Source organism: Lentzea xinjiangensis (genome assembly GCF_900110955.1).
In the GTDB taxonomy this organism is placed as follows: domain Bacteria; phylum Actinomycetota; class Actinomycetes; order Mycobacteriales; family Pseudonocardiaceae; genus Lentzea; species Lentzea xinjiangensis.
Map to the genome: position 1 here is coordinate 56498 of NZ_FOFR01000001.1, position 55680 is coordinate 112177.

Below are 55680 nucleotides of genomic sequence, written 5' to 3' on the forward strand. Positions count from 1 at the left end.
AGCCGACCGGCGCCCCGCTGCACTCCGAGTCCGGCGCGCCCTCCGGCAGCAACCAGCCCTCCGACTCGGGCAAGCCCGACAAGCCCTCCTCCAGCGCGCCCACCACGACGTCGGAGAGCGGATGACCGTCGAGATGACCAGGGCCCGCTTCGACGAACTGGTCGAGGAGGCGCTGGACCTGGTCCCGCCGGAGTTCGTGCAGGCGATGAACAACGTCGTGGTGCTCGTCGAGGACCGCAACCCCGACGAGCCGTCCCTGCTCGGGCTCTACCAGGGCATCGCGCTGACCGAGCGCAACACCGACTACGGCGGGGCGCTGCCCGACCACATCTTCATCTACCGCGAGGCGATCCTCGACATCTGCGACAGCGAGGACGACGTCGTGGAGGAAGTGATCATCACCGTGGTGCACGAGATCGCGCACCACTTCGGGGTGGACGACGCGAGGCTGCACGAGCTGGGCTGGGGCTAGCCGGCGCGGGCCTCAGACCTCGACGCCCGCCCACGACCGGCACACCCAGCCGTCGCCCTCGGTCTCCAGGACCACGACGCCGGTGTTCGGCAGCAGGTTCTCGGCGAGCTCGACCGGCACGTTGGACGCGAGCGCCAGCGCGCCCATCCGGCCGGCGCCGCCGTGCGACACGACCATGACCGTGCCGTCCCGGCGGATCGACTCGATGGCGGCGAGGAACCGGTCCAGCACCTGCTGCCCGGTCTCGCCTCCGCCCGGGAACGCCACGTCCAGCGCGCCCTCCGCCCACTGGACCACGGTGTCGAGGTAGGTCTGGTACGCCTCGGGGTCGTTGCGGCCCTCCAGCTCGCCCACCTGGATCTCGTGGACGCCCTCCAGGACCTGCACGGGCAGGCCGAAGCGCTCGGCGGTCGGGGCGGCGGTCTGCTGGGCGCGCAGGCCGATGCTCGCGTAGACGGCGGAGATCTCCTCGCCGGCCAGCGCGTCGGCCAGTTCGCGGGCCTGCTTGTGGCCGAGGTCGGTGAGCGGGGGACCCGGCATGGCCGTGTCCAGCCTGCGTTCGATGTTCGACGCCGTCTCACCGTGCCTGACCAGCAGCAACCTCACCCGCGCTCGCCCTTTCTGACAGCATCGACCCAAGCGGCTGCTGCGGCGAACTCGTCGTCGCGGGCCTCGGTGGGCTCGTGGTCGGCCATCGGGAAGGACCCGAGGAACCGGATCTCGTGCGAGTGTCGGTGCAGCGCGGCCAGCGCGTCACCGATCCTCGGTTCTGCGATGTGCCCCTCGACGTCGATGTAGAAGCGGTACGTGCCCAGTTTGCCCTTCGTGGGACGCGATTCGAGGCCGGTGAGATTGATCCCACGCAGCGCGAGCTCGGTGAGCAGCTCGGACAGCACCCCCACGCGGTCCGGGGTGGTCACCACGACGCTGGTGCGGTCGGCCCCGGTCGGCTCGGGCAGCCGGCCCGGCCGGCGCAGCAGCAGGAACCGCGTGCGCGCGTCGGCGACGTCCAGCACGTCGGTCGCGTACTCGTCCAGCGCGTAGTGGTGCACGGCCACCGGTGCCGTGACGGCCGCGTCGAACTCGCCGCGCTCCACCGCGGCGGCGGCAGCGGCGGTCGACGAGGTGGCGATTGAGGTGACGCCGGGCAGGGTCGCGGCGATCCAGTCCCGGACCTGGGCCAGCGCGTGCGGGTGCGACGCGATGGTCCTGATCTCCGCGGTGCCCGGCCGGACCAGGACGCTGAACCGGACGTCCAGCACCGTCTCGGCGACGGCGATGACGGGCTCGTCGCGGATCAGCACGTCGAGCGTCGCGGGCACGGCGCCCTCGACGGAGTTCTCGATGGGCACGCACGCGAAGTCGGTCTCGCCCGCGCGGACGGCGGCGACGGCGAGCGGGATGGTCTCGACGGGGACGAGCTCGCCCTCGAACCGCATCGCTGCCTGCTCGGTGAAGGTTCCCTGTGGGCCGAAGTACGCAATGCGAGGCACCCGCACACACTAGTGCGGCCGAGTGGGGCGCGGATCACGCCAGGGTCGGCGCCGAACCTGGGTTCCGCAGGGGCCGTTCGAACTGGAATGCTTGGGCCGTGCCCGCTCTAGCGCCAGAACTCGTGTTGTGCGCGGTCGACGAACCGATGGCGAACGCCTGGCTCGCCGTCGCGGCCGGCCGCACAGGGGTGCGGGTGCACCGCGGGTCCGTGCTGGACATCCGGGCGCAGGCCGTCGTCAGCCCAGCCAACTCGCAGGGCTGGATGCGCGGCGGCATCGACGCCGTCTACGCCACCGCATTCCCCCAGGTCGAGAACAACGTCCGCAGCGCGGTCCTGGCGCTGCACGGCGGTGAGCTCCCCGTGGGCGAGGCGCAGATCGTGCCGACCGGCGAGACCGAACCGGCGTGGCTCATCAGCGCGCCGACCATGCGGCTGCCCGGTGAACGGCTGCCGGTCGACACCGTCCACCCCTACCTCGCGGCGCGGGCGGTCCTGCGGCTGTGGCTCGACGGGCGCCTGGAGGACGGCACGCCGGTGCGCGACGCCGTCCGCACCATCGCGATGCCGGGGCTCGGCACCGGGGTGGGCGGCGTCGCGCCGTCCACGTGCGCGCACCAGGTCGCCGCGGCCTGGGACGAGTCGTTCAACTCGCTGCGCGTCTGACTCCGCCCACTCCTCGCGCCCACCCCTCGCGCCCACCCCTTGTGCACAACCCTGTGGACAGAGCTGTGGACAGCTGTGGACTACTGCCGCGGCGCGACCCATCGTTCCAGGTCGACCTCGTCGGTGATGGGGATGCCGAACTCCCCCACCGCCGGGATCTCCGGTTTGAGCTTGCGCGCCTCCCGCACGGCGTCGGGCCTCAGCGCCGTCAGCTTGAAGCCGCGGCGCTGGTAGAAGCGCAACGCGTCGAGGTTGTCGTTCGTGGTCGTGAGGCGCACCCGCGAGCAGCCGAGCGTGCGCGCCTGGCGGACCGCGGCGTCGACCAGCGCGGTACCGACGCCGCGGCCCCGTCGCAGCGCGTCGATCGTCACGATCTCGAGCTGGTGGTTCGCCACCGCGTAGGTCAGCATGCCGAGCACGTGGCCCTGTCTCTCCACCAGGAATCCCGGCAGACTCGCGGGGAAGAACACCTCGCCGTGCGCGACGGCGGTGTGCGCGCCCCATAGCTCGAGAACCAATCGGGCGACAACTATGCGATCCGCTTCCTCGATCGGCCTCACCGAGCCTTCTGCCATGACAAGAACTGTCTCAATCCGAGTGACGCTCAGGAACAGCCATTCGACGTACGGTGGATTCGTGCCAGTGCGCGTTTTGTTGGTTGACGATCACGAAGTGGTGCGCAGAGGACTGCGCGAGATGCTCGACGACGAGGAGGACATCTCGGTCATCGCCGAGGCGGGTTCCGTCGACGAGGCGGTGACCCGTGCCAGGGCGACGGGGCCCGATGTGGCCGTCGTGGACGTTCAGCTGCCCGACGGCAGCGGTGTCGACCTGTGCCGGTCGTTGCGCGATCTGGGCATCCGCTGCCTCGTGCTGACGGCGTTCGACGACGAGGAGGCGCTCGTCGGGGCCATCATGGCCGGTGCGTCGGGCTATCTGCTCAAGCAGGTTCGCGGTCAGGACGTCGTGACGGCCGTGCGCGAGGTCGCGGCAGGACGGTCCCTTCTGGACCCCGCGACCACAAGCCGGGTACTCGAACGGATGCGCAATCCGGCCCCGGTTGGCCTCACCGATCAGGAACAGCGCGTGTTGGAGCTCATCGGTGAGGGCCTCACGAACCGCCAAATCGGTGAACGGTTGTTCCTCGCGGAGAAGACCGTGAAGAACTACGTCACGTCGGTGCTCTCCAAACTCGGCATGGAACGGCGGACGCAAGCCGCCGCCTGGGTGGCTAAACGGGGACGGACCAGGTGAGCGTCGTCCCGTTCGGCGAACTCACGACGCGGAAATCGCCACTCGCGGCCTTCGCCCGTTCGGCGAGGTGCCGCAATCCGCGTTGAGTCACGCCGGACGGGATGCCGCAACCGTTGTCCGCGACACGCAGCAGCAGATGCTTCTCGTCTCGCCGTACGTCGATCTGGACGTGCGTGGCGCCTGAGTGCCGTACGACGTTCGACAGGGCCTCGCGCAACGCCGCCCGAGCGTCGTCGGCGTGCGGGCGCGGCACGTTCGCCAGGTCGCCCGCCACGTGCAGGCGCGGGGCGAACCCGAGCAGCTCACCGGCCGTGCGGACCTCGGCGTTGATCGAGTCGAGCAGGTCGGCGGACTCCGCGGGATCGGTGTTGCGCAGCTTGCGGACGGTCGCGCGGACCTCCGCGATCGTCTCGTCGACCAGCTCGACGGCCTCCGCGATCCGCGCGCGCTGCGAGGCGTCGAGCTTCTTGCCCATCCGGCGTTCCAGCAGGTTGAGCTGTACCCCGGCGCCGTAGAGCCGCTGGATGATCACGTCGTGCAGGTCGCGGGCGATGCGCTCGCGCTCCTCGTAGACCGCGACGCGCTGCCGTGCGGTGAAGCCCTCCGACAGCACCACGGCGAGACCGGCCTGGGCGGCGAACGCCGTCAGCACGTCCACCGTCTCCTGCGTGAACGGCGGCTTGTCGCGCCTGCGGTAGACGGCCAGCGCGCCGATCTTGCGGTCCGAGGTGCCGAACGGCGCCACCGCGAACGGCCCGTAGCTGCGCAACGCCTGCGGCACGTACGGCGCCGTGCGCGGGTCGCTCGTCACGTCGTCGGCCATGACCGGGACGCCCGTGCGCGCGGCCTTGGCGGCGGCGCTGCGGGGGCTGAGCGTGGCGACGACCGGCTCACCGCTGGACGCCTCGATGGTGAGCGTGCCGTCGTCGTCGGCCGTGGCGAGCATGGCGAGCCCGAGGTCGGCGTCCGCGATCTCGGCGGCGGCCTCCACCACGAGCCGCAGCACGTTCTCCGGGTCTTCCAGCGCCGCCGAGGTGATCTCGGTGGACGCGACGAGCACGCGCCGCGCCAGGGAGGGGTCCATGGTCCTCAACGGTAGGCGGGCTTGCCGAGGTCCAGCACGAGGTCCGCCCGTGCCGCCTCGTCGGGCCGGTGGGTGATGTGCAGGACCGTCCTGCGGTCGCGCCTGAGCTGCTCCAGGAGCCGGCGGGCGGTCGGTTCGTCGAGGTGCGCGGTGGGCTCGTCGAGCAGCACCACGTCGGCGTCGTGCAGCAACGCCCTGGCGAGCGCGAGCCGCTGCGCCTCGCCGCCCGACACCTGGTCGGGCCGGATCACCGTGTCGAGCCGGTCCACCCAGTCCGGCAGGCACGCCTGGCGCAGCGCCTCGCGCAGCCGCTCGTCGTCGTGCGGGCCCGACATGCGCAGGTTCTCCCGCACGGTCGTGCTGACCAGCATCGGCTCCTGCGGGCACCAGGTGGCGCGCGGCAGCTCGGCGATCCCCCGCTCCGGCTGGAGGAAGCCCAGCAGCAGCGCGAACAGCGTCGACTTGCCGCTGCCGGACGGGCCGACGATCGCGACGTGCGTGCCCGGCTCGACGTCGAGGTGCAGGTCCGTCAACGTCGGTTCGGTGGCGCCGGGCCAGCGGACGTCGACGTTCTCCAGCCGGATCCGCCTGCCCCTGCTCGGCTGCGGGCGCTGCGGCGCGTCGAACTGGAGCCGGGCGCTCGCCTCGCGCAGTGCTCGCCGCTGCTGGGCCGCGAGCGGCAGGGCGGCGAGCGGTTCGGCGAGCGCGAGCGGCACCAGGCCGAGCACCGGGTTGCCGGTCGTGGCGCAGAAGAGAGCCGCCACACCGGTCGCGAGCAGCACGATCGCCGTGGCCGCGCCCGTGCCGAACGCCTGCCTGCGGGTCTGCGCGGCGAACTCGACGTCCTCGGCGTGGAGCCGCGCCAGCAGGCGGTGGTGGGCGTCGTGCGCGATGAGGTCGGGTGCGGCGGTGAGCGCGTTGATCGTGTCGCGGGCGACCTTGCGGCGGCCCCTCGCCAGCTTCGTGCTGGCCCTGCGCTCGGTCCAGACGGCGACGGCGGGGGCCGCGAAGCCCGCGACCAGCAGCAGAGCGCCCAGCACGAGGGCGGCGGCCGGGTCGATGAACGCGAACAGGACGGTGGTCGCGATGCCCGCGCCGATGGCCACGACCGGCGGCACCAGCACGCGCGGCACCAGGTCGCGCACGGTGTCGGTGTCCTCCACGAGTCGTTGCAGGCCGTCGCGGCGCTGGGTCCGGACGAGCCGCAGCCACAGCTCGGCGCGCAGCTTCGTCGCGAGCTCGAACGCCTCGTGGTGGGTGACCAGCCGCTCGACGTAGCGCAGCACGCCCTTGCTCAGCGCGAACGTCCGGACGCCCACGACCAGCACCGACAGCGTCAGGATCGGCGGCATCTCGGCGGCGCGGGCGATCAGGTGGGCGGCCAGCGCAGTCAGCGCGATGCCGGCGAGGGTCGCGAGCACGCCCAGCCCGGCGCCCTTCCACGGGATCGGCAGGCGCTGGGGGCGTTCGGGCTGCGGTTCCTCCGTGACGACCCTGGCGAACGTCTCGTCCTCGGTCGCCTCCTTCTGGCGGTGCGAGGCGAGGACGACGGCCGCCGTGGCACTGGCTCGCTCGATCGCTTTGTCGACTTTGCGACTTGTCACCGGGTCGAGGTGCGCGGTCGGTTCGTCGAGCAGCAGCACCGTGGCGCCGTGGCGGACCCTCAGCAGAGCGCGCGCGACCGCGATGCGCTGGCGTTCGCCGGTCGAGAGGTCGGTGATCCGGCGGTCGAGCAGGTGGGTGGCCGCGACCTCGTCCGCGACCAGCTCGACGTCGTCCGCGCCGGGGACCGTCAGCTCCAGCTCGGCGCGCGGGGTGGCGGCGGCGAACGCGGGCCGCTGCGGCACGTAGGCGATGTCGCCGGCGACGAACGCGGTGCCGTCGGTCGGCTCCAGGAAGCCCAGGAGCACCTGGAACGTCGTCGACTTGCCCGCACCGCTCGCGCCTTCGAGCCGGTGGACCTCCCCCACCCCCACGTCGAAGCTCACGCCGTCCGGCGCGAACCCACCCCGCCGCAACACCCGCAACTCCCGCACCCAAACCCCGCCGCCCTGGGAACGCGGGGGCCCCGCGTTTCCCTGTGGGGAACGCGGGGCCCCCGCGTTCCCGTCAGTGGTGGTGGTGGTGGCGGCGGCGGTGGTGGTGGCGGTGACGGTGACGGTGGCTACTCGGCGGACGGCTTCCAGGCCGTCCTCACTGGCGTGGTGGGCGGCGCCGGCCGCGCGCAGCGGCAGGTAGCACTCCGGCGCCAGGATCAGCACGACGAGCGCGGTCATCAGCGTCATGTCGCCGTGCACGAGCCGGACGCCGACACCGACCGCGATCAGCGCAACGGAGAGCGACGCCGCGATCTCCAGCACCAGCGCGCTCAGGAACGCGATCCGGAGCGTGCCCATCGTGGCCCTGCGGTGCTGGTCGCCGATCTGGCGCACGGCGGCGGCCTGCCGCTCGGCACGGCCGAAGACGGTGAGCACCGGCAGCGCCCGCAGCAGCTCCAGCAGCTGCGCCGACAGCAGCTCGGTGACGTCGGCGGCCTTCTTGACGCGCTTCTCGGTGTACCAGCCGATCAACGCCGCGAAGACGGGGATCAGCGGCACCGTGATCGCGATCAGGACCGCCGACGGCCAGTCCGTGAAGAGGATCCACGCACCGGCCAGCGGCGGCACGACCACCGCGGTGACCAGCGCGGGCAGGTACCGGGTGAAGTAGGCGTCGAGCGCGTCGAGCCCCTTGGTCGCGAGCACCGACAGCTCGGCCGTCCCGCGGTCGGCGATCCAGCCGGGGCCGAGGTCGAACGAGCTGGCGAGCAACTGGGTCCGCAGCTCCTCCTTGGCGCCGGCGGCGGCACGGGCGGCGGCGGACTCCGTCGCCCACGACAGACCGGCGCGGGCGACCACCGCGACCGCGAGCAGCGGCAGGCCACCGTTGCCGGTGATGACACCGGCCAGCGCGACCGCCTGGGCGACCAGCGCGAGGGCGTTGAGGAACGCGAGCGCGCCGACCCCGGCGAGGGCGCGCCTCGCGGTCTTCGAGAGCCGGGGCAGAGCCCCCAGCGGGCCGCGGCTCATCAGTGCGCCGCCGGGATGTGCCGGACGCCGATGCGCTTGCGGAACACCCAGTAGGTCCAGCCCTGGTAGACCAGCACGGCGGGCGTGCCGAACGCCGCCACCCACGTCATCACCGTCAGCGTGTACGGGCTCGACGCGGCACCGGCGACGGTGAGGGAGTACGCCGGGTCCAGGGTCGAGGGCAGGACGTTGGGGTAGAGCGAGGCGAACAGCACCGTGACGGTCGCCGCGACGGCGAGCCCCATCGCCGCGAACGCCTGGCCTTCCCGGCCCACCCACAGCCGCCACAGCGCGAGCCCGGCGAACGGGAGCACCGCCAGCGCCCACACCCCGGCGACGTGGAGCAGCAGCACCACCAACGGCAGCAGTGCGACCGGCGACATCGTCAAGGCCATCCGGCGCGCCCGGTCGCGGATCTCGCCCTCGGTCTTGAGGGCGATGAAGATCGCGCCGTGCACGAGTGCGTAGCCGGCGACGGCCAGCGCGCCGAGCACCGTCTCCAGCCGGACCGCGGCGAACGGCGAGCCGACGCGGTCACCGTTGGCGTCGATCGGCAGGCCGAGCACGGTCGTCGCGATGATCAGGCCCACGCCGAGCGCGGCCACCCAGGACCCCACGAAGATCACGGCGTCCCAGACCCGGCGCCAGCGCTCCGAGTCGACCTTGCCGCGGTACTCGAACGCGACACCGCGCCCGATCAGCGCCAGCAGGAACAGCGTCAGTGGCAGGTACGCGGCGCTGAAGAGCGCCGCATACCAGCCGGGGAACGCCGCGAACGTGGCACCGCCCGCGACGAGGAGCCACACCTCGTTGCCGTCCCACACGGGACCGATGGTGTTGATCATGACCCGGCGTTCGGTGTTGTCGCGCCCGAGGAAGGGCAGCAGCATGCCGACGCCGAAGTCGAAGCCTTCGAGGAACAGGTAGCCCAGCCACAGCAGGGCGATCAGGCAGAACCAGAGCGTTTCCACAGCTTCTCCCCTAGTACGCGAACGCGAGCGCGCCGTCGTCGGTCTTCGCGGGGATGACCCCGGCGACACCACCGCGGACGTACTTGCGGATGAGGTAGACCTCGACGCAGGCCAGCAACCCGTAGGTCGCGGTGAGCGCGATCAGCGAGGTGAGGATCTCGCCGGGGGTCGACGCCGAGACCGCCTGCGCTGTGAACATCCAGACGCCGTCCACACCCGATGGGTTGGGCACGACCACGAACGGCTGCCGGCCCATCTCCGTGAAGATCCAGCCGAAGCTGTTGGCGAGGAACGGCGTCGCGATGCCGGCGAGCGCGGTGATCGGGAACCACCTGCCCTGCGGCACGCGGCCGCCACGGGTGAGCCAGAGCATCAGCAGCCCCAGTCCCGCCGAGATCGCCCCGAAGCCGATCATCAACCGGAAGCCCCAGTACGTCACGGGCAGCGCGGGCACGTAGTCGATCGGCTTGCCGCTGAGCTCGCCGAGCCGTTCGTCGACCGGGTAGTTCGTGCCGTACTTCTCCTGGTACAGCGGGACGAGGTCCTGGATGCCCTTCACCTCGCTGGTGAAGTCGTTGTGCGCCAGGAAGCTCAGCAGCGCGGGCACCGTGATGCTCTTGACGTTCTCGCAGTCGGGCCTGGTGAGGTCACCGATCGCGAAGACGGAGAACGCGGCGGGCTCCTCGGTGTGGCACAGGGCCTCCGCCGCGGCCATCTTCATGGGCTGCTGCTCGAACATGAGCTTGCCCTGGACGTCGCCGCTGACCGCGAGGACGCCGAACGCCACGACGCCGACCCAGGTGCCGAGCTTGAGCGAGCTGCGCCAGACCCCTTCGTCGTCCGACTTCTTCCACAGGTGCCAGGCGCCGATGCCCACGAGGAACGTGGCGGCGACCGCGAACGCACCGGCGATCGTGTGCGGGAAGGCGGCGAGCGTCGTGTTGTTCGTCAGCACGGCCCAGATCGAGGTGAGGCGAGGGCGGCCGTCGTGCATCTCGATGCCGACCGGGTGCTGCATCCACGAGTTGGCGGCGAGGATGAAGTACGCGCTGGCCATCGTGGCGAGGCTGAAGGCCCAGGCGCACGCGAGGTGGACCTTCTTCGGCAGCTTGTCCCAGCCGAAGATCCACAGGCCGAGGAACGTCGACTCGACGAAGAAGGCGACGAGCCCCTCCATCGCGAGGGGAGCGCCGAACACGTCGCCGACGAACCGCGAGTAGGCGCTCCAGGCCATGCCGAACTGGAACTCCTGCACGATGCCCGTGACGACACCCATGGCGAAGTTGATCAGGAGGAGCTTCCCCCAGAACTTCGTCATCTTGTAGTAGCGCTCATCGCCCGTACGCACCCACGCGGTCTGCATCGCCGCGACGAGCAGCGACAGGCCGATCGTCAGCGGCACCATCAGGAAGTGGTAGACGGTGGTGATGCCGAACTGCCACCGCGCGAGCTCGAGTACGTCCACGTCAACGAGCGTATGGACGGATCATGGCTCTCATCAGGTGCGACGGTCCTGTCCCCGCTCGGGACCAAGGTCCCGTGCGCGAAGTCACCTCGGGCCGGTGACGTGCGTCGGATAGGATGGACGCGCCAGAGGGGAGTAGTTCCCGCCGGAGCTCGCAGCCGGTGGCGTGGAGATCGACACACTGGTCCGCCTTCGAGCGAACCCGGTCCCACACCCGTCTTGTACGGGCGAACGAGACCTCCGGCCGGGTTGCAGCATGCCCGGTCGGGGTCTGTTGCGCCTCCGTCCGGGTCCGTATTCGGACGTGGAGGACCTCGTGGCCACCCCCCTGCTCGCGTTCATCACCGCCTTCGCCGTGGTGTTCCTCGTCGAGCTACCCGACAAGACCATGGTCGCGACCCTGGTGCTGACCACGCGCTACCGCGCCTGGCCGGTGTTCACGGGCGTCGTGCTGGCCTTCGCCGTGCAGAGCGTGGTCGCCGCGGCGTTCGGGTCGGCGCTCACCCTGCTCCCGGACCGCGTGGTCTCCTGCGTGGTCGCGCTGCTCTTCGGCGTGGGCGCGTTCCTGCTGCTCAAGGAGGGCTTCTCGCGTGACGAGGACTCCGCCGACGAGGCAGGCGTACGCACCGACGTGCCGTTCTGGCGGGCCGCCCTGACGTCGTTCGGCGTGCTGTTCGCGGCCGAGTGGGGCGACGCGTCACAGCTCGCGACCGCCGGGATCACGGCTCGGTACGGGACGCCGTTGATGGTCGGGCTCGGGGCCTGGCTCGCGCTCGTCGCGGTGGCCGGGCTGGCGGTGCTGGTGGGGCGCAAGCTCGCCGGGCGCCTGCCGACGCACTGGATCCAGCGGGTCGCGGGCGTGCTCTTCGCGGGGTTCGCGCTTGTGGCGCTGTGGCAGGTGTTCTAGCGGGCCGAGCGACCTCACCACGTGGGCGCACGCCGACGGGCGGGCGGCCGATCACGCCGCCCTGGTCGCCGGATGGCCTCCGGATTCGATCAGGATCGCCGTCGGTGCGCACGCCTGCGATGTGTGCCGAGGCTGAGCCTGCCGGCGACATCGGATCGGCGTCTGGAGGGGATGCATGGGTCGTCGTGGTGATCCCGGCATGGTCGTGACCGCCCGCGTCCTCCCTCTTGCCGTCCTCGTGTTCAGCAGGTACTCCGACAGGGAGTTGACCCGGCATCGCGGGACGCTCACCGCACTGGCGCATGGCGCCGAAGTCTCCGACCAGGAAGTCCACGACTCGCTCGTCGAAGGCACGCAGGGGCTCAGCGGGCTGACGATGCTCGGCGGACTGCTCAGCGCGCTGTTCATCTGGGTGTCCCAGCGCGCGGCACATGTCCCGATGGCCGTGCTCACGGCGATGAGCGCGGGAATGATGGGATTCGCCGGCGCCCTCGCGGCGACGTACGGTGCCCGGCTGACGTGGCGCAGGCCTGCCTTGCGGCCGCGGCGAGCCGATTTCCGGGTGGCTCTCGCAGTGGGTCTGCTGGTCGCGGCCTGGGTCCTGGCGGGCCGGTTGACCGCGTGACACGCGGAACCGTCGATGCGCCCGCGCGTCGACGACCTGTGCCAGAGCCCTAGTTGCCGGGAGAGCCCTTCTCCGGAGGTTCCGCCGCGGTGTCCGGAACCTGTTCGCGCAGGTCGTGGGCGATCTTCTTGGCTTCGTCGATGAGGTGCCGCGACTCGTCGAGGCGCTCTTCGTCCGGTGCGGTGAGGCGGTGTTCTTCAGGTGCGGTCACGGCTGGGGGATCGCCGGTTCCGGCGGTCGTCAAACTCAGGCCAGCAAGCTCCGCACGTGCGCGGCGAGGCGCTCCGCGATCTCGATGTCCCACTCGTCGCCGGCGGCCGGTGCGGCGGTCTGGCCCGCGACGACGCGTTCGCCGAGCAGGCGCCGCTCGGCGGGCGTGAAGTCGGTGACGGCCCGGCGGAGCAGGGGCAGCGCGTCGTCGAACGCCTCGCCGCGCAGGCCCGTCAGCCACTCGTCGATGAGACCGAAGAGGCGGGGGTCGGCGGCCAGCAGGGTCGCCGAGCCGCGCAGGAACCCCGCCACGAACGCGGTGGCGACGCTGCGGTGCAGGCGGGCGGCGACGTCGTCGCTGGTCAGCTCACCCGCCTCCCAGAGCAGCCGGGTGGCCCTGCCCGTCGGCAGGCCGTGGGCCTCTGCCTTCACCAGCGCGTGGAGGGCTCGCCACCAGGTCTGCTGGTGCTCCTCGTCGGCGGCCAGGCGGGTGGCCTCGTGGGCGCCGTCGACCGTGGCGAGCGCGTTCTCCGCGGTCTCGTCGTCGACGTTGCGGCAGGCCAGCGGGAGCCCCACCGCGCCGCGGGTGAGCAGGCCGTGCAGGGCCACGCGCAGCAGTTCCGGGTCGGTGCCGCGCACCGAGCCGTAGCGGACCGTACGGGCGAGGTCCGGCAGGGCCGCGAGCAGTTCGAGGGCATCGGTGGCGAGGGCGGCGCAGCGGTCGAGGGCGTTGCGGGCCTCGGCGACGGCCTTGGGCAGCTCGCAGCCCACCGACTTCGTCAGGGCGGCCGCGGCGTCGGCCACGCGGGTGGCGTCCCCGGCGGCCTGGACGAGGACGTTCTCTGCGGCGGTGTGGACGGTGGTGCCGTGGCGGGCGGCCACCGCGACGGACACCGCGAAGACGGGGTCCCAGCGCAGTTGCCAGACCTCGGCGAAGGTGCCGAGGGAGTTGGAGCGGTCCGGCTTGCCCCAGGGCACGCCGAGGACCGCCAGCCGTTGCAGGAGCTTCGAGCGTTCGCGGTCGGTGTCCTTGCGGAGGTCGAGCTTGAGCTGCTTGGGCGTGACGTCCGCGGGCAGGCGCAGCCTGCGTTGCAGCCGCTGGAGGTCCGCCGCCAGCGGTGAGCGCGGGACGGCCTCGCCCACCTCGCCGAGGCGCTCGCCGACGACGAGCTTGCGGTGGACGAGCCGCAGCGGGACCTCGTCGCCGCCGCAGAGCACCGCGAGCGCCGCCTCGTTGACCTCGTTCAGCCCGGCGCTCGGGCGTTCCCGCAGCGCCGCGAGGGTCTCCGCGAGCCGGACGGCCTCCACCGCGCTCGCCGTGGAGGCCGGCAGGTCCTCCTCCCTGAGCACGGCCGCGGCTTTGGCGAACCACCGCGGGACGACGTCGTCGCGGTGCTGCCAGAGGTGCGCGTACCAGCCGGGCGAGTCGACACCGGCGCCGTAGCCGGACTCGGCGGCGAGCTGGCCGTGGCTCCACGGGACCCACGTGCCGGAGATCTTGCGGCGGCGCAGGCCCTTCAGCAGCGCGGTGTCCGCGGCGACCGTCGGCTTGCTCAGCAGCGCCGGAACGTGCCACGCGCCGCAGACGACGACGATCGTGCCGTCGGTCTCCTTGCGCGCCTTGCGGATCGTCTGGCGCATGAACGCTTCTCGCCGGAGCGTGCGTTCGCCGACCTCGTCCTCGAACTCCTCCCGCACGGCGACCATGGCCTCGGCGATGGCGTCCGCGAGCTCCAGCGGGTCCGACGCGCTGTGCTCGACGACGTCCTCCCACCAGCGTTCCGGGTCGTCGAAGCCCGCCGCCTCGGCGAGCAGGCCGATGGGGTCGACGTTGCCGCTCGGGCCGTCGTCGCCGATCGAGGCCGCCGCCGGCAGGTCGAAGAAGCGGACCGCGGTGCCGTTCTCGTCGGCGTAGCGCAGCGCCTGCCACTCCGGGGAGAACTCGGCGAACGGCCAGAACGCGGCGTTCTCCGGTTCCGCCTCGTCGTGCAGCAGGATCGCGACCGGCGGGGTGAGCGCGTGGACGTGGTCGAGCAGCGCGTCCGCCTCCGGCGGCCCCTCGATCAGGATGAGGGCCGGTCGCGTCTTCTCCAGCGCCCGCTTGACCATCCGGGCCGAGCCGGGACCGTGGTGGCGGATGCCGAGGAGGACCGGCCCGCGGTCCGGCTCAGTCACCGCTCGCGTCCAGGCAGGCCCGGTACAGGTCGCGCCACTCGGCGCGCTCCTTCAGCACCGTCTCCAGGTACTCCTGCCACACCGTCGCGTCCGACACCCTGTCCTTGATGACCGAGCCGATGAGCCCGCTCGCCAGCTCGTCGGCCCCCAGCGTGCCGTCGCCGAAGTGACCGGCGAGCGCCATCCCGTTGGCGACGACCGAGATCGCCTCCGCCGTGGACAGGCTGCCGCTCGGCTTCTTCAGCTGCGTGCGACCGTCCACCGTGGAACCGTTGCGCAGCTCCCGGAAGATCCGCACGACCCGGCGCACCTCGTCGAGCGCGGGCGGCTCGGCCGGCAGCTCGAGCGCCTTGCCGAGCTGCTGCGCACGGGTCACGACGATCTCGACCTCGGCGTCCTCGGTCGCGGGCGGCGGCAGCACGACGGTGTTGAAGCGCCGCGCAAGCGCCGACGACATCTGGTTGACGCCGCGGTCGCGGTCGTTGGCCGTGGCGATGACCGTGAAACCGGGGACGGCCTGCACCTGCGAGTTGAGCTCCGGGACCGGCAACGACTTCTCGCTCAGCACGGTGATGAACGAGTCCTGCACCTCGGACGGCATGCGCGTCAGCTCTTCGACCCTGACCACCGAGCCCTGCCGCATGCCCTTCATGACCGGGCTCGGCACGAGCGCGTTCTCGCTCGGCCCCTCCGCGATGAGACGGGCGTAGTTCCAGCCGTAGCGGACCTGGTCCTCGCTCGTGCCGGCGGTGCCCTGGACCACGAGCGTCGAGTCGCCGCTGATCGCCGCCGCGAGGTGCTCGGACAACCACGACTTCGCCGTGCCCGGCACCCCGACGAGCAGCAACGCCCTGTCCGTGACCAGCGTGCCCACCGCGACCTCGACCAGGCGCTTCGAGCCCACGTACTTCGGGGTGACCACGGTGCCGTCGGGCAGCGTGCCGCCCAGCACGTAGGTGACCACCGCCCGCGGGGACAGCCGCCAGTTCGGCGGCCGCTGCCGGTCGTCCTGGGCCGCGACGGCGTCCAGCTCGGCGGCGTACTGCTGTTCGGCCGTCGGCCTGAGCACGGCGGTCACTGGGCCTCCTGGGTAGGCGCTGGCTGGGTGGGCGCTGGCTGAGTCGACGCTGGCTGGTCGGGCTCGGGTGGGGCGGGCTCGGGTGGGGCGAAGGACTCGCGCAGCCGGATGCGCAGCCGCAGGACCTCCAGCTCCAGGGAGTTCTCCGGCCACCGGCGGGTCAGAGCCTCCCAGTTGGCGCCGAGCAGGTCGGCGTCACCCCTGGCCAGCAGGACGGCCGGCGGCCTGCCCGCTCGCCAGCGCGGGTCGGGCAACGCGGCGTACCGGTGCAGCAGAGCGCGGGTGGTCTCGGCCGACCACGGCGCCGGGAGCTGGGCGCAGGCGTGGTCGAGGAGGTCGTAGTGCCAGTTCACGGACACGGCGACCACGGCCTGCTCGGCGACCGCGGCGGGAAGTGCCGCCAGCATCTCGAGCTGTTCCATGCCGGTGAGCGCCTCGGCGGCGGCCACCGCCCACGGCCGCGGGTCCCGTGCCGCGGCGAGCTGGTCGGCGACGCCCCTGAGCAGGGCTGCGGCCCACGGCCCCCGGCGGAGGACCTTCGCGGCCCCGGCGTCGTCGGCCCGCAGCCTCCCGGTCCAGTACGACGGCGGCACGCTCGCGGCCGCGGCCCGGATGCGCCCGGCCACGCCCTTCTCGGACCCGTCGCGCATGAGGTCGCGCTGCTCGGCCTCGTCGGGCGGCGCGGTCCACAGCTCACCGGCCCGGACGTCGAGGTCCTCGGTCAGCCCGCGCCCCAGCCGGTCGGCCGCCCTCGCCGCGAGGGCGGAGCCGGGCAGCTTGCGCAGCAGCCGCAGCGCCTCGTCGTGCACGGCGGCGGCCCGGTCGTCGAGCGCTGTCTCCAGCAGTTCCTCGTCGGCCGGACCCAGCGCGGTTTCGAGGGCGCTGACGAGGACTTGTCGGTCGGTGGAGCGCCGCGAGGCCTCGAACTCGGCCTTGATGAAGCCGCCCGTCCCCTCCGGGTCGCCCTTGCGCCGGCGGCGCAGGGCGCGGACCCGCTGGGCGCTCGGCAGGTCGAGGATCTCGTCGAGCGGGACCTCCTGCGCGAGCGGTGCGGCACCGCTCGCCCAGGACCAGCCGGGCCGGGTGCCGGCGAGCCAGCGGCCCCGCGTGCCGAGGACCTCGACGACGGCGGGCCGCAGCCCCGGCCGGGCGGTGCCGAGGGCGAGCAGGGCGGGGAGCATGCGGTGCTCGGCCACGACGCCGCCGGCCTTGGCGAGAGCGCACCACTCGGTCAGGAGGACCTCGTCGTCGAGGCTCATGATCGCCTCCAGCACCGCGCGGGCCGCGGGGCGGGGAAGGGCGGCCGTCTCGGGCGGGGCCGGGGGAAGCGGGTCGGCCTGCGCCTCCAGCGGGAGGGTGGCGCCGAACGCGGCCACGCCCAGGGCCGCGCAGTCCGCGAGCAGGACCGCCGGGTCACCGCCGCCGCGGGTGGTGCCGATGAGGAGGTCTTGAACGGTCTTGGACCACTCGGCCTTCACGCCACCACCTCCAGGGCGCCGTCCACCGCGATGGCGCCCAGGCGCACCGCGTGCCCGTCCCACAGCCCCCAGGCGTCGAACGGCACGCCGCCGGTCAGCGCCAGGGCCATGTCCAGCCCCGTGTCGTCGCGCACGGGCAGGCCGCGGCCGGAGGCGTCGACCAGCGAGGTGCCGCACAGCCGGACGGAGGCGCATCCGAGCGGGAACAGGCGTTGCCACGGGTCGGCCACCAGCATCGGCTCCAGCGACGCCAGGGCCGTGCGCCAGGACGGTGGGGCCGGGACCGGGACCGGGGCTCGGGAGCCGGTCAGCTCGCCCAGCGCCACGCGGTCCGAGCCGGGGTACTGGTGGACCAGCGCGGAGGACTCGAGGCCGTGGGGCAGCAGCGGGACGGGGGCTCCCACGGCTGAGTGGCGGATTGCGACCACCCAGCGGCCCGTCTGACGGCCCCAGCACCACTGCCGCACGGTGCGGACCCGGCCGTCGTCGGTTTCGAGGCGCAGGAGGGCCACCCAGCGGTCGGACACGCCCGGCGAGGCGCGGACGGTCTCCTCGGGCACCGTCACGCCGAGGCGGGAGCGGGGCTGGACGTGGCAGAGCAGGTGGAGGCCGCCCAGGCGGTCGGCCACGTCGGAGGTCCAGCGGGGGCCGGAGCGGGCGACGATGTCCTGGACCTCCGCCACCGCCGAGGCGACGCCGGGGACCTGGGCGTCGATCATGCGGGCGATGAACGCCTGCCACCACGACGCCGGGCGGCCGGGCAGGGACGCGATGCCCGCCGAGGCCACGTCCAGCAGCCAGTCGCGCAGGCCGTCGATGCCGGAGGACATGGCCAGCGCGCGGTTGGCCGCCGTCTTCTCGCGGGAACGCGCGCGCCGCGCCACGGCCTCGGGTGAGGTGTCCAGCTCGCGGGCCGCCCTGCGCTGGGTCCACTCCTCGACCCAGTCGGGCGGGAGGGCGTCCGGGATGTCGAGCTCCTGCAGGCTCACGGCGTGCTTGCAGGGGAACTTGCGGGAGGGGCACGTGCACTTCGCGGAGCCCGCGGCCAGGTCGACGCACACGCGGTACGGCGCGGAGCCGGAGCCCGTGTAGAGGCCCCACAGCACCGGCAGGGCCTTGCCCAGGCCCTGCCAGCGCGTCGGAACGGCTCGTGTCCTCACGGAACCAAACTAGCGAGGCCCCCCGACAGAAAATCAGGCCGGACCGCGACGGGCCCACGTCCACGCGTAGGCCGGGTCCTCACAGGCCTCGGCGGCCTCGCCCATCTCCAGCGGCCGGAAGGTGTCCACCATGACCGCGGTCTCGTCGAAGTAGTCCACGCCCAGGGAGGCCTCGACCGCGCCGGGCTGCGGGCCGTGCGTGCAGCCGGACGGGTGCAGCGACATCGAGCCGATGCCGATGCCGGAGCCCTTGCGCGCCTCGTAGTTGCCGCCCACGTAGAACATCAGCTCGTCGGAGTCGACGTTCGCGTGGTTGTACGGCACCGGCACGGCCAGCGGGTGGTAGTCGACCTTGCGCGGGCAGAACGAGCACACGACGAAGTTCGGGCCCTCGAACGTCTGGTGCACGGGTGGCGGCTGGTGCACGCGGCCGGTGATCGGCTCGAAGTCGCGGATGTTGAGCGCCCACGGGTACAGGTGGCCGTCCCAGCCGACGACGTCGAACGGGTGGTTCGCGTAGGTGAACCTGGTGAGCCCCGCGCGGTGCCGCACGAGCACGTCGACGTCGGTGCCCTCGGCCAGGAGCGGCTCGGAGGGGCCGCGGATGTCGCGCTCGCAGTACGGCGAGTGCTCAAGGAACTGGCCGGCTTTCGACAGGTACCGGCGCGGCGGCCCGATGTGCCCGGTCGCCTCCAGCACGAGCAACGACATCGGCGACGACGGCACGACCCGGTAGGTGCACGAGGTCGGGATCACGACGTAGTCGCCGTCGCCCACCTCCAGAGCGCCGTAGATCGTCTCGATGACACCGGAGCCGCCCTGCACGTACAGCAGCTCGTCACCGGAGGCGTTGCGGTACAACGGCGAGGGCGCGGAGGCGACCACGAAGCCGATGGTCACGTCCGGGTTGCCGAACAGCTTGCGGCGGCCGGTGACGGCGTCGACGTCGTCGGAGGGCCAGGTCAGGTCCTGCGTCTTGAAGTGCCGCGGCTTGAGCGGCAGGTTCGGCGCGAGGGAGCCGCGCTCGTCCTTCACCGTCTCCGCGTTCACGATCGCCGTGGGCAGGTACCGGTGGTAGAGCAGGGCCGAGTCGGCCGAGAACCCCTCGACTCCCATCAGCTCTTCCGCGTAGAGCCCACCGTCCGGTTTGCGGAACTGGGTGTGGCGCTTTCGGGGGATCTCCCCCACCTGGCGGTAGTAGGCCATGACGTCTCCGGAGCGTTCGACTATCGGACATCTTTGTTCAGTTGCCGGTACACGGCTAGCGTGTCAGCCGTGTCAAGCGCTGTCGAACTCCGTGCGCCCGGTCCGCGCGGTACTCCGCCCCTGCTCGCGAGGCTTGTGGACGATGCCGCGCTGTTCCCTCCGGGGAACGCGCCGATGCCCGACGCGGTGCGCGGCCACCTCGACGGACGAGTCGGCGAGTGGTCCGGCGTCATGGGTCTTTTCCTGTGCCCCGCCTCCCGGCTCGCCGAACTGATCACCGAACTCATCAAGGTCAAGCCGGCCAAACCGGTCGCGCTCAGCCTCGTCATCGACACCGGCCTCGGCGGCGTGCCGAAGGCGGTGTCCATCGTCGAGAGCCGCAGCGAGCTCCTGGCGCTGCGCATGGTCGAGATGCCGGCCCCGTCCGATGTGGACGAGGTCTGGCTCGAGCGCGTGTCGGAGTTCGTCCCCGAGGACGTCATCCGCGTCGTGGAGCCGCGTCGCGGCGGCTCCGAGTGGCTCGACGGCGTCCGCCGGGTGATCGAGCACGGCAGCTGGCCCAAGCTGCGCTGCGGAGGTCTCTCCCAGGAGAACTTCCCGAGCGTCGACGAGGTCGCGGACTTCCTGTCCGTCGTGAGCGGTGGTGGCGTCGCGTTCAAGGCGACCGCGGGCCTGCACAAGGCCGTCCGCCACACCGACGAGCAGGGCTTCACCCACCACGGCTTCCTGAACCTCCTCGTCGCGACGGCGCGCAGCCTGAGCGGCCGCGACGTCCGCGAGGCACTCGCGAGCACCGACGCCGAGGCGCTCACCGCCGAGGCCAAGGCGCTCAGCGACCAGGCCGCGCACGCCGTGCGCGGTGTCTTCGCGAGCTACGGCTCGTGCTCGCTGGCCGAACCGATCGCCGACCTAGAGGAGCTTGGACTGCTGTGAGCTGGATCAGCGACCCGAACTTCAGCGAGGACCAGCCGTTCGGACCGCAGACCCTGCCCTACGGCATCGTCGACGGGGGCGTGGCCGTCCGCGTCGGCGACCGGGCGCTGCTGTTGCGCAGCCTCGCCCTGGGCAAGTGCGGCGAGTACGTCCAGGGCGACTCGCTCGACCCGCTGCTGCGGGCGGGCAGGCCGGTCTGGAGCGCGCTGCGGGCCAAGCTGAAGGAGATCGTCAGGGCGAGCTCCGCCCCCAGGGGCGCGGAGCTCGTCGGGATCGAGACGGCGAAGCTGCCGTTCACGGTCGGCGACTACGTGGACTTCTACTCGAGCAGGCACCACGCGGAGAACGTCGGGCGGATGTTCCGCCCCGACGGCGACCCGCTCACCCCGAACTGGACGCACCTGCCGATCGGCTACCACGGCCGCGCCGGCACGGTGTACGTCTCCGGCACCGACGTCGTCCGCCCCAGCGGCCAGAAGCGCGGCAGCGAGGGCCCGAAGTTCGGGCCCTCCGAGCGCCTCGACATCGAGGCCGAGGTCGGGTTCGTCTGCGGTGGGCCGCAGGCGGCCAACGTGTCCACGAGCAGGGCCGCCGAGCACGTCTTCGGCGTCGCGCTGGTCAACGACTGGTCGGCGCGCGACATCCAGGCGTGGGAGTACCAGCCCCTCGGGCCGTTCCTCGCCAAGTCGTTCGCGACGTCGATCAGCGCGTGGATCACCCCGCTGGAGGCGTTCTCAGTTGCACGCGTCCCGACGCCGCCGCTGCCGAACAAGCTGCACGACTACCTGACGTGCGATCAGCCCTGGGGCCTGGACATCACCATCACGGTGGAGCTCAACGACACGGTCGTCGCGCGGCCCCCGTTCCGGGAGATGTCGTGGTCATTTGTGCAACAGCTGGCGCACATGACCGTGAACGGCGCTACGGTGCGCCCTGGTGATCTGTTCGCCTCCGGCACGGTCTCCGGACCGGACAAGCACGAGCGGGGCTCGTTCCTCGAGCTCAGCTGGGGTGGAAAAGAACCGTTCAAGCTCGACGACGGCACCACGAGGTCCTTCCTGGAGGACGGCGACACGGTCAGGCTGACCGCGACGGCACCGGGTGAAGGCGGCTCCGTGGTCGGTCTCGCCGAGGTGGTGGGCACAGTTCGGAGTGCGTGATGGTCGGAGCGACGAAGGAGAGCTCGCTGACCCTGGAACGGGGTCTGGCGCTGCTCCAAGCGGTCGCGGAGGCGGAGTCCGAGGCACCGTCGATCTCGGAGCTCGCCACGGCCATCGGCGCGTCCAGGGCCGCCGTCTACCGGCTCCTCGTGCCGTTGCAGGCGCGCGGGCTCGTGCGCCGGGAGGGCTCGAAGGTCCGGCTGGGCCTCGGCGTGCTGCGGCTCGCCTCCAACGTGCTGCCCCAGCTCCGGATGGCGGCCAACCCCGCTCTGCGAGAGCTCGCGGAGAAGGTCGGCGCCACCGCGCACCTGACCGTCGCGGACGGCGGCGAGGCCCAGGCCGTCGCGGTCGTCGAACCGTCGTGGACCGCTTTCCACGTGGCGTACCGGGTGGGTTCCCGCCACCCGGTGCACCGCGGGGCGGCGGGCAGGGCCATCTCGCAGCCCGTGGACGACTGGGTCGTCTCCACCGGTGAGCTGCAGCCGAACGCGTACGGCGTCGCGGCGCCGGTGCGCGGCGTCCCCGGCCTGCGGGCGTCGGTCGGCGTCGTGGCGCTGGAGAAGCTCGACGCGGACGTCATCGGCCCGCACGTCGTGCGCGCGGCCGAAGAAGTGGCGGCGGCGCTCAAATGAGCGAGGAACGGCTCAGGCGGTGGCGGTTGCTCCTGGGACCGAGCGCGGAGGACGTGGCGCAGCTCGGCGATGACGACCAACGGCGCGACAGCGCGCTCACAGGCCTCTACGGCGGCGGTGGCGACCGCGGCGCGGGCCTCGGCGCCAGCTCCCCGCAACTGCACCGGTGGCTGGGCGACGTCCGCAAGTACTTCCCCACGTCCGTCGTGCAGGTGATGCAACGCGACGCGGTCGAGAAGCTCGGCCTCCGGCAGCTCCTGCTCGAACCCGAGCTGTTGCAGGCCGTCGAGCCGGACGTGAACCTCGTCAGCACCCTGCTGCAACTTTCCCGCGCCATCCCCGCCCGCACCCGCGACACCGCGAAGGCCGTGGTGCGCAAGGTCGTCGAGGACATCGAGCGGCGCCTGGCGGACCGGCTCGTCGAGGCGGTGCGGGGCGCCGTCGACAGGTCCAGGCGCACGCACCGGCCGCAGCTCCCGGACGTCGACTGGGCGAGCACGATCAAGGCGAACCTCAAGAACTACCAGCCGCGGCACCGGACGGTGATCGTCGAGGACCTGATCGGCCACCGCAGGCGCAGCCGGGCCGCGGCGATGCGGGACGTGGTCCTGCTCGTCGACCAGTCGGGCTCGATGGCGGACTCGCTGGTGCACGCGGCGGTCCTGGGGTCGGCGCTCGCGTCCATCCGCTCGGTCTCGACCAGGCTCGTCGTGTTCGACACCGAGGTCGCGGACCTGACCGACCAGCTCAGCGACCCGGTGGAGCTGCTGTTCAGCGCCCAGCTCGGCGGCGGCACGGACATCAACCGCGCGGTCGCCTACGCCCAGACCCTCGTCCGCCGGCCCACCGACACGGTCGTCGTGATCATCAGCGACCTGTACGAGGGCGGGTCGGAGACCGACCTGCGGCGCCGGGTCCGCGAGCTGGTCGCGAGCGGTGTCACGGTGGTGAACCTCCTGGCGCTCAGCGACTCCGGCACGCCCGCCTACGACCACGAGCTGGCCGCGCAGCTCTCGGCGCTGGGCGCGCCCGCGTTCGCCTGCACGCCGGACAAGTTCCCCGAGCTGCTGGCGGCGGCGCTGCGCAAGGACGACCTCACGCAGTGGGCCGAGGCCGAGGGCATCGCGACGGGCCGTTAGGCCAGCGCGTCGGCGAGCGCCGCGACGGTCCTGGCCAGCTCTGGCAGCAGCTCGGCGGGAATCCGGTCCAGCACCCGGTTCCGCGCGCTCGCCAGGTGAGCCGGCTGGGCCGCGCGCAGGCTCGTGCTGAGCGAGTGCTACCTGCCGGGGTTCGGCCTGGAGGAGCACCTGGCGCCGCTGTGGCACTTCGGCTTCCACGGGCAGAGCGAGTTCGCCGCCCGGCTCGTCGAGGACCGGGAGGAGCAGTACCTGTCCTAGTGGTTCGCGGCGGCCGGGGCGGGCACGCCGGTGTTCTACGGCGACGTCGCCAAGCGCTGGAGCTTCGTGCACGTCGACGACCTCGCCGAGGCCTACGTCCGCATCCTCGACCGGCCCTCCGCCGTGGACGGTGAGGTGTTCGTGATCGCCGACGACCAGCGCATGCCGGCACTGGAGGTGCAGCGCGTGGCCGTGCGCGCGGCCGGCTACGACGGGGAGATCGCGCTGGAGACCGCGGAAGCGGGCGGGATGATGCAGATGGCCGCCGACCAGGACGAGCTCGTGTCGAGCGCCAAGGCCCACCGGCTGCTCGGGTGGCGGCCGCGGCACGCGTCGTTCACCGACGCGCCCGAGCGGCACCACCGGGCGTGGCGGGCGGCCGGGCTCTAGCGGTCCACCACCCGGCCACGCGTGAGGAACGCGAGGCCTCGCGTCATCGCCACCACGCGCCCGCGCTCGTCCGGACCCGCGATCCACACCCGGCCGGTGTGCCGGACGAGCACCCGCGCGCGCTCGGGCATCTCGGGGAGCCGCAGGTCGTTCTCCGAGCCGTCGACCCGCAGGTAGGCCTGACGTCCGATGCGCTTGCCCGGCACGAAGCTCACCTGGACCGGGCGCCACGGGAACCGCTCGATGAGCTGGACGGTGCCGCGCCGGGTGAAGAAGTGCCGCAGCCCCGGCGCGGCCAGCTCCAGCACCACCGGCACGGACAGCACGGTGAGCCAGATCCAGTCGATCATCAGCACGAGACCGAGGGCCACGAGCGCGAGGAAGATGTGGCCGACGGCGCGCCGATCCGCCCGCGCGAGGCAGGTGTCACTCCACGCCGTGGTCACGTGCACGTCCACTGGCATAGCCTGTCAGATGATCATCGAAACACTCGGGCGGGAATCAATCGGGGGACACCGCGGAAGGTCACGACGGTGTTGCCCGCGGCGTCCGGCGGCACGAACCACACGCGCCGGTGCCGTGCGATCCGCCCGCGCAGGAACGGTCCCACGCGCAGGGACAGCAACAACGGCGGCTGCGCCAGCACGACCAGCCTGCCGCCTTTCCACTCCGCGCGCGCGAAGATCCACGGCTGCCCCTCCGGCAGGCGGACCGGCCGCCGCCGCGTGACCGCCCAGAGCACGGCCGCGGCGAAGAACAACAGGACGAGCGCCACCGGTGAGGACCACGACCACACGAGGACCAGCACGAACTGCAGCACGAAGGCCGCGGCGGCGAGCACCGTCCACAACAGGGCGCGACGGCTCGCCCGGTCCACGCAGTGCAGGGTCCACCGATCGTCGAGCGCCGTCACCTCGGTGGACGGCTTGCTGGGCACGACCACCCGTCCACCGTACAGGTGACGCTTCCTCCGCGGGCAGCACTAAGTTAGGCTTGCCTAACCTTCGAGGAGGTGGAGCGGTGACCGACACCCAGACCAGGCGCCCACCGGCGCCGCACGCCGCTGAGCGCGCCCGCACGATCGCGGCCCGCGGTGGTCAGGCCGCACTGCTCCCCCAGGCGGGCACCCGCACGAGCCCGTTGTTCCACCACGTGCACCCGTGCGGGACCACGATCCTGCTGCTGCCCGACGAGCACCCGCTGGTCGGGCAGCTGTGGCAGGCCCCGCGGACCGAGGTGACGGCGATGCTGGAGATCGCCGACCAGGCGCCGGTGGCGTTGCGCGAACCCGTCCGCGGCCTGCTCTGGCTCACCGGCTGGGTCGCCGCGCTCGACGACCGGGAGGCGCGCGAGGAGGTCCTCGCGGTCGCCGACGTGCGGCCGGACCACCGGCTGCTCGACGCGGGCCACGGCGCCTCGGTGCTGCGGCTCACCCCCGCCTCGATGGTGATCGCCGACGCCGAGGGCACGGCGTCGATCCGGCCGGAGCAGTTCGCGAGCGCGACGCCGGACCCGTTCTGCCGCAACGAGGACCACTGGCTGCGGCACCTGGAGGTGGCGCACCGCGACGTCGTCGGCCAACTGGCCCGCCACCTGCCGGAGGAGCTGAGGAAGGGGCACGTGCGGCCGCTCGGCCTCGACCGGTTCGGGCTGCGGCTGCGGGTCGAGGCGGAGTGCGACGACCACGACGTGCGGATCGCGTTCTCCAAGCCGGTGAGCACGCCGCAGGAGCTGGCCGCCGAGCTGCGGCGGCTGATGGGTTGCCCGTTCCTGGCCAGGAGCTGAGTCCGCGCCGGCGGTAGCGTCACGCGGGTGACCTTGATCCCCGACGCCGAGAAGCGCGGTTACCAGATCGAGCTGCTCATCGTCTTCGGCATGACCCTCGGGCTGTCCGGCCTGCGCAGCCTCGTGCGGCTGGTCGACAGCCTGTTGCAGCCGGCCCCGCTGAACGAGCAGTCCGTCGCGATCAACGTCCCGCAGGCGCGCGCCGACCTGCTCGACCTGGTGGCGCAGCTACTCGGCGTGCTCCAGCTCGCCGCGTGGGGCGGCATCGGCCTGTACCTGTTGTGGCGCACCGGGATCAAGCTGCGCGTCATCGGGCTCGACGGCACCCGCAAGCGCGCGGACGCCCTCGGCGCGCTGGGGCTGGCGGCGATCATCGGCATCCCCGGCCTCGCGTTCTACTTCGCCGCCTGGGCGCTCGGGCTGAACCTCGCCGTGCAGCCGTCCACGTTGGACGACCAGTGGTGGATGAGCGTGGCGCTGGTCCTCGCCGCCGCCGGCAACGCGTGGGCGGAGGAGGTGCTCGTCGTCGGGTACCTGATCACGCGGTTGCAGCAGCTCGGCTGGCGGCAGTACCCGGCGCTCTTCGCGGCCGCCGTGCTGCGCGGGTCGTACCACCTCTACCAGGGCTTCGGCGGGTTCGTCGGCAACCTGGTCATGGGGCTGGTCTTCGGGTTCTACTGGCAGCGCACGAAGCGGTTGTGGCCGTTGGTCGTCGCGCACACGATCCTCGACGTGGTGGCCTTCGTGGGCTACACAATGTTGCGAGGCAAAGTGAGCTGGTTGCCCTAACAAGTCGGTAGTGAAATTGGGATCCACCCGCGATTCGTTGCGGATTTTTGCTCACAAGCGGCGATTTGTGCTGTTCAGCGTTACGCTCGTCCGGTGACTGCGCACACGATCGCCGAAACGGAAGCACTCCCCGACGCCGCGCCCCGCGTGGACAGCGAGGTGGGCCCGTTGCGCACGGTGCTGCTGCACCGGCCGGGCAACGAGCTCAAGAGGCTCACCCCGCGCAACAACGACCAGCTGCTGTTCGACGGCGTGCCGTGGGTCGGCCGGGCCCAGGAGGAGCACGACGCGTTCGCCGCGACGCTGACTTCCCGCGGTGTCGAGGTCCTGCTGCTGTCGGACGTCCTGGTGCAGGCGCTGGAGGACAACCGCGCGCGCATCGCGGGCGTCCACAGCGCCGTCAACGAGCGCCGCCTCGGCATCGACCTCGCCGACGCGCTGCGCAGCCACCTCACCTCGCTGCCGGCCCCGCAGCTCGCGCAGGTGCTGATGACCGGCATGACCTTCGAGGAGCTGCCGGCGGCCGAGGGCGCGTCGCTGGTGCGCAGGATGCACCTGCCGATCGACTTCGCCGTCGACCCGCTGCCGAACCTGCTCTTCACCCGCGACTCGTCGGTCTGGGTCGGCGACCGCGTGGCCATCACCTCCCTCGCGCTGCCCGCCCGCGACCGCGAGACGACGCTGACGGACCTGATCTACGCCTACCACCCGCGGTTCCGCCGCACGGGCCGCGCGTACGGCGCGCACTCGGCGCCGCTGGAGGGCGGCGACGTGCTGCTGCTCGCGCCGGGCGTGATCGCCATCGGCGTCGGCGAGCGCACCACCCCGGCGGGCGCCGAGTCGTTCGCGCGGTCCGCCCTGGCCGACGGCCTCGCACACACGGTGCTGGCGGTGCCGATCGCGCAGGAGCGCGCCACGATGCACCTCGACACCGTCTGCACGATGGTCGACCGCGACGCAGTGGTGATGTACCCGGCGATCAGGCACAACCTGACGGCCTACCCGCTGCGCGCCGACGGCGAGGGCGGCGTGCGCGTGGACGGCCCCGTGCCGTTCCTGGAGGCGGCCGCCGAGGCAATGGGGATCGAGCGGCTCCGGGTGATCGACACCGGTCTCGACGTCGTCACCGCCGAGCGCGAGCAGTGGGACGACGGCAACAACACGCTGGCGGTCGGCCCCGGTCTGGTCGTGGCGTACGAGCGCAACGTGGAGACGAACGCACGCCTGGAGGACGCGGGCGTGGAGGTGCTGCGGATCGCCGGTTCGGAGCTGGGCTCCGGCCGCGGCGGCCCGCGGTGCATGTCCTGCCCGATCGACCGCGCGCCATTGGTGTGACCTGTGAGGAATGCCTAACCTTTGTTTGGATTACCTTTCCGAACAAAGGTTAGCTTTTCCTTGAATGCAAATGCCACGGCGTTGGGCTAACGTACCGCTCATGGCCTCGAACGTGAAGAAGCTTTTGTCCGGCAAGTCGAAGTTCCACGAGCTCCTGCAGGCCCAGGTCGGCAACGAGTTCTCCGCTTCGCAGCAGTACATCGCGCTCGCCGTGTGGTTCGACAACGAGGACCTCCCGCGCCTCGCGTCGCACTTCTACAAGCAGGCCCTCGAAGAGCGCAACCACGCCATGATGATCGTGAAGTTCCTCATGGACAACGATCTCGAGGTCGTCATTCCCGGCGCGGAGACGCCGATCAACGAGTTCAAGGCGCCGCGCGACCTCGTCGACCTGGCCCTGCGCCAGGAGCAGCAGGTCACCGACCAGATCGTGGCGCTCGCCAAGGCCGCCCGCGAGGAGGGCGACTACATCGGCGAGCAGTTCATGCAGTGGTTCCTGAAGGAGCAGGTCGAGGAGGTCTCCTCGATGAAGACGCTCCTCACGATCATGGACCGCGCGGACGGCAACATGTTCTACGTGGAGACTTTCCTCACCCGCGAAAGCGTGGGCGACGAGGGTGCCGACACCAGCGCCCCTTCCGCCGCCGGTGGCGCGCTCTGAGTTTTCCCCCGCACGCTTGAGCGCCTGCACACCCGAACCCGTCCGGTCTCATCGACCGGGCGGGTTTTTTCGGGCGTTCAACCGCGCCGCCTGGCGGGTGAGGTATTCCCGTTCGGCCAGGTTCGCCGCTTTTTCGGCGGCCTCGGCGTAGAGCCGCGCGGCCTTTTGCGGGTCGCCGTCGCGCTCGTGGAGGTAGGCCGCCACGGCCGTGTGACGCGGCAGTGACCCGTCGAGCTCGGCGAGTGCTCGCAAGCCGGCGCGCGGCCCGTCCGCCTCGCCCACGGCCACCGCGCGGTTGAGCCGGACGACGGGGCTCCCGGTCAGCGCCAGCAGCTCGTCGTACCACTCGACGATCTGCACCCAGTCGGTCTCCTCGGCGGTGGGCGCGTCCGCGTGCAACGCCGCGATGGCCGCCTGCGCCTGGAACTCGCCCAGCCGGTCCTGCGCGAGCGCCGCCTGGAGGACCTCCACGCCCTCGGCGATCATCGCCGTGTCCCACCTCGCGCGGTCCTGTGCGGCGAGCGGGACGAGGCTGCCGTCCGCCGCCGTGCGCGAGGCGCGCCGGGCGTGGTGCAGGAGCATGAGGGCGAGCAGGCCGGCCACCTCGGGGTCCTCGATCGCGGCCGCGAGCTGCCGGGTGAGCCGGATCGCCTCGGCGGCGAGGTCGACGTCGCCGGAGTAGCCCTCGTTGAAGACGAGGTAGAGCACGCGCAGCACGGTGGCGACGTCGCCGGGCCGGTCGAACCGCACGCCGGCGACCGTCTTCTTGGCCCGGCTGATGCGCTGGGCCATCGTCGCCTCCGGCACCAGGTAGGCCCGGGCGATCTGGCGGGTGGTCAGGCCGCCGACGGCCCGCAGGGTGAGCGCGACCGCCGACGACGGCGTCAACGACGGGTGCGCGCACAGGAAGTAGAGCCACAGCGTGTCGTCCGTGCCCGGCACGGGTCCCGGCGCCGGTTCCGCGTGCACGAGGTCCTCACGCCGCCTGCGCGCGGTGTCGGTCCTGGTCGCGTCGAGGAACTTGCGCCAGGCCGCGGTGACCAGCCAGCCCAGCGGGTCCCGCGGAGGGTTCCGCGGCCACCCGCGGACCGCCTCGGCCAGCGCCTCCTGCACGGCGTCCTCGGCCGCCGCGAAGTCTGCTCCGCGGCGGACGAGGATTCCGAGCACCTTCGGCGTGAGGCTCCGCAGCAGGGCCTCGTCCACCGTCATTCGGTGATGGTCGGCGCGTTGCCGTAGAACGGGCGCAGCTCGAGCCACTCGTGGATCGGCTCGCCGTCCTTGCCCGGCGCCGCCGACAGCTCCCCGGCCAGCTCGACCGCGCGCTCGTAGCTGTCGACGTCGATGATCATCCACCCGGCGATGAGGTCCTTCGTCTCGGCGAACGGGCCGTCGGTGACCGGCGGCTTCCCCTCACCGCCGTACCGGACGAACGTGCCCTCCGGCGCGAGCGCCTGGCTGTCGACGAACTCGCCGCTCGCGCTGAGCCGGTCCGCGAAGTCGCGCATGTACCGGACATGGGCCGAGATCTCGTCCTCGGTCCACTGGCTCATCGGAACGTCGTTGACCGCCTTCGGGGCGCCGCGGTAGTGCTTGAGCAGCAGGTACTTGGCCATTCCCGGTCATCTCCTCGGTGTCGTGCCGTCCATCCTGGTCACTTCCACCGCTGGGACGGAGCAGGATCGGCCTTTTCGACATCCTGCTCGCCGGGGGCGGGCCGTTCAGGGGAACGCCATCGGGCAGACCACCTCGCTGGCGAGAGTTGGTGCCTGGGTGAGCCCGCTGCACGTCCGCGACGGTGGAGCCAACACCGATTCCCCTCGCGCACGGGCGCGGAACGGTTGCCTCACCCGATCACAGAACGGCAACGTTCTCCGGCAGCACGAACGAGCCGTCCGCCTGGCACGGGAAGTCGTGGACCTCCGTCACGGCGTGGACCGGGATCGGGCCGTAGACGTGCGGGAACCACAACGGCGAGTCGGCCACCGCCTCCCACCGCACCGGGACGTCGAGCAGCCGCGGGTCGATCACGAGCAGCAACAGCCCGCTCTGGCCGTGGAAGAACCTCCCGGCCGTCACGTGCACGACGCCCCGGTCGGAGCAGTGCACGAAGTCCTCACCCGCGGCGGGTGTGATGGATCCGGCCGACTGAGCAGCAGCCCAGCCGGCCGTCGAGATGATGTGCAGCAGCACTTATCCACAACTTCCTGTGGACAACGTTGTGGACAACACTGTGGACGGACTACCGCAGGGTGATCTGACGGCCCCGCAGGCCGTCCCTGGCGCGCCGCTCGGCGTCGCTCAGCGGCTCGTCGGAGGCCAGCGCCTCCAGCAGGCGCTTGCCCAGCGCCTCGGCCGGGTCGGCCCACTCGCGCGCGTGCATCTCGCGGTCGAGGTCCCAGACCGGCACCAGCAGGCCGTGCGCGCGGAACGAACCGGCGTAGCGCGAGCCCTCACCCAGGTCCAGCTCACCGCGGGCGGCCAGGCGCGCCATCGCGGGCAGCAGCTTCTCCTCCGGCTCCGGCCGCACCCAGCGCAGGTGCGCCTTGTCGCCCGCGTCCACCCAGTACGCGGCCTTCACTCCGGGCGCGTCCACGCGCTCGGTCGGCAGGATCGCCGCGTTCGCGCGCTCCAGCGACAGCGCCACCTCGCCCGTGGGCTCGGTGCCCTCCGGCATCCACCAGATGAAGTCGGTGTGCAGCACCGGGACGATCTCGGCCTCGGGGTCGAGCAGGTCCTGCAGCCGGCCGGGGTCCTCGCCGTTGTCGGGACCGACGACCGCCAGCACGTCACCGGCCTTCGCCCGCTGCGCCCACTGCAGCGCCCGCGCGAGGTCGCGGCTGATGTCACCGGAGCGCGTCTGCACCTGCAGGCCCACGAACGGCACGTCGTCGCCGCGGATCAGGCCGGCGGCGGCCATCGGCAGCACCGTGGCGAGCGTGACCTCGCGACCGTCCTTGACCGGCAGCTTCGCGATCGCCGACGGCACGAACTCGCGCAGCGCGATCAGCTCGCACTCGGCGGCGAGGCCCTCGAACGGCCGGGACACGATCACGTCGGTCGCGCCGCCGGGCGCGCCGTGGCAGGCCTTGTAGCGCTTGCCGGAGCCGCACGGGCAGGGCTGCTTCGGGTTGATCCCGTCCTTGGGTGCGTCCTTGACCGCGGTCCGCTTGGCCACCTCGGCCCCTCCTCGTGACTCGGGCTTGTCAGGCCGCCAAGTTAGCCGCCAGCAGGTGGCGGGTGTTCGCCGGGGCGTTCGTCGCGAGGTAGCGGACCCCCAGGTCACGGCACAGCGCGATGTCCTCGGGGCTGTCCACCGTCCACACGTACGTCTCAAGCCCCGCCCGCCTCGCCCGTTCCACGTAACCGGGGTCGTTGCGCAGCAACCGCACGTTCGGTCCGGTGCAGTGGGCGAACGACGGCATGGCGCCGCCTCGGTACCAGCTCACCAGTTGCACCGTGCGGACGTCCGGCGCCATCTTCCGGAACACCCTCACGGCCGCCGCGGAGAACGACATCATGACGATCTGCTCGTCCAGCCGGTGCCTCTTCAACGCCTCGACGAGCTTGCGCTCGACCTCGTTGCGGTAGCGGACCGGGTGCTTGGTCTCGACGAAGAGCTGCACGCCGGTGCCCTTGACCAGGTCCAGCAGCTCGTCGAGCACCAGCAGCCCGGCGGCCTGCCCATGGCGGTGCCAGGTGCCGTAGTCGAACTTCCTCAGCTCTTCCAGCGAGAGCGCGCTGACCCTGCCACGGCCGTTCGAAGTACGGGAGAGCGTGCCGTCGTGCACACACACGATCTCACCGTCACGCGATAGACGGATGTCGCACTCAAGCCCGTCGGCGCCCTCCTGGAGGGCGAGTTCGTACGCGCCGATGGTGTGCTCGGGTCGGTCGGTTGACGCGCCCCGGTGCGCGATGATCGAAGGCGGTTGCACGAGCAGACAAGATAGATCCCGCACAACAATTTGAGTCATCAATCAAATGAACGTGGACGAAACGACGATCGCGACTTACCGTCCGCCCTGTGACGTTCGACCAGCGCGATCCCGCGTTCATCGCCGACCCCTACCCGGCCTTCGCCGCCCTGCGCGAGGCCGGTGAGGTGCACCACCACGAGCGGCTGGGCGTCGCCGTCGCCGTCTCGCACGCCGCCTGCTCCACCGTTCTGCGGCACCGCTCGTTCGGGCGAATCTGGTCGGACGTGAAGCCGGTCGAGCAGTTCACGGCCTTCAACCTGCTGCACCGCAACTCGCTGCTGGAGAACGAGCCGCCCACGCACACCCGCCTGCGCCGCCTGGTCGCCGCCGCGTTCGGCCGCGGCCACGTCGAGCGCCTGCGCCCGTGGGTCGCCGAGCTGGCCGACCGCCTGGTGGACGAGCTGGTCGCGAAGGTCCACGACCAGGGCCAGGCCGACCTGCTGGCCCACGTCGCCGCGCCGCTGCCGGTCGAGGTGATCGCGGAGCTGCTCGGCGTGCCCGGCCAGGACCGCTACCTGCTCCAGCCGTGGTCCAACGCCATCGTGAAGATGTACGAGTACGGCCTGCCCGCCGAGCAGCAGCGGGCGGCCGAACGCGCTGCCGCGGAGTTCGTCGCCTACCTGCGCGAACTGGTCGCGCTGCGGCGCGTCTCGCCCGGCGCGGACCTCGTCTCCGACCTGGTCGCCGTCACCGACACCGACGGCGCCAAGCTCACCGAGGACGAACTCGTCGCCACCGCGGTCCTGCTCCTGATGGCGGGCCACGAGGCCACGGTCAACGTGATCGGCAACGGCGTCTACGCCCTGATGCGCCACCGCTCGCAGTGGGAACGCCTCTCCCCCGCGCTGATGCCCACGGCCGTCGAGGAGCTGATCCGCTTCGACTCGCCCCTGCAGCTCTTCGAACGCACCGCCACCGAACGCGTCGAGATCGCGGGCCACGTCGTCGAGCCCGGCGAGAAGATCGCCGCCCTCCTCGGCGCGGCCGCACGCGACCCGCTGGTCTTCGCCGACCCGGACATCCTCGACGTCGGCCGGGAGAAGAACCAGCACCTCGGCTTCGGCATGGGCATCCACTACTGCCTGGGCGCGCCGCTGGCCCGCATCGAGGTGGAGGCGGCGCTGTCCTCGTTGCACCGCAAGCTGCCCGGCGCCGTGCTGGCCGCCGAACCCGAGCGGCGCGCGGAGTTCGTGATCCGCGGCCTGCACTCCCTGCAGCTCAGCGCGGGATAGCGGGATACTGCTTCGGCAGCTTGAAGCCGCGCTCCCGCATCACGGTCCTGAGCCGGTCCGGGTAGTCGGTGATGATGCCGTCCACGCCGTCGTCGATCAGCTTGTGCATCGTCGCGGGGTCGTTCACCGTCCACGGCACCACCTTGAGCCCGTGCCGGTGCGCGTCCCGGACCAGTGCCTTCGTCGTGAACGGGACGTAGTTCGGGTCGCCGACCTTCCCGTTCTGCGGGTTGCCGTGCACCGGCGACAACGCCTTGGCGCCGAAGGACTTCACGGCCTTCGCCACGCTGCCGCCGAAGTCGTCCAAGTTCAGCCCGCCGGTCCACGGCGAGCCGGGGCGCAGGAACTCCGGCTGGGTGAGCGCGACCAGCGGGATGCGCGGCTCGACCCGCCTGAGCAGCATGAGCGTGCCCCAGTCGAAGGACTGGACGGTCACGTTCGGCAGGAAGCCGGACCGCCGGATCTCGCTGACCGCGCGGTGCACGAACTGCTCGCGCGGCGCGGTCTCGTGCGGCGCGGCGGCCTCGACCTTGGTCTCGACGTTGAAGCGGACGCCCCACGCGCGGCGCTCGCGCACCAGGTCGAACAGCTCGGCCAGGGTGGGCATGCGGGCGCCGGGCGAGAGCTCCTGCTCCGGGTACTGCGACCACCGCGTGCTGCCGCAGTCGAGCGTGCGGACCTGGGCGAACGTCAGGTCCTTCACGTACTTGCCGGCGTAGGGGAACTCGGGGTCACCGGGGAACGCGGGCGTGGTGTCGAGGCACTTCGCCGGGTTCGTCCTGCGGTCGTGGGTGATGACCTCGCGGCCGTCCCTGGTGATCTGGAGGTCGAGCTCCAGCGTCGTGACGCCCAGGTCGAGCGCCTTGCCGAACGCCTTGAGCGTGCTCTCGACCGTGAGGCCGATGCCGCCGCGGTGCGCCTGGAGGTCGAAGCCGGGGTGGGGATGGGCCTGGGCGGCGCCTGGGATGGCCATCGCGATCACCAGTGCCCCGATGAGTGTCCGCATGCCCCTCAACCTGGCACCCGCGTCCGGCCCCCGAAAGGGCCTGGCGCACGAACGTCGGTTGAACAGGTTCAGCGCGGCGAGCCGGAGGCCCGGATCGGCCGCAGCGGCGGTTCGGGAGCGTCCTTCACCTCGACCACGCGCATCAGCCGCACGGACGCGGCGTCCACCGGCAGCAGCAGGGTGGTGATCCGCCGGACCACCAGCGCGGTCGTGATCGCGACCCCGGCCAGCGCCAGGTCGGCGAACGCGTGCAGCAGCACCCCGTCGGCCAGGGCCTGGGTGCTGTCGCGGAACGACCACAGCACCGAGGTCGTGAACATCAGCGCCGAGGCGATCCACAGGCCCCACCACCAGCGCAGCAACCTCGACGGCCGGGGGCGTTCGCCGGCCGGGCGGCGCGCCACCGCGTGTTCGAGCTCGGCGAGCACCGAGCCGGGCACGACGAGGTTGAGACCGGGCACGAGCAGACCGGCGACCGCGGCCGTGTCCGAGCGGGACGGGCCGTAGCCCGCCAGCGTCGCGGCCACGTTGCGCGCCCGGCGCACCCACAGCAACGTCAGCACCAGCGACAGCACGCAGCCGGTGACCATGATGGCCGACGACGACACCACCATCGCGTCGGACGCGCTGACCACGCCGGCCGACAGGGCGCCGAAGCGGCTCATCGCGACCAGGACGTACCGCCAGACCTCGGACAACGCGCCCCAGACCGCGACGAAGCCGAGCAGCCACAGCGAGTTCTGCGCCGTGCGGCCCAGGCGGCGCACGCCGTCGACCGAGTCGGCCCGCCCCACGGCGCCGGGCACCGCCGTCGGCCAGCGCCACGCCAGCAGCGGGAAGCCCCAGCGCGGCGGAGCCGGGTAGCGCGGCGGGCCGCCGTAGGACAGCCGCTGCGGGCGGGACCGCGGCTGCGGGTGGGCACCGGGTGGCGGAGTCGCCACCCAGTCCACGCGCATCGGCTGCAGCGGCTGCACGGTCAGATGACCTCGGGGGCCATGCCGTCCGCGCCGCCCTCGAGCGGACGGCCGGCGGCCTCCCAGTGCTGCATGCCGCCCTCGACGTTGACGGCTTCCCAGCCGTTCTGGTTGAGGTACTGGGTCACTCGGGCGGAACGGCCACCGGCGCGGCAGACGACGTAGAGCTGCACGTCGTTCGGCACCTCCTCGAGCCGGGCGGCGATCTCACTCATCGGGATGTGCAGCGCGCCGGGCGCATGGCCCGCGTCCCACTCGTCCTGCTCGCGCACGTCCAGCAGGACGGCGCCTTCCGGCAGCACGGCGGGGACTTCAGCGATCTCCACGCTTGGAACAGTCACGCCGTAGATGGTGCCATGCCGGAGGTTGCACGGACGTGAACCTCCGGCACGGCACCCCCCGGTCCCTACTCCGCGAAGACGGGACCGAGCCTCGAGAACTGCTCTTCGGACAACGGCAGCGTCGGACGACCGGCACCGGTGCGCCGCGACGCACCGGGGTTCTGCGGGTCGTCGGCGAGGTAGTCCGGGCTGCCGAAGTTGCGCAGTTCGACCTGGATCAGCGAGGTGTCCACGCGGTAGACCCTCAGCACCTGCACCAGCGACTGGAAGGGCTCGTACGGCCGGACGCCGTGCAGCTGCGCGATCGAGCCGTCCGACTCGAGCCGCCGGGCGGGCTCGCAGTCACCGGTCTCCCACAGCGCGTCGTTCGCGGCCGCCAGCGGGGTGCCGGTGAACCTGCCGACGGTGATCCTGATGCTGCCGGTCCCCCGGGAGTCGGACACGTCGGCCTCGTAGCTGGTGCTCGTCGCGTTGGGCGTGGCGGCACCGACGGTGACCTCCGGCAGCACCTTGCGCGCGTCCTCGAGCCACTTGTCGACGGCCTCGGGGTTGAACGCCACCGCGCCCACGTCCGTCTTGGCCGGTCGATCCGTCGGCTTGATGAGGCAGAGGGGGATGTCGACCGCGGCCCGGCCGGGAGGCGGCGGAGCGCTCGCGGCGGGCGACCACGTCTCGTACGGGATCCGCGGCGCGGTGGCGACCCTGGGCCAGGCCGCGGTGTGCTCCGCGGTGTGCTCCACCGTGGCAGGTCCGTAGTCCGGCCGGTCCGCCGGCGTGGGGTCCGGTGCGGCGTGGTTCAGCGTGGTGGCACCGATGCCGATGCCCGCCACCACGGCGACCACGCCGAGCACCGCCCCCGCGCGCTGGGCGAGCACCCGCCGCCGGCCGCGCTTGAGGACGACGTCCAGCGTCGTCGTGGGAGGGGGTGCGGAGACGTCGAGAGCTCCGCGCAGCTCTTCTTCGAGGTTCATCGAGCACACTCCGAGTTCATCGGCTCGCCGTACGCCTCGCGGAGCGCAGCCAAGCCCCTGGCCGTCTGACTTTTGACGTTGCCGATCGAACAGCCCAGCTCAGCCGCCGTCTGCTCGATGGACAGGTCGTGCACGAACCGCAGCACGAGCGCTGCCCGCTGCTTCGGCGGCACCTGCAGCAGCGCCGCGTTCAGCCGGGCGTCGGGGTCGGAGAAGCCGCCGCCGACGCCGCGTTCGGGCAGGTCGGCGAACGGGCGTTCGCGTTCGCGGCCACGACGCCTGCCGTCGAGGAACAGGCGCGTCACGATGGTCCTGACGTACGCCTCCGCTGTTTCGCGCCGGATGACCGGCCACTTCGCGTACGCCTTCACGAATGCGTTCTGCGCGAGCTCTTCGGCTTCCGACCAGTCCCCGCACAGCGCGTACGCCGCGCGGCGGGCCCAGTCGAACCTGCTCGTGAAGAACTCCGAGAACTCCTCGTCCCGTCGCACTCCGGTCCCCCAAGTTTGTGCTGCGTCCGCGTTCACTACGCGGTCAGCACCGGCAGGGTTGCACGCACGGAAAACGGGCCGCCCCCGGAGAGGGACGGCCCGTTCGCGGAACTGCCGCTAGTGCGCGATGGCCTTCTCGGCGCCCGCACCGGTGAGGGAGCGGACCTCCATCTCGGCCTGCTTGACGGGGTCGGCCTTGTCCTTCGACAGGATCGTGCCGACGTAGCCGAGCAGGAACGCGACCGGGATCGAGACGATGCCGGGGTTCGACAGCGGGAACAGGTCGAAGTCGGCGTTCTTGAACATCGACGTCGGCGTGCCGGAGACGGCGGGCGACAGGACGATCAGCGTGATCGTCACGGCCAGACCGCCGTAGATGCTCCACAGCGCGCCCGAGGTGTTGAACCTCTTCCAGAACAGCGAGTAGAGGATCGTCGGCAGGTTCGCCGAGGCGGCGACCGCGAAGGCCAGCGCCACGAGGAACGCGATGTTCTGGCCGTTGGCGATGATGCCGCCGCCGATGGACACGAGACCGATCACGATCGCGGTGATGCGGGCGACCTTGACCTCGGAGTCCTTGTCCTCCGCCTGGCCCTTCTTGATGATGTTGGCGTAGATGTCGTGCGCGAACGACGCCGACGCCGTGATGGTCAGACCGGCGACCACCGCGAGGATCGTCGCGAACGCGACCGCCGCGATCAGGCCGAGCAGGATCGGGCCACCCAGCTCCAGCGCGAGCAGCGGGGCGGCCGAGTTGGCCTTGCCGGGTGCCGCGTTGATCCTGTCCGGACCGACGAGCGCACCGGCGCCGTAGCCCAGGACCAGGGTGAACAGGTAGAAGATGCCGATCAGCCAGATCGCCCACACCACCGAGCGACGGGCTTCCTTCGCCGTGGGCACGGTGTAGAAGCGCATCAGGATGTGCGGCAGACCCGCGGTGCCGAGCACCAGGGCCAGCGCCAGCGAGAGGAAGTCGAGCTTGCTGGTGCCGGTCTTGCCGTACTGCAGGCCGGGGCCGAGGAGCTTCTCGCCCGCCTTCGGCGCGGCGTCGACCGCGGCACCGAGCACGGAGGAGAGGTTGAAGCCGTACTTGCCGAGCACCCAGACGGTCATGATGCCCGCGCCGGCGATCAGCAGGACGGCCTTGATGATCTGCACCCAGGTGGTGCCCTTCATGCCGCCGATGAGGACGTAGGCGATCATCAGGGCGCCGACCACGGCGATGACCAGCGCCTGGCCCCCCGCGCCCGTGATGCCGAGCAGCAGGGCGACGAGACCACCGGCACCGGCCATCTGGGCCAGCAGGTAGAAGAACGAGACGGCCATCGTCGAGGTGGCGGCGGCCGCGCGGACCGGGCGCTGGCGCATCCGGAAGCTCAGCACGTCGCCCATCGTGTACTTGCCCGTGTTGCGCAGCAGCTCCGCGACCAGCAGCAACGCGATGAGCCACGCCACCAGGAAGCCGATGGAGTACAGGAAGCCGTCGTAGCCGTTGAGCGCGATGGCGCCCGCGATGCCGAGGAACGACGCCGCGGAGAGGTAGTCACCGGCGATCGCGATGCCGTTCTGCGGGCCGGTGAACGCGCGGCCGGCGGCGAGGTAGTCCGCGGCGGTCTTCGTGTTGCGGCTCGCCCGGATGACCACGAACAGCGTGACCAGGACGAAGACGCCGAAGATGCTGATGTTGAGGATCGGGCTGGACTCGTTCACTTGCCGCCTCCCTCGATCTCGTTGCGGAGCTTCTCCGCCAGCGGGTCGAGGTTCTTGTTGGCGTGCCGCACGTACAGCGTCGTGATGACGAAGGTCGACACGAACTGCAGCAGGCCGAAGATGAGCCCGACGTTGATGTTGCCGATCACCTTCGTGGACATGAAGCCGTGCGCGTAGTCCGCGAGCAGCACGTACAGCAGGTACCACGCCAGGAACAGGCCGGAGACGGGGAAGACGAACTTGCGCAGACGGCTCTTCAGCTGCGCGAAGTCGTCGCTTGCTTGTACTTCGACCCACTTCTGCGCATCGGGCTCTGATTCGCTCGGGGTGTGTTCGACAGTGCTCACAGTCCCCTCCTCGCGGTACTGGTCGTGGGTGTCAGCAACGTGACGTGCACGTAATGCCTCCAGGTGCGGTCCGTTCTTGGTCACGAACCGTATGGAGACTTGAGTCACTCAGGTAAGGCTCTGTTCGAGGCGTTGCGCCCAGCAGTCGGGTGATGCGACGAACGGTCAGTATGCGTAGACGAATAGCACTCTGCGTGACGGCAAGCACCGTTCACCGATTCGAGTGGCCTAATTTCACCCATTCGAAACAGCGACTACCTACCGTGTCCGCCCAGCTCCCCTGTGCTTGTCGTCGGTCAGCCGGGCCTTCTCCTCCGGCGTCCCGAAGCGGGCGACGTCGCGGTCGCGGATGAAGCCCAGCGGGTCCGGCGCGTGCAGCCGCAGCATGATCTGGCTGACGTCCGCGGGCGCGCGCCTGCGGGTCGCCTTGCTGACGACGATCATCGTCATGAACGCGAGCGGCACCGTGATCAGCGCGGGCTGGGTGATGAACGCGGGCGCCCAGCGGCCGGTGTAGGAGCTGACGACGCTCACGACCTGAGCGCCGATCACCAGACCGCCGCCGACCACGAGCCCGCACACCGCGCCCACCCAGGTGAGCCCGCGCCACCAGATGCCGAGCACCAGCAGCGGGCAGAACGTCGACGCGGCCAGCGCGAACGACATCGCCACCGTCAGCGACGCGTCGGAGCGCGGCAGCAGCAGCGCGAGCCCGATCGCGACGAGACCGGTGAACACGGTCGCCCACCGGAAGTCGCGGACCTTGCCCGGCATGATGTCCGTCGAGACCACCCCGGCGACCGACACCACGAGTCCCGACGAGGTCGACAGGAACGCCGCGAACGCGCCGGCGGCGACGATCGCGCCGAGGATCTGACCGCCCAGGTTGGGCACCATCGTCTCCGGCAGCATCAGCACCGCCGCGTCCGTCTTGCCGTTCACCAGCAGCTGCGGCAGGAAGAGCCGCGCCAGCACGCCCAGCACCGTCGGGAAGATGTAGAACAGGCCGAGCAGGTAGAGCACGTGCAGCGCCGTGCGACGGGCCGCCTTGCCGTCCGGGTTGGTGTAGAAGCGGACCAGGACGTGCGGCAGGCCCATCGTGCCGAGGAACGTCGCGAAGATCAGCGAGTACGTCCTGACCAGCTCGGAGACGCCGCCGGTCTGCGGCCGCGTCCAGTCGTAGTTCGTCGTCGGCGAGCCCTCGACCACCGGCACCGGGCTGCCCGCGGCGAACTCCATCGTCGTGCCGGGGGTCAGCTCGTAGACGCCGCGGCCCCAGAACACCGGCCCGTCCGCGGTCCTGCCGTCGACCTGGCCGCGCACCGTCAACGTCAGCGGCTCGTCGACGCGGACCTTGACGACCTGCTCGGCGACCGTGACCGTCTCGGCGTGCGGGAACCTGACCGCGCCGTCGTCGCTGATCGGCTGCGTGCCGCGGCTGGGCGAGGCGAGGAACACGACGAACAGCACGAACGTCGGCGCCGCGATGGCGAAGAGCTTGCCCCAGTACTGGAACGCCTGCACCAGCGTGATCGCGCGCATGCCGCCGCCCAGCACGTTGACCACCACGATCGCCGTCACGACCAGGCCGCCGAACCACGCGGGCAGGCCGGTGATCGTGGTCAGCGTCAGGCCCGCGGACTGCAGCTGCGGCACCAGGTACAGCACGCCGATGCACACGACGAAGAACGTGCTGAAGTGCCGCACGTTCACCGACCCCAGCCGGGCCTCGGCGAAGTCCGGCAACGTGTAGGCGCCCGACCTCCGCAGCGGCGCGGCCACGAACAGCAGCAGCGCGAGGTATCCGGCGGTGAAGCCGACCGGGTACCACAGCGCGTCGACGCCGTCCTTGAGCACGAGACCGGCCACGCCCAGGAACGACGCCGCGGACAGGTACTCGCCGGAGATCGCGGCGGCGTTGCGGGTGGCGGGGATCGCCCGGCGGGCCACCAGGAAGTCCGGGGTGGTGTTCGCCTTGCGCGACCCGACGTACCCGAGCAGGAACGTCACGGCCGCAACGGCGACGATGGCGCTGAGGCTGTAGATGGTGGCGTTCACGTCAGCGGTCGACCATGTTCACGAAGTCGCGCTCGTGCCGTTCGGCCTGTCTGCGGAACACCCACCCGACGCCGTAGAGGATCGGGAAGGGCGCGACACCGAGCACGAGCCACGGTACCGGGATGCCCAGGACCTCCAGGTCCCCGACCTGCGGGGCCAGGTAGAAGGTGATCGGCAGCAGGCACATGCCGATCAGCACGGCGAACGCGAGGCCGAACGCGGACTTGAGCTGCTGCTTGATGAGGTCGCGGACCAGCTTCTCGCCGACGCTGGTCTGCTCCTCCAGCTCGATGATCGTGCGCAACGCCTTGCCGCGCGACTTCGTCGAGTCCGCGAGCACGACCCTGCGCCTGCGCGGCTTGCGGGCCTGCTCACCGAGCCACGCCTCGCGGGCCGGCGGCTCGGGCTTTCCCGCGTCGTGCCTGCTCACCAGCCGCTCTTCGGCGGTCGCACGATCCGTTCCTTGAGCTCCTTGGTGTGTCGGCGGCTCACCGGGAGTTCCTTGGCGCCCTCTCCGGTGCCGATGACGACCGCGTAGCCGTTCGCCGTCATGCGCAGCTCGCTCACCAACGGCAGCGCGACGAGGTACGACCGGTGGATGCGCACGAACCCCGCGTTGGCCCACCGCTCCTCGAGCTGGGCGAGCGGGATGCGCACGAGGTGGCTGCCGTCCTGGGTGTGCAGGCGGGCGTAGTCGCCCTGCGCCTCGACGTACCGCACGGACGCGCGCGGCACGAGCTTGATCGTGCCGCCCAGCTCGACGGGGATGACCTCGTCGTCGCTCGGCTCCGCCGCGTTCTGGGACAGCGACGCCGACGACGTCTGCGGCGCCGCCGTGCGGCCGACGCGGTCCGCGACCCGCGAGATCGCCTTGAGGACGCGCTCCTCGTTGATCGGCTTGTTGATGAAGTCGAGCGCACCGACGTCGAACGCCGTGACGAGCGCGTCGCGCTCCTCGACGCCGGTCACGAAGACGAGCGCGGGCGGGTAGCGGAAGGCGCTGAGCACCCGTGCGAGGTCCATGCCGGACAGGCCGGGCATGTTGATGTCCGCGAAGACCGCGTCGACCGGCGGCAGGCCGGCCTTGGTCCTCGCCATGACCTCCTGCTCGTAGTCACCCCTCAGGATGCGCAGGGCCTCGGCGGCGTCGAAGGCGGTGAGGACGCGCCGGATGTGAGGACTGCTCTCGAGCAGGAACTTGATCTCGCTCAGGCCGGGAGCCTCGTCATCGACTGCGAGGACGAGGAGACCGGCGTTGTCGGGCAGCATTCTTTCTGGGGTACTCACTGTGTCGGGCATCTTGCCCACCAATGTGCGGTCGTGTCTACGCCGGGGGCCGGCTCGACACGCCCGGTGAAACCGAACTGATGCTCACAGCCCGAATCGGGACCAGCGCGCACGTTCCTCGACGCTCGCGAGCACCTGCGCCACGAGATCGCCCGATCGGGTGGAAGCTCCGGCCAGGCCGAGCTTGGCCAGCAGCGGCTTGCGCGGCTCGGCGATGGTCAGCTCGGCGTTGGGGAACCGCTTGGCGATGACGCTGCGGATCGTCCCGATGCCGTCGACGAGACCGAGCTGCTGGGCCTTCGCGCCGGTCCAGACCTCACCGCTGAAGAGGTCCTCGCCGGTGGCGAGCTTGGCGCCGCGGCGTTCGGTGACCCACGCCTTGAACTGCTCGTGCAGGTCGGCGTGCAGCCCCTTGAGCCACTCGACGTCCTCGGGCTTCTCGGCCTGGAACGGGTCGAGCCGCACCTTGTTCTCACCCGCGGTGTAGACGCGCCGCTCGACCCCGGCCTTGTCCAGCAGGCCGTTGAGCCCGAACCCGGCGCTGACCACCCCGATGGAGCCCACGAGAGAGGTGCCGTGCGCGTAGATCTCGTCACCCGCGCACGCCAGCCAGTACCCGCCGGAGGCCGCCACGTCCTCGCAGAACGCGAGCACCGGCACGTGCTTCTTCGTGGCGAGCTCGCGGATCCGCTCGGCGATGAGCGCGCTCTGCGTCGGCGCTCCGCCGGGCGAGTTGATGAGCAGGGCCACGGCGATCAGCCGCTCGTTGTCGAACGCGCGGTTGATGGCCGATTCGACGTTCTGCAGGTTGATCGTGTTGCGCGCGACCGGCGAGGACTGCGGGGTGATGACCCCGTGCAACCGCACCGCGGCGACGACCGGCGGCCGCTCACCCCGGTCCATGACCCTCGGCAGCCGGGCCGCGATCTTGTCCGTGACGCTCATGTACCCGACAGTACGTGCGTTTCGCGGTCACGCGGGAACAGGAACGCGCGAGGTTGCTCCCGCGTGACTTTGAACACGTATTGTCCGAAGGGTGACGTTCAACCCGATCCGCTGGCTCGAACGCTACGTCGAGTGGTGGGACGACCGGGGCAGGCAGAACGCCGCCGGCCCGACACCCATGCACATCTACTGGATGTGGGTGAGCTGGGGCGTGTGCGCGGTCGTGCTGATCACGACCCTGGCGGTCGCGGCACGCTGACGGCTCTCAGCACTTGCAGCCGGAGAGGCCCTTCGCGGTGCACTTGATGCAGACGCGGACGCGTTCGGGTGCTTGTTGTTCCTGCAATTGACGTTGCCCTTAACTCGCGGCCGGCCACTGTTCGCTCAACGACCGGCTGTTCATTGGTCAACACCACAATCGGCAGGTTGAGCTTCCGGGTTGAGCATGGTTGCGCATGCAAGTTGCCGGCGGACCGAGCGGGATGATCACCGCAGGTCAGGCGCGCACCACGGGCTGCTCGCCGGTGATCGGCTCGTCGGTGAGCTGAGTCCCGATGTTGAGGTTCGGCAGCACGTTCCTGGCGAACTTCGGCACCTTCAGGATCACCTTGGTCCCGGCGTTCGGCGCCGTCTCGACCACGAGCGCGTACTCGGCGCCGAACACGGTCCGCATGCGGTCGTTGATGTTGCCGATGCCGACGTGCGCGCCGGTCTGGTGCGCGTCCTTGATGTCGTCGAGCCGGTCGGGGTCCATGCCGACGCCGTCGTCCTCGACGCTGATCAGGGCCTCGCTGCCGTTGTCCTCGGCGGTGATGGTCAGCATGCCGCCGCCGGGCTTCTTGGCGAGGCCGTGCCGGACCGCGTTCTCCACCAGCGGCTGCAGCACCAGGAACGGCAGCACGACCTGCAGGACCTCGGGGGCGATCCGCAGCCGGACGTTGAGCCGGGAGCCGTAGCGGGCCTGCTCGATGGTCAGGTAGCGGTGGATGTTGGTGAGCTCGTCGGCGAGCGTCGTGAACAGGCCGTCGGTGCGGAACGAGTAGCGCGTGAACTCCGCGAACTCCTGCAGCAGCTCGCGGGCGTGCGACGGGTCGGTGCGGATCAGCGACGAGATGGTGTTCAGGGCGTTGTAGACGAAGTGCGGCGAGATCTGCGCCCGCAGCGCCTTCACCTCGGCCTGGGCGAGGGCCTGCCGCTGCTTCTGCACGACCTCCAGCTCGAGCTGGGTCGAGACGAAGCGGGCCGTCTCCTCGGCCATGCGGATCTGGCGCTTGGAGGCGACGCCGGACACCACGATCAACGTGCCGGCCACGTCGCCCTCGACGACCAGGGGGACCACCACAACGCTGTGCAGGGAGCACGGCCCCTGCAGCTCGCAGCCGAGCTTGCGGTGGTCGACGTGTTCCTTGTGGCAGTTGTTGATGGCACGGGCCACCGTGTCGCGGAGGTACTCGTAGTGGTCGTTCGCGCCGCCGTCCCACGACAGGACGGTGCCCTCTTCGTCGGTGATGGCGACCGCGACGCACCTGAGCATCTCGCGCAGGTGCGGGGTGGCCTTGTCGGCGGCCTCCTGGGTCAGGCCCGCTCGCAGGTCGCTCGACGCCTTGGACATGCGGTCGAGCATGTCCATCACAGCATCCTCGACGGAGGTGCTGACTCGTCGAGCGCGGCACAGCATCACGAAGAGGCCGAGAACGGCCAGGGTCGCGATGACACCGAGCACCGCGCGCTCGGTCAACAGGTCGCCCACAAGGCACATGCTGTGCCGTGGGGCACCCCTATAGCAAGAGGCACGCCTCGCGTACGCCCGTACGGTCCACCGGCCCAGTAGACATCCGATGAATTTGGGGGGAGGGTGTGCGGGTGAAAGTGGCGCTGTTCGCAACCTGCCTGACCGACACGTTCTTCCCGGAGACGGCACGTGCCGTGGTGCGCCTGCTGGAGCGGCTCGGCTGTTCGGTGGAGTTCCCGCTCGACCAGACGTGCTGCGGGCAGATGCACTTCAACACCGGCTACCGGGAGCACTCGAAGCCGTTGGCGCGCAAGTACACCGAGGTCTTCGGGGGTTATGACCACGTGGTCGTGCCGTCCGGGTCGTGCGCGGGGATGGTCAGGGAGGTCCACCCCACCCTGGGCGAGTCGCCGCCGCGCACGTTCGAGCTCGCGGAGTTCCTCGTCGACGTGCTCGGCGTCACGGACGTGGGCGCGTGGTTCCCCCACCGCGTCACCTACCACCCCACGTGCCACTCGTTGCGCATGCTGGGGGTCGGCGACAAGCCGCTGGCGCTGCTCAGGTCGGTCAAGGCGCTCGAACTGGTGGAGCTGCCCGGCTCGGCGCAGTGCTGCGGCTTCGGCGGCACGTTCGCGGTGAAGAACGCCGAGACGTCCACGGCGATGCTCGCGGACAAGATGCGGTGCGTGCTGGACACCGGCGCCGAGGTGCTGTGCGCCGGCGACAACTCCTGCCTCATGCACATCGGCGGTGGTCTCTCCCGGCTGCGGGCGGGCGTGCGGCCGGTGCACCTGGCGGAGATCCTGGCTTCGACGGAGGAGGACCCGTGGCGCGCAACCCCGTGACGTGGCTCGGCAGCCCCACGTTCCCCAAGGCCGCGCACACGGCGCTCGCCGACACGCAGCTACGGCAGAACCTGCGCAAGGCCACCGGGACCATCCGGGCGAGGCGGGCCGCGGCCGTCGCCGAGATGACCGACTGGGAGATGCTGCGCGTCGCCGGCGAGCAGATCAAGGACGACGTCCTGGCCCGCCTGGACACGCTCCTCGTCCAGCTCGAGGAGTCCGTCACGGCCCGCGGCGGCGTCGTCCACTGGGCCCGTGACGCAGAAGAGGCCAACCGGATCGTGCTCGACCTCTGCCGGGCCGAGAACGCGCGGGAGGTCGTCAAGGTCAAGTCGATGGCCACGGCCGAGATCGGGCTCAACGAAGCCCTCGAAGCCGGTGGCGTGCAGGCGGTCGAGACCGACCTCGCCGAGCTCATCGTGCAGCTCGGCGACGACCGGCCGTCGCACATCCTGGTGCCCGCCATCCACCGCAACCGCTCGGAGATCCGCGAGATCTTCCAGCGCCGCATGGGCGTCGAGGTCTCCGACGAACCGGCGGACCTCGCCGAGGCGGCCCGGACCTACCTGCGGCGGAAGTTCCTCACGACGAAGGTCGCGATCTCGGGGGCGAACTTCGCCGTCGCCGACACCGGGTCGATCGTCGTGCTGGAGTCCGAGGGCAACGGCCGGATGTGCCTGACCCTGCCGGAGACCCTGATCACCGTCATGGGCATCGAGAAGCTCGTGCCGTCGTGGCAGGACCTCGAGGTGTTCCTCCAGCTCCTGCCGCGCTCCTCCACCGCGGAGCGGATGAACCCGTACACGAGCGTGTGGACCGGCGTGACGCCCGGCGACGGCCCGCAGAAGTTCCACCTCGTGCTCATCGACAACGGCCGCACCGCCACGCTCACAGACTCCGTCGGACGCCAGGCGCTCCGGTGCATCCGCTGCTCGGCGTGCCTCAACGTCTGCCCGGTCTACGAACGCACCGGCGGTCAGTCGTACGGCTCGGTCTACCCCGGCCCGATCGGCGCGATCCTGACCCCTCAGCTCGTCGGGGACCTGACGGACCCGCAGGCCGCCTCACTCCCCTACGCCTCCTCGCTGTGCGGCGCGTGCTTCGAGGTCTGCCCGGTGCGGATCGACATCCCGTCGGTCCTCACGCACCTGCGCGCCGAGGTCGTCGAAGCCAAGGGACGCACGGCGGAGTCCGTCGCGATGGCCGCCGCCGCGTGGGTGTTCCGGGAGTCGTCGCGGTACGAGAAGGCCCAGAAAGCCGGTTCCCTGGCCCGGTTCCTGGCCAGGGACGGCCGGATCACGTCGTTGCCGTGGCCCGGGTCGAGGTGGACGTCCTCACGTGACGTGCCCGCGCCGCCGGCCGAGTCGTTCCGCGCCTGGTGGAGGAAGAATCGTGGCTAGTGCCAGGGAAGAGATCCTGCGGCGGATCAGGGCGGCGCGGGTGCCGCGGGCCGCCCCGGTGGTTCGCGGTTACCACCGGGAGGGCCCCGGCGGCGTCGAGCTGTTCGCGGAACGGGTCGCCGACTACCGCGCGGTCGTGCGCACCGTGCCGGACGTGCCGGAGGCGCTGAAGGCGTTGGCGGGCAAGCGGATCGTGGCCCCGGCGGGCGTTCCGCGGGAGTGGCTGGTCGGCGGGGTCACGTGGCTGCGCGAACCGCTCACCACCGAGGAGCTCGACCGGGCCGACGGCGTGCTGACCGGGTGCGCGGTGGCGATCGCGGACACCGGCACGATCGTGCTCGACGGTGGCGAGGCGCAGGGACGCCGTGCGCTCACCCTGCTCCCGGACTACCACGTGTGCGTCGTGCGGGCCGACCAGATCGCGGGGTCGGTGCCGGAAGCGTTGCAGCGACTGGAGCCCACGCGGCCGTTGACGTTCATCAGCGGTCCGTCCGCGACGAGCGACATCGAGCTGAACCGGGTGGAGGGCGTGCACGGCCCGCGGACCCTGGAGGTCCTGATCGTCACTTGAGCAGGCGCGACAACCGGCGGTCGGCCAGCGGCTTGCCGCCGGTCTGGCACTTCGGGCAGTACTGGAACGCCTTGTCCGCGAACGACACCTCGCGCACGGTGTCACCGCAGACGGGACAGGGCAGCCCGGTGCGCGCGTGCACCCGCAGCCCGGACCGCTTCTCACCCTTGAGCCGGGCCGCGTCCTGCCCCACCGACCGCGCCACCGCGTCCGTCAGCGTGGTGAGCATCGCTTCGTGCAGCCGGTCGAGCTGTTCGTCGTCCAGCTTGCCCGTCGTGGCGTAGGGCGAGAGCCGGGCCAGGTGCATGATCTCGTCGGAGTACGCGTTGCCGATGCCCGCGATGAGGCTCTGGTCCGTGAGCGCCGTCTTGAGCCGCTCGGTCCGGTTGGCCAGCAGGTCCTCGAGCTGCGTGCGGGTGATCCCCACCGCGTCGGGACCGAGCCGGGCGATGCTCTCGATCGTCCGCGGGTCGCGCACGATCCACGCCGCGAGCCCCTTCTTCGTGCCGGCCTCGGTCAGGTCGAAACCCGGCCCCTGACCGGGCGGGCCGAGGTGCACGCGCAGCGCCAGCGGACCGCGGCCCTGCTTGGGCGGCGCCGCGGCCATGGTGTCCGCCCAGCGCAGCCACCCGGCGCGCGCGAGGTGGACGACCAGGTGCAGGCCGTCCGCGACCTCCACGTCGATGTGCTTGCCGTGCCGCCGCGCGGCCACGACCTCCTGGCCGTGCAGCGCGGTCCACGGTGGGTCGAACGTCTTGAGCACCTGCAGTGACGCCACGTCGACGCGGTGCACCGTGCGGCCCACCGCGTGCTCACGCAGGTGGTGGACCAGTGCTTCTACCTCGGGTAGCTCGGGCACCGGTCCAGTGTGCCTCAGTCGACGGGCTGCAGCGGGCCTTCGACGTCGGGCAGCGAGTGCATCTCGATCGTGCGAGCGACCCTGCTGGCCTCCTGGCGCACCGCGAGCGGGCCCCTGACCGAGCCGATCCACCGCTCGGGCGGCAGCTCGTCGGCGGTCGCCTTGCTCTCCGCCACCAGCGTGTGCGGCCGGCGCAGCGCCCAGCGGACCGGGAAGAACAGGAACAGGAAGATCAGCGCGAGGATCAGCCACGCGGGCACGACGACCTGCTCCGGCGTCCAGGCGATCAGCACGACCGCCATGACGACGAGCATCCCGGCCATCATGATGCCGGGCAGAGCGCCACCGCTGACGTCGTGCTCGAAGTCGTCGGACTCCACCGGGTTGCGCCACTCGATCCGGCTGTGGACCGTCCACATCCGCCCGTCCGCACCGCGCACCAGCCGCGTCATGTACCCGTCTCCCACGCTCGGTCGGTCTTGGTCAAACCGTACCTGGCGCGAGCCGAGCCTTGTGGGTGAACTCGGCCGTACTTGATCGTCACCGTCAGTTCTGAACGGGCTTGGTCGGGTAGAGCGTGGCCGTCGTGACCGTGGTCCGCGGCGTCGAGCACGGGTCGGACGTCACCGAAGGCACCTCGGTCTTCGCGGACGGCGTGTTCATCGAGTTGATGTCCCGTGACGGCGCAGGCGCCGACGTGACCACCTCGGAGGTGACGACCGGATCCTCGACCGGCTCCGCCCGCTCGACCGGCGGCTCCCGCCGCACGTCCGTCGTCGGCGTGGACGACGACGTCCGGTGCGTGGTCTCCTTCCGCTGCCCCGCGGGGTTGACCACGTTCTGGCGCGGCTGCTCCTGCTGCTGCTGCTGCTGCTGCGCGGGTGGCGGCGGCGCGACCACGAGCTCCTGGCTGTGCTCCGAGCTGGAGGTGCCCGAGCTGCTCAGGGCGATCACCGGGTTCTGGTCCGGCTGCAGCACCGCGAAGCCGGGCTCGCCGGTGAACACCGAGGCCATCGTCCCGAACAGGCCGACGGTCGCCACGCTCGCCGCGGCGACGGCCATCTTCGCCTTGGTGAACAGCACCTTCCCGACGAACGCCAAGCCCAGCGTGGACGGCACGACCAGGAACGCCGCGTTGGCGCGCAACGCCGCGCACACCTCGTTCAGCTCGGCGTGGAGCTGCGAGCAGGACGAACAGGTGTCGAGGTGGGCGCGGATCCGGCGTTCCTCGACGCCCTGGACCCCGCCGGCGGTGTAGGTGCCGAGCTTCGACCGGATCGCCGCGCACGACGAACGCCCGTCGTCCGCAGCCAGGTGCGCCTGGAGGTACGCCGCACGCAGACCCTCGCGCGCACGGCGGGCCAACGCGGACATGGCGTTCGGAGAGAGACCGAAGTGCGGTGCCACGGAGGCGGGGCGCTCGCCCTCCACCTCGACGCGCCACAGCACGACCCGCCACCGCTCGGGCAGGCTGGAGAAGGCCCTGGTGATGAGGTTGTGCTCGACCCGGCGGTTCGCGTTGTCCGCGACGGGCTCGACGCGGCGGCTGAGCTCCTCGTCCTCCACCGGCACGTCCCGGCGGCGGCCGCTCCACTCCCACGCGACGCGGCGGGCGACGGTCAGCAGGTAGGTGCGGACGTGGTCGGTGGGGCCGCTGCCCCGGCGGATCGCCTGGAGCATGCGGAAGAACGCCTCGGCCGTGAGGTCGTCCGCCTCGGCCGCCTCGCGGACGTGCCTGAGGGAGAAACGCCGGACCGCGTCCGCATGCCGGGAGAACAGTTCGCCGTAGGCCGAGTCATCTCCCTCGCGCACTCTGGCGAGCAGGTCCCGGTCGACCTCGTTCTCGTCGACCATCACGCGCTTCAACATGCCACAAGGGGCCAGACCTGCCCCTCGCCGACAACAGGTCGATACACAAGACCATCCATTAGTAGTGGGCTGATCAGCGCAACGCGATCGGTGACGAGACGGTCACAGGTGGGCGTCGGACGGTCGGCCGAAGAAGATCGAGCGACTATCGTCACGTCCGTGGTGGACTGGCGGGAACGTGCTTCATCCCTCGTGCCCGAACTTCGTGCTGTCGCCGAGACCGAGGAGTGGTCCTGCCACGTCTTCTTCTCCGAGCTGTCCCAACTGGCGATGGAAGCGCACCGCGAGCAGGACGACGACGTGCTGCGCCGCGCGTACGGCTTCGCGCACTGGTGCTTCCACCAGCCGGAGCAGTTCCTGGAGAACGCGGCGCTGATCAGCTTCTACGAGCACGTGTTCGACGACTGGGACCTCCGCGAGGAGGTGGCGGCGTGGCTGCCGGTGGACGTGCTGGCGAAGGTCCGCGCGCTGTGGGAGTGGCGCTGGCCCAAGGAGCAGTTGTCCGAGGTAGATCAACTGCTGGCCGGTTTGGCACCCCCCTCGCAAGACGCCGTCTGAGGCGTGTTGTATAGTTCTTCCCCGTAAGGCAGTGCGGATGTAGCGCAGTTGGTAGCGCATCACCTTGCCAAGGTGAGGGTCGCGAGTTCGAGTCTCGTCATCCGCTCCACTCGGGAAGGCTCATGCTCATGGAGAGCATGAGCCTTTTCGTTTCGCCGTGGTTCTGGGGGGACGACCCCCCACCCCTGCGTGAGCCGAAGGCCGGTGTCCCCAAGACACCGGCCTTATTTCATTCCTGTGTTGTCCCGCCCTTTCCCGGCTTCTCGAGGTGATCTCCGAGCGCAGCCGTGAAAGGGTGGTCGTGTCCGCTCGGATCAACCTGATCGAGCACCGTTCGACAAGGACCTGGAGATCATGGCCATCACTCAGACGGCAAACGCGCACTGGGAAGGCTCCCTCGTCGAGGGCAAGGGAAACGTCAGCCTCGACACGTCCAAGAGCGGCAGCTTCGAGATCGACTGGAAGGCGCGCGCCGAGGAGGCGGGCGGCAAGACCAGCCCCGAGGAGCTCATCGCCGCGGCGCACTCCGCTTGCTACTCGATGGCGCTCTCGCACGGCCTCACCGGCGCGGGCACGCCGCCCACCTCGATCGACACCAAGGCCGAGGTGAAGTTCCAGGCGGGCGTCGGCATCACCGGCATCCACCTGACCGTGCGCGCCAACGTTCCCGGGCTCACCCAGGAGGCCTTCACCGAGGCCGCTGAGGGCGCCAAGGCGAACTGCCCGGTGTCCAAGGCCCTCGCGGCCGTCGAGAACATCACGCTGGACGCCTCCCTGGTCTGAACCGCACCGCGCCGGGGCTGCTCGACCACCTCGGTCGAGCAGTCCGAGCCGCGCCAGCCGTCCGACGCGCGGCGTTGGGCGACGAGAACATCGAACCGTTGCCCCGGTGGGCTCGTGGGGTCTTCCCCTTACCGGGACGATGGGGGCGTGGACCGGGACCGCACGCTCGCGCACCTGAGCGACGACGACTGGCGCAGGCCTGACTCGTCGTCCACCCAGCTCTACCGCGACCTGTGCGCGCTGCGCGACCTGCCGGTGCGGCAACTGACCCCGACCTCGCTGCACCTGCTGGTCACGCACCAGGTGGGCCTCGACGTGACGGCGCTGCTGGCCCTGGAACAGGTCGAGCGCGACCCGCTGCGGTCGGTCGCGCTGTACCCCGGCGACCTGCTCGCGGCCCTGCTGAGGGTGGACCACTCGTTCTGGGCCGATCACCCGGATCTGCTGGCCAGGATGTCCGCTCTGCTGGACCGGCTGCGGACGCTGCCCGAGGGCGACTGGCACCTGCTGGTGTCCGCGGCGGAGCAGTTTCCCGGTTGAGACCTCCCGCCCTGACGTCACGCGCCGTCGTCACAGCGCGTGGTCAACGCGATGTCCCAAGGGCACGGCCAGGGAGAAAACGTTCGTATTGCTTGACCCAATCGAGTGAACGAGATAGGCAATCGGAGTGCTGGCGGCGATGAGTGGGCCGGGGCGGCTCGCGACGGGAGCGCTCCTGGGTGCGGTCGTCGCCGCGTTTTACGTGCTCGCGCCGCATGTCGGAACTTTCGCGTCGGGCGATCCGACGGCTCCGGGAGGCGGCGATCCGGTCCGCGTCTCGCTGATCAACACGCCTTCGCTGCTGCCGACGCCCGTCGAGACGTCATCACTGACTGTGTCGTCCAGTTCGTCGTCCGCGCCGTCGTCGTCATCGTCGTCCTCCTCTTCTTCTTCGCAGACAACGACTACGACGACAACGACCAGCACGACCACGGCCGTGGTGACCACGACGACGACCAAGCCGCCGGTCACGACCACCACGACCACCACGCCGCCACGGCCGACCACCACGACCACGACGACGCGGCGGTGCGGTCTCTTCGTCTGCTGATGCGCTTCTCGTAGCCCGGCAAAGCCGATTTCGTTTCGCGCTGCCCCAGCGGAAGCTTCCACCTGCGGTTTGTCGCGTCTGAATCCCGCCGCACGACCGAGATCCCGGCGAGAAGCGCCACAACCAGGTCACGACTTGAGAGGCCCGCACGAACGGATTACAGGGCACGGGCACAATGTCCGAGTCTCATGTTCGCGCGGAAGGGGGTGCCAGGGGTGACCTGGCAAGACGAGCTGCAGAAGCTCGACAACGAACTCGCCTCTGGTCGGATCTCGGCTGACGACTACCGACGCCGCCGGGACGAGGTCCTCTCCGGTTCGGCCGGCGGTGGGCCCGCCCAGAGTCCTCAGAGCGGGCCTTTTGCGCCGCCGTTCAAGTGGGAGGCGCAGCCGCCCAACACTTCCGACCGCACTCAGGTCGTCAACGTGCAGGGGGCGCCACCGCAGCCACCGCAGCCACAGCCGCAGCAGCCGCAGAACCCGAACGCCGACGCCACCCAGGTGGTTCCCGGCGGTCAGCGCGGAGGCGACGCCGACCGGACGCAGTTCGTGGCGCCCGTCCAGCCCGGTCCCGGTGGGTGGGGCCAGCCGCAGCAGCAGCCCGCGCCGCCGCCGTGGGTCGGCGGTGACTTCGACCAGATCAACCAGCCGTCGCCGAGCTGGAGCCACGGGCCCGAGGTCTTCGACGAGTCGAGCGGCGGCGGCAAGGGCAAGATCTTCGCGATCATCGGTGTCGTGCTGGTGCTCGCGCTGATCGGTGGCGGCATCTGGTGGTTCACCGCGGGCAGCAAGTCCGGCGGCACCACGGCGAACAGCAACACCGCCCCGCCGCCGTCCACGACGTCGTCGAGCGCCGGGCCGAAGCTGCCGCTCAACGGTCTCGCCGGCGCGGTCGACGCCGCCAACACCGGTCCCGTGACGGTGGACAAGGCGTCGAAGGAGAAGTCGCAGTTCAGCCCGGACGAGGCCGCGCTGCTGACGACGTGCGGCGCCGAGTCGGGCATGTCCCAGGTGCTCTTCGCGGACGACTGGTTCACCCAGGTCCACATCTTCGCCTGCACCGACGGCGCGGCGGCCAAGACCGCGGCCGACGCGCTCGCCGACCTGCAGAAGGGCTACGGCTTCGCGGCCACCACCGGCCCGAAGCAGCTGCCCTCGATGGTCTCGGAGAAGGCGACCGACGTGCCGGACGCGCCGTTCGACTCGCGCATCTTCTACGTCTCGGACAAGTCGCTGGTGCGGGTCGAGGTCCGCGGCAAGACCAAGGCGGCGATGGACGGCGGCGCCGACAAGGTCGTCACCGCCATCGAGAAGAACTACCCCGCCAAGTGAGAGGTGCCGGCGTGCCACCGCCACGCGGTGGCGAGGATCTCGGGAAGACCGAACCTGGCACGCCAGCCCAGCACCTCGAAGGCACGGGCAGGATCCGCCCACACCACGGGCGGGTCCCCCGGCCTGCGGTCGCCGAAGGTCACCGGCAACGGCCGGCCCGCGACCTGCTCCAGCCCCCGCACGACCTGTAGCACCGAGTACCCGGTGCCGGTCCCCAGGTTCAGCGCCGCGGAAGCACCGCCGTCGCGCAGGTGGTCCAGCGCCAGGACGTGCGCCTCGGCCAGGTCCACCACGTGCGTGTAGTCCCGCACGGCGGTGCCGTCCTCGGTCGGGTAGTCGCTGCCGAACAACGTCACCGGTGGACGCGCTCCCAGGGCGGCCTTCGCGAGCAACGGCACCAGGTTGTGCGTCGGGCCCCAGTCCTCGCCGATGCTGCCGTCGAGCGCCGCTCCGGCCGCGTTGAAGTAGCGCAACGACATCCAGCGCAGGCCGTGCGCGTTCCCGTACGCCTCGATCATCCGCTCGCCCACGAGTTTGCTGTGGCCGTACGGGCTGATGGGCTGCAACGGGCTGTCCTCGGTGATCGGCAGCTTCTCCGCGGCGCCGTAGACCGAGCAGGAGGACGAGAACACCAGATCGCGGACACCGGTCCGCACCAGGGCGTTCAGCACGGACAACGTGCCGGTGGCGTTGTGGTGGAAGTACAGGCCGGGGTCCTTCATGGACTCGCCGGGGTTCTTCAGGCCCGCGAGGTGGATGCAGGCCGTCACACCGTGGTCCTGAATGACCTGTTCGAGCTTCGCCGTGTCGGTGACGTCGATAGTGTGTACGGGGGTGCCGGACGGTACGGCCGCGGGCGAGCCCGTGCGCATGTTGTCCACCACGACCACGCCACGCCCGGTCTCGGTCA

General features: G+C 71.1%; 62 protein-coding genes and 1 tRNA gene (2 of these 63 only partly in view). 26 read left to right on the top strand and 37 right to left on the bottom strand.

Annotation, left to right across the window (positions count from 1 at the left end; genetic code table 11):
• On the top strand, nucleotides 1-125 hold the end of the coding sequence (locus BMW88_RS00290; protein ID WP_245777481.1) for a septum formation family protein. 877 nt of this gene lie to the left of the window's left edge; only the last 125 of its 1002 coding nucleotides appear in the window; the start codon falls outside the window, past its left edge; the stop codon is at nucleotides 123-125.
• A complete protein-coding gene (locus tag BMW88_RS00295; RefSeq protein WP_089948146.1) occupies nucleotides 122-472 on the top strand; it encodes a metallopeptidase family protein in 351 nt (116 codons plus the stop codon). Before BMW88_RS00290 ends, BMW88_RS00295 begins: the two co-directional genes overlap by 4 nt.
• A gap of 12 nt (nucleotides 473-484) precedes the next feature.
• Here the strand turns inward: BMW88_RS00295 and BMW88_RS00300 are convergent, their stop codons facing one another.
• On the bottom strand, nucleotides 485-1078 hold the full coding sequence (locus BMW88_RS00300) for a histidine phosphatase family protein (protein ID WP_089948148.1): 594 nt from the start codon (nucleotides 1076-1078) through the stop codon (nucleotides 485-487).
• Nucleotides 1075-1965 (bottom strand): prephenate dehydratase, encoded by an 891-nt coding sequence (gene pheA, locus BMW88_RS00305; protein WP_089949373.1) that lies wholly within the window; start codon nucleotides 1963-1965, stop codon nucleotides 1075-1077. Before pheA ends, BMW88_RS00300 begins: the two co-directional genes overlap by 4 nt.
• 98 nt (nucleotides 1966-2063) lie before the next feature.
• On the opposite strand from pheA, the gene BMW88_RS00310 reads away from it, so the two are divergent.
• Nucleotides 2064-2630, top strand: coding sequence for a macro domain-containing protein (locus BMW88_RS00310; RefSeq protein WP_425434583.1), 567 nt, complete (start codon nucleotides 2064-2066; stop codon nucleotides 2628-2630).
• 80 nt (nucleotides 2631-2710) lie between these two features.
• On the opposite strand, the gene BMW88_RS00315 is transcribed toward BMW88_RS00310, so the two are convergent.
• Nucleotides 2711-3148, bottom strand: coding sequence for a GNAT family N-acetyltransferase (locus BMW88_RS00315; protein WP_245777482.1), 438 nt, complete (start codon nucleotides 3146-3148; stop codon nucleotides 2711-2713).
• A gap of 118 nt (nucleotides 3149-3266) precedes the next feature.
• On the opposite strand from BMW88_RS00315, the gene BMW88_RS00320 reads away from it, so the two are divergent.
• Nucleotides 3267-3884 carry a response regulator gene (locus tag BMW88_RS00320; protein ID WP_281249360.1) on the top strand — a complete coding sequence of 206 codons (618 nt, stop codon included), beginning with the start codon at nucleotides 3267-3269 and terminating at the stop codon, nucleotides 3882-3884.
• On the opposite strand, the gene BMW88_RS00325 is transcribed toward BMW88_RS00320, so the two are convergent.
• The 4 genes from BMW88_RS00325 to BMW88_RS00340 are packed head-to-tail and all read right to left on the bottom strand — an operon-like array spanning nucleotide 3862 to nucleotide 10472.
• Nucleotides 3862-4968, bottom strand: coding sequence for a GAF domain-containing sensor histidine kinase (locus tag BMW88_RS00325; RefSeq protein WP_089948152.1), 1107 nt, complete (start codon nucleotides 4966-4968; stop codon nucleotides 3862-3864). The genes BMW88_RS00320 and BMW88_RS00325 overlap by 23 nt on opposite strands.
• A 5-nt stretch (nucleotides 4969-4973) precedes the next feature.
• Complete coding sequence (cydD, locus tag BMW88_RS43920; RefSeq protein ID WP_089948154.1) at nucleotides 4974-8036, bottom strand: thiol reductant ABC exporter subunit CydD; 3063 nt, start codon at nucleotides 8034-8036, stop codon at nucleotides 4974-4976.
• Nucleotides 8036-9007, bottom strand: coding sequence for a cytochrome d ubiquinol oxidase subunit II (gene cydB, locus BMW88_RS00335; RefSeq protein WP_089948155.1), 972 nt, complete (start codon nucleotides 9005-9007; stop codon nucleotides 8036-8038). Before cydB ends, cydD begins: the two co-directional genes overlap by 1 nt.
• Nucleotides 9008-9017: 10 nt before the next feature.
• A complete protein-coding gene (locus tag BMW88_RS00340; RefSeq protein WP_089948156.1) occupies nucleotides 9018-10472 on the bottom strand; it encodes a cytochrome ubiquinol oxidase subunit I in 1455 nt (484 codons plus the stop codon).
• A 328-nt stretch (nucleotides 10473-10800) separates the two neighbouring features.
• Here BMW88_RS00340 and BMW88_RS00345 point away from each other — a divergent pair, with 328 nt between their 5' ends.
• Both BMW88_RS00345 and BMW88_RS00350 read left to right on the top strand, forming a co-directional pair.
• Nucleotides 10801-11379 (top strand): TMEM165/GDT1 family protein, encoded by a 579-nt coding sequence (locus tag BMW88_RS00345; RefSeq protein ID WP_089949375.1) that lies wholly within the window; start codon nucleotides 10801-10803, stop codon nucleotides 11377-11379.
• 175 nt (nucleotides 11380-11554) lie between these two features.
• Nucleotides 11555-12004 (top strand): hypothetical protein, encoded by a 450-nt coding sequence (locus BMW88_RS00350; protein ID WP_143115930.1) that lies wholly within the window; start codon nucleotides 11555-11557, stop codon nucleotides 12002-12004.
• 49 nt (nucleotides 12005-12053) lie between these two features.
• Here the strand turns inward: BMW88_RS00350 and BMW88_RS41560 are convergent, their stop codons facing one another.
• From BMW88_RS41560 to BMW88_RS00380, 6 genes are read right to left on the bottom strand one after another with little or no spacing between them, the layout of a single operon-like run.
• On the bottom strand, nucleotides 12054-12215 hold the full coding sequence (locus BMW88_RS41560; protein ID WP_177220851.1) for a hypothetical protein: 162 nt from the start codon (nucleotides 12213-12215) through the stop codon (nucleotides 12054-12056).
• Between the two features lie 35 nt (nucleotides 12216-12250).
• Nucleotides 12251-14389: a DUF5682 family protein gene (locus tag BMW88_RS00360; RefSeq protein ID WP_245777484.1), complete on the bottom strand. Its 2139-nt coding sequence runs from the start codon at nucleotides 14387-14389 to the stop codon at nucleotides 12251-12253.
• Nucleotides 14382-15467: an ATP-binding protein gene (locus BMW88_RS00365; protein ID WP_089948161.1), complete on the bottom strand. Its 1086-nt coding sequence runs from the start codon at nucleotides 15465-15467 to the stop codon at nucleotides 14382-14384. Before BMW88_RS00365 ends, BMW88_RS00360 begins: the two co-directional genes overlap by 8 nt.
• Nucleotides 15464-16945 (bottom strand): DUF5691 domain-containing protein, encoded by a 1482-nt coding sequence (locus BMW88_RS42615; protein ID WP_089948162.1) that lies wholly within the window; start codon nucleotides 16943-16945, stop codon nucleotides 15464-15466. The genes BMW88_RS00365 and BMW88_RS42615 overlap by 4 nt, the downstream gene beginning before the upstream one ends.
• Nucleotides 16942-18105 carry an SWIM zinc finger family protein gene (locus tag BMW88_RS00375; protein WP_089948164.1) on the bottom strand — a complete coding sequence of 388 codons (1164 nt, stop codon included), beginning with the start codon at nucleotides 18103-18105 and terminating at the stop codon, nucleotides 16942-16944. The genes BMW88_RS42615 and BMW88_RS00375 overlap by 4 nt, the downstream gene beginning before the upstream one ends.
• A gap of 33 nt (nucleotides 18106-18138) precedes the next feature.
• Nucleotides 18139-19311 carry a homogentisate 1,2-dioxygenase gene (locus tag BMW88_RS00380; RefSeq protein ID WP_089948166.1) on the bottom strand — a complete coding sequence of 391 codons (1173 nt, stop codon included), beginning with the start codon at nucleotides 19309-19311 and terminating at the stop codon, nucleotides 18139-18141.
• Between the two features lie 69 nt (nucleotides 19312-19380).
• Between BMW88_RS00380 and BMW88_RS00385 the strand changes: the two genes are divergently transcribed.
• The 6 genes from BMW88_RS00385 (at nucleotide 19381) to BMW88_RS00405 (ending at nucleotide 23823) form a co-directional block, all read left to right on the top strand.
• Nucleotides 19381-20244, top strand: a complete 864-nt coding sequence (locus BMW88_RS00385; protein WP_089948167.1) for a hypothetical protein — start codon at nucleotides 19381-19383, stop codon at nucleotides 20242-20244.
• Nucleotides 20241-21404, top strand: coding sequence for a fumarylacetoacetate hydrolase family protein (locus tag BMW88_RS00390; RefSeq protein WP_089948169.1), 1164 nt, complete (start codon nucleotides 20241-20243; stop codon nucleotides 21402-21404). Before BMW88_RS00385 ends, BMW88_RS00390 begins: the two co-directional genes overlap by 4 nt.
• On the top strand, nucleotides 21404-22036 hold the full coding sequence (locus BMW88_RS00395) for an IclR family transcriptional regulator (protein WP_089948171.1): 633 nt from the start codon (nucleotides 21404-21406) through the stop codon (nucleotides 22034-22036). Before BMW88_RS00390 ends, BMW88_RS00395 begins: the two co-directional genes overlap by 1 nt.
• On the top strand, nucleotides 22033-23175 hold the full coding sequence (locus BMW88_RS00400; RefSeq protein ID WP_089948173.1) for a VWA domain-containing protein: 1143 nt from the start codon (nucleotides 22033-22035) through the stop codon (nucleotides 23173-23175). Before BMW88_RS00395 ends, BMW88_RS00400 begins: the two co-directional genes overlap by 4 nt.
• Nucleotides 23176-23298: 123 nt before the next feature.
• Nucleotides 23299-23433, top strand: coding sequence for a hypothetical protein (locus BMW88_RS43925; protein WP_281249352.1), 135 nt, complete (start codon nucleotides 23299-23301; stop codon nucleotides 23431-23433).
• 30 nt (nucleotides 23434-23463) lie between these two features.
• The gene (locus BMW88_RS00405; protein WP_089948174.1) at nucleotides 23464-23823 is read left to right on the top strand and encodes an NAD-dependent epimerase/dehydratase family protein; all 360 of its coding nucleotides are present in this window, start codon (nucleotides 23464-23466) and stop codon (nucleotides 23821-23823) included.
• On the opposite strand, the gene BMW88_RS00410 is transcribed toward BMW88_RS00405, so the two are convergent.
• The gene (locus tag BMW88_RS00410; RefSeq protein WP_089948176.1) at nucleotides 23820-24281 is read right to left on the bottom strand and encodes a hypothetical protein; all 462 of its coding nucleotides are present in this window, start codon (nucleotides 24279-24281) and stop codon (nucleotides 23820-23822) included. The two genes, BMW88_RS00405 and BMW88_RS00410, sit on opposite strands and share 4 nt — an antisense overlap.
• A gap of 20 nt (nucleotides 24282-24301) precedes the next feature.
• The gene (locus BMW88_RS00415) at nucleotides 24302-24766 is read right to left on the bottom strand and encodes a hypothetical protein (protein WP_245777485.1); all 465 of its coding nucleotides are present in this window, start codon (nucleotides 24764-24766) and stop codon (nucleotides 24302-24304) included.
• A gap of 77 nt (nucleotides 24767-24843) precedes the next feature.
• Between BMW88_RS00415 and BMW88_RS00420 the strand changes: the two genes are divergently transcribed.
• From BMW88_RS00420 to BMW88_RS00435, 4 genes are all read left to right on the top strand, one after another.
• Entirely contained in the window at nucleotides 24844-25608 is a 765-nt protein-coding gene (locus BMW88_RS00420; protein WP_089948177.1) for a DUF2470 domain-containing protein, read from the top strand.
• A 90-nt stretch (nucleotides 25609-25698) separates the two neighbouring features.
• Nucleotides 25699-26397 (top strand): CPBP family intramembrane glutamic endopeptidase, encoded by a 699-nt coding sequence (locus BMW88_RS00425; RefSeq protein ID WP_089949378.1) that lies wholly within the window; start codon nucleotides 25699-25701, stop codon nucleotides 26395-26397.
• A gap of 147 nt (nucleotides 26398-26544) precedes the next feature.
• On the top strand, nucleotides 26545-27732 hold the full coding sequence (locus BMW88_RS00430; RefSeq protein WP_089948179.1) for an arginine deiminase: 1188 nt from the start codon (nucleotides 26545-26547) through the stop codon (nucleotides 27730-27732).
• A 100-nt stretch (nucleotides 27733-27832) separates the two neighbouring features.
• Nucleotides 27833-28393: a ferritin gene (locus tag BMW88_RS00435; protein WP_089948180.1), complete on the top strand. Its 561-nt coding sequence runs from the start codon at nucleotides 27833-27835 to the stop codon at nucleotides 28391-28393.
• A gap of 48 nt (nucleotides 28394-28441) precedes the next feature.
• On the opposite strand, the gene BMW88_RS00440 is transcribed toward BMW88_RS00435, so the two are convergent.
• The 5 genes from BMW88_RS00440 to BMW88_RS00460 all read right to left on the bottom strand — a co-directional run bounded on the left by BMW88_RS00440 (nucleotide 28442) and on the right by BMW88_RS00460 (nucleotide 32328).
• On the bottom strand, nucleotides 28442-29596 hold the full coding sequence (locus BMW88_RS00440) for an RNA polymerase sigma factor (protein ID WP_089948182.1): 1155 nt from the start codon (nucleotides 29594-29596) through the stop codon (nucleotides 28442-28444).
• A 2-nt stretch (nucleotides 29597-29598) separates the two neighbouring features.
• Nucleotides 29599-30006 carry a YciI family protein gene (locus BMW88_RS00445; protein ID WP_089948183.1) on the bottom strand — a complete coding sequence of 136 codons (408 nt, stop codon included), beginning with the start codon at nucleotides 30004-30006 and terminating at the stop codon, nucleotides 29599-29601.
• Nucleotides 30007-30244: 238 nt separating this feature from the next.
• Entirely contained in the window at nucleotides 30245-30583 is a 339-nt protein-coding gene (locus BMW88_RS00450) for a DUF952 domain-containing protein (protein ID WP_089948185.1), read from the bottom strand.
• Between the two features lie 49 nt (nucleotides 30584-30632).
• Entirely contained in the window at nucleotides 30633-31568 is a 936-nt protein-coding gene (locus BMW88_RS00455) for a DUF5926 family protein (RefSeq protein WP_089948187.1), read from the bottom strand.
• Between the two features lie 28 nt (nucleotides 31569-31596).
• Nucleotides 31597-32328, bottom strand: a complete 732-nt coding sequence (locus BMW88_RS00460; protein WP_245777487.1) for a glycerophosphodiester phosphodiesterase — start codon at nucleotides 32326-32328, stop codon at nucleotides 31597-31599.
• An 89-nt stretch (nucleotides 32329-32417) separates the two neighbouring features.
• Here BMW88_RS00460 and BMW88_RS00465 point away from each other — a divergent pair, with 89 nt between their 5' ends.
• The gene (locus BMW88_RS00465; protein ID WP_089948190.1) at nucleotides 32418-33602 is read left to right on the top strand and encodes a cytochrome P450; all 1185 of its coding nucleotides are present in this window, start codon (nucleotides 32418-32420) and stop codon (nucleotides 33600-33602) included.
• On the opposite strand, the gene BMW88_RS00470 is transcribed toward BMW88_RS00465, so the two are convergent.
• The 11 genes from BMW88_RS00470 to BMW88_RS00520 form a co-directional block, all read right to left on the bottom strand.
• Nucleotides 33589-34608, bottom strand: a complete 1020-nt coding sequence (locus tag BMW88_RS00470) for a glycerophosphodiester phosphodiesterase (protein ID WP_089948192.1) — start codon at nucleotides 34606-34608, stop codon at nucleotides 33589-33591. The two genes, BMW88_RS00465 and BMW88_RS00470, sit on opposite strands and share 14 nt — an antisense overlap.
• Nucleotides 34609-34676: 68 nt before the next feature.
• Nucleotides 34677-35582: a DUF4328 domain-containing protein gene (locus BMW88_RS00475; RefSeq protein WP_245777488.1), complete on the bottom strand. Its 906-nt coding sequence runs from the start codon at nucleotides 35580-35582 to the stop codon at nucleotides 34677-34679.
• Nucleotides 35583-35584: 2 nt separating this feature from the next.
• Nucleotides 35585-35923: a rhodanese-like domain-containing protein gene (locus BMW88_RS00480; RefSeq protein ID WP_245777489.1), complete on the bottom strand. Its 339-nt coding sequence runs from the start codon at nucleotides 35921-35923 to the stop codon at nucleotides 35585-35587.
• A gap of 65 nt (nucleotides 35924-35988) precedes the next feature.
• On the bottom strand, nucleotides 35989-36894 hold the full coding sequence (locus BMW88_RS00485) for a hypothetical protein (protein ID WP_089948196.1): 906 nt from the start codon (nucleotides 36892-36894) through the stop codon (nucleotides 35989-35991).
• Nucleotides 36891-37385 (bottom strand): SigE family RNA polymerase sigma factor, encoded by a 495-nt coding sequence (locus tag BMW88_RS00490; RefSeq protein WP_089948197.1) that lies wholly within the window; start codon nucleotides 37383-37385, stop codon nucleotides 36891-36893. The genes BMW88_RS00485 and BMW88_RS00490 overlap by 4 nt, the downstream gene beginning before the upstream one ends.
• 117 nt (nucleotides 37386-37502) lie before the next feature.
• The gene (locus tag BMW88_RS00495; RefSeq protein ID WP_089948199.1) at nucleotides 37503-39095 is read right to left on the bottom strand and encodes a solute symporter family protein; all 1593 of its coding nucleotides are present in this window, start codon (nucleotides 39093-39095) and stop codon (nucleotides 37503-37505) included.
• The gene (locus tag BMW88_RS00500; protein WP_089948200.1) at nucleotides 39092-39442 is read right to left on the bottom strand and encodes a DUF485 domain-containing protein; all 351 of its coding nucleotides are present in this window, start codon (nucleotides 39440-39442) and stop codon (nucleotides 39092-39094) included. The genes BMW88_RS00495 and BMW88_RS00500 overlap by 4 nt, the downstream gene beginning before the upstream one ends.
• A 258-nt stretch (nucleotides 39443-39700) precedes the next feature.
• Nucleotides 39701-41500, bottom strand: coding sequence for a sodium/solute symporter (locus BMW88_RS00505; RefSeq protein WP_089948202.1), 1800 nt, complete (start codon nucleotides 41498-41500; stop codon nucleotides 39701-39703).
• 1 nt (nucleotide 41501) lies between these two features.
• The gene (locus BMW88_RS00510) at nucleotides 41502-41930 is read right to left on the bottom strand and encodes a hypothetical protein (RefSeq protein WP_089948203.1); all 429 of its coding nucleotides are present in this window, start codon (nucleotides 41928-41930) and stop codon (nucleotides 41502-41504) included.
• Nucleotides 41927-42799 carry a LytR/AlgR family response regulator transcription factor gene (locus BMW88_RS00515; RefSeq protein ID WP_425434584.1) on the bottom strand — a complete coding sequence of 291 codons (873 nt, stop codon included), beginning with the start codon at nucleotides 42797-42799 and terminating at the stop codon, nucleotides 41927-41929. Before BMW88_RS00515 ends, BMW88_RS00510 begins: the two co-directional genes overlap by 4 nt.
• Nucleotides 42800-42871: 72 nt before the next feature.
• Nucleotides 42872-43732: a S49 family peptidase gene (locus tag BMW88_RS00520; RefSeq protein WP_089948206.1), complete on the bottom strand. Its 861-nt coding sequence runs from the start codon at nucleotides 43730-43732 to the stop codon at nucleotides 42872-42874.
• 91 nt (nucleotides 43733-43823) lie between these two features.
• Between BMW88_RS00520 and BMW88_RS41565 the strand changes: the two genes are divergently transcribed.
• Complete coding sequence (locus BMW88_RS41565; RefSeq protein ID WP_177220854.1) at nucleotides 43824-43991, top strand: hypothetical protein; 168 nt, start codon at nucleotides 43824-43826, stop codon at nucleotides 43989-43991.
• Nucleotides 43992-44228: 237 nt separating this feature from the next.
• Here the strand turns inward: BMW88_RS41565 and BMW88_RS00525 are convergent, their stop codons facing one another.
• Nucleotides 44229-45491, bottom strand: coding sequence for a sensor histidine kinase (locus BMW88_RS00525; RefSeq protein ID WP_089948208.1), 1263 nt, complete (start codon nucleotides 45489-45491; stop codon nucleotides 44229-44231).
• Between the two features lie 110 nt (nucleotides 45492-45601).
• Between BMW88_RS00525 and BMW88_RS00530 the strand changes: the two genes are divergently transcribed.
• The 3 genes from BMW88_RS00530 to BMW88_RS00540 are packed head-to-tail and all read left to right on the top strand — an operon-like array spanning nucleotide 45602 to nucleotide 48280.
• Nucleotides 45602-46309 carry a (Fe-S)-binding protein gene (locus tag BMW88_RS00530; RefSeq protein ID WP_089948210.1) on the top strand — a complete coding sequence of 236 codons (708 nt, stop codon included), beginning with the start codon at nucleotides 45602-45604 and terminating at the stop codon, nucleotides 46307-46309.
• A complete protein-coding gene (locus BMW88_RS00535; RefSeq protein WP_089948211.1) occupies nucleotides 46291-47709 on the top strand; it encodes a LutB/LldF family L-lactate oxidation iron-sulfur protein in 1419 nt (472 codons plus the stop codon). The genes BMW88_RS00530 and BMW88_RS00535 overlap by 19 nt, the downstream gene beginning before the upstream one ends.
• A complete protein-coding gene (locus BMW88_RS00540) occupies nucleotides 47702-48280 on the top strand; it encodes a LutC/YkgG family protein (protein WP_089948213.1) in 579 nt (192 codons plus the stop codon). The genes BMW88_RS00535 and BMW88_RS00540 overlap by 8 nt, the downstream gene beginning before the upstream one ends.
• Here the strand turns inward: BMW88_RS00540 and BMW88_RS00545 are convergent.
• From BMW88_RS00545 to BMW88_RS00555, 3 genes are all read right to left on the bottom strand, one after another.
• Nucleotides 48273-49139 carry an Fpg/Nei family DNA glycosylase gene (locus tag BMW88_RS00545; RefSeq protein ID WP_089948215.1) on the bottom strand — a complete coding sequence of 289 codons (867 nt, stop codon included), beginning with the start codon at nucleotides 49137-49139 and terminating at the stop codon, nucleotides 48273-48275. The two genes, BMW88_RS00540 and BMW88_RS00545, sit on opposite strands and share 8 nt — an antisense overlap.
• A 14-nt stretch (nucleotides 49140-49153) precedes the next feature.
• Nucleotides 49154-49591: a DUF983 domain-containing protein gene (locus BMW88_RS00550; protein WP_089948216.1), complete on the bottom strand. Its 438-nt coding sequence runs from the start codon at nucleotides 49589-49591 to the stop codon at nucleotides 49154-49156.
• 94 nt (nucleotides 49592-49685) lie between these two features.
• Nucleotides 49686-51008: a sigma-70 family RNA polymerase sigma factor gene (locus BMW88_RS00555; RefSeq protein WP_089948218.1), complete on the bottom strand. Its 1323-nt coding sequence runs from the start codon at nucleotides 51006-51008 to the stop codon at nucleotides 49686-49688.
• A gap of 192 nt (nucleotides 51009-51200) precedes the next feature.
• Between BMW88_RS00555 and BMW88_RS00560 the strand changes: the two genes are divergently transcribed.
• From BMW88_RS00560 to BMW88_RS00575, 4 genes are all read left to right on the top strand, one after another.
• Nucleotides 51201-51566, top strand: a complete 366-nt coding sequence (locus BMW88_RS00560; RefSeq protein ID WP_245777490.1) for a DUF7674 family protein — start codon at nucleotides 51201-51203, stop codon at nucleotides 51564-51566.
• A gap of 33 nt (nucleotides 51567-51599) precedes the next feature.
• Nucleotides 51600-51675: transfer RNA gene (locus tag BMW88_RS00565), tRNA-Gly, on the top strand.
• A gap of 245 nt (nucleotides 51676-51920) precedes the next feature.
• Complete coding sequence (locus tag BMW88_RS00570) at nucleotides 51921-52349, top strand: OsmC family peroxiredoxin (protein WP_089948221.1); 429 nt, start codon at nucleotides 51921-51923, stop codon at nucleotides 52347-52349.
• A 147-nt stretch (nucleotides 52350-52496) separates the two neighbouring features.
• Nucleotides 52497-52889, top strand: coding sequence for a contact-dependent growth inhibition system immunity protein (locus tag BMW88_RS00575; protein ID WP_089948222.1), 393 nt, complete (start codon nucleotides 52497-52499; stop codon nucleotides 52887-52889).
• A gap of 198 nt (nucleotides 52890-53087) precedes the next feature.
• On the opposite strand, the gene BMW88_RS40765 is transcribed toward BMW88_RS00575, so the two are convergent.
• On the bottom strand, nucleotides 53088-53501 hold the full coding sequence (locus tag BMW88_RS40765; protein WP_143115931.1) for a hypothetical protein: 414 nt from the start codon (nucleotides 53499-53501) through the stop codon (nucleotides 53088-53090).
• 153 nt (nucleotides 53502-53654) lie between these two features.
• On the opposite strand from BMW88_RS40765, the gene BMW88_RS00585 reads away from it, so the two are divergent.
• On the top strand, nucleotides 53655-54770 hold the full coding sequence (locus tag BMW88_RS00585) for a flagellar basal body-associated FliL family protein (protein WP_089948224.1): 1116 nt from the start codon (nucleotides 53655-53657) through the stop codon (nucleotides 54768-54770).
• On the opposite strand, the gene galE is transcribed toward BMW88_RS00585, so the two are convergent.
• Nucleotides 54755-55680, bottom strand: partial view of a UDP-glucose 4-epimerase GalE gene (gene galE, locus BMW88_RS00590; RefSeq protein ID WP_089948225.1) — the 3' portion only. 58 nt of this gene lie beyond the right edge of the window; the window shows 926 of its 984 coding nt (coding positions 59-984); the start codon falls outside the window, past its right edge; its stop codon occupies nucleotides 54755-54757. The two genes, BMW88_RS00585 and galE, sit on opposite strands and share 16 nt — an antisense overlap.

Bases quoted from the DNA above. Each gene is read 5' to 3' on its own strand.
- BMW88_RS00435 (WP_089948180.1), top strand. From the start codon at position 27,833: ATGGCCTCGAACGTGAAGAAGCTTTTGTCCGGCAAGTCGAAGTTCCAC.
- BMW88_RS00400 (WP_089948173.1), top strand. From the start codon at position 22,033: ATGAGCGAGGAACGGCTCAGGCGGTGGCGGTTGCTCCTGGGACCGAGC.
- BMW88_RS00515 (WP_425434584.1), bottom strand. From the start codon at position 42,799: ATGCCCGACACAGTGAGTACCCCAGAAAGAATGCTGCCCGACAACGCC.
- BMW88_RS00570 (WP_089948221.1), top strand. From the start codon at position 51,921: ATGGCCATCACTCAGACGGCAAACGCGCACTGGGAAGGCTCCCTCGTC.
- BMW88_RS00380 (WP_089948166.1), bottom strand. From the start codon at position 19,311: ATGGCCTACTACCGCCAGGTGGGGGAGATCCCCCGAAAGCGCCACACC.
- BMW88_RS00550 (WP_089948216.1), bottom strand. From the start codon at position 49,591: ATGACGCGGCTGGTGCGCGGTGCGGACGGGCGGATGTGGACGGTCCAC.
- BMW88_RS00470 (WP_089948192.1), bottom strand. From the start codon at position 34,608: ATGCGGACACTCATCGGGGCACTGGTGATCGCGATGGCCATCCCAGGC.
- BMW88_RS00520 (WP_089948206.1), bottom strand. From the start codon at position 43,732: ATGAGCGTCACGGACAAGATCGCGGCCCGGCTGCCGAGGGTCATGGAC.
- BMW88_RS00295 (WP_089948146.1), top strand. From the start codon at position 122: ATGACCGTCGAGATGACCAGGGCCCGCTTCGACGAACTGGTCGAGGAG.
- cydD (WP_089948154.1), bottom strand. From the start codon at position 8,036: ATGAGCCGCGGCCCGCTGGGGGCTCTGCCCCGGCTCTCGAAGACCGCG.
- BMW88_RS00525 (WP_089948208.1), bottom strand. From the start codon at position 45,491: ATGTGCCTTGTGGGCGACCTGTTGACCGAGCGCGCGGTGCTCGGTGTC.
- BMW88_RS00555 (WP_089948218.1), bottom strand. From the start codon at position 51,008: ATGTTGAAGCGCGTGATGGTCGACGAGAACGAGGTCGACCGGGACCTG.
- BMW88_RS00350 (WP_143115930.1), top strand. From the start codon at position 11,555: ATGGGTCGTCGTGGTGATCCCGGCATGGTCGTGACCGCCCGCGTCCTC.
- BMW88_RS00425 (WP_089949378.1), top strand. From the start codon at position 25,699: ATGACCCTCGGGCTGTCCGGCCTGCGCAGCCTCGTGCGGCTGGTCGAC.
- BMW88_RS00485 (WP_089948196.1), bottom strand. From the start codon at position 36,894: ATGAACCTCGAAGAAGAGCTGCGCGGAGCTCTCGACGTCTCCGCACCC.
- BMW88_RS00325 (WP_089948152.1), bottom strand. From the start codon at position 4,968: ATGGACCCCTCCCTGGCGCGGCGCGTGCTCGTCGCGTCCACCGAGATC.
- BMW88_RS00395 (WP_089948171.1), top strand. From the start codon at position 21,404: ATGGTCGGAGCGACGAAGGAGAGCTCGCTGACCCTGGAACGGGGTCTG.
- BMW88_RS00445 (WP_089948183.1), bottom strand. From the start codon at position 30,006: ATGGCCAAGTACCTGCTGCTCAAGCACTACCGCGGCGCCCCGAAGGCG.